50 protein-coding genes and 3 tRNA genes (2 of these 53 cut by a window edge) are annotated in these 57671 nt (G+C 41.8%); 43 read left to right on the top strand and 10 right to left on the bottom strand.

What is annotated here, in order from left to right; all coding sequences use genetic code 11:
• The 3 genes from RCH61_RS03295 to RCH61_RS03285 all read left to right on the top strand — a co-directional run.
• Positions 1-78, top strand: partial view of a diaminopimelate decarboxylase gene (locus RCH61_RS03295; protein WP_306479857.1) — the final stretch only. Its footprint begins 1194 nt before the window's first position; 78 of the gene's 1272 nt are visible here — the last part of the coding sequence; its start codon lies off the left edge, out of view; the stop codon is at positions 76-78.
• Positions 79-220: 142 nt separating this feature from the next.
• Positions 221-303 (top strand) — tRNA-Leu (locus RCH61_RS03290).
• A gap of 208 nt (positions 304-511) precedes the next feature.
• Positions 512-2341 (top strand): N-acetylglucosaminidase, encoded by a 1830-nt coding sequence (locus RCH61_RS03285; protein ID WP_306479856.1) that lies wholly within the window; start codon positions 512-514, stop codon positions 2339-2341.
• A 73-nt stretch (positions 2342-2414) separates the two neighbouring features.
• Here the strand turns inward: RCH61_RS03285 and RCH61_RS03280 are convergent, their stop codons facing one another.
• Positions 2415-3032: an HAD family hydrolase gene (locus tag RCH61_RS03280; protein ID WP_178006576.1), complete on the bottom strand. Its 618-nt coding sequence runs from the start codon at positions 3030-3032 to the stop codon at positions 2415-2417.
• A gap of 119 nt (positions 3033-3151) precedes the next feature.
• On the opposite strand from RCH61_RS03280, the gene polA reads away from it, so the two are divergent.
• The 6 genes from polA to RCH61_RS03250 are packed head-to-tail and all read left to right on the top strand — an operon-like array spanning position 3152 to position 9800.
• Positions 3152-5767, top strand: coding sequence for a DNA polymerase I (gene polA, locus RCH61_RS03275; RefSeq protein WP_306479855.1), 2616 nt, complete (start codon positions 3152-3154; stop codon positions 5765-5767).
• A 37-nt stretch (positions 5768-5804) separates the two neighbouring features.
• Positions 5805-6389, top strand: coding sequence for a dephospho-CoA kinase (gene coaE, locus RCH61_RS03270; protein ID WP_178006578.1), 585 nt, complete (start codon positions 5805-5807; stop codon positions 6387-6389).
• Positions 6386-7183: an MBL fold metallo-hydrolase gene (locus tag RCH61_RS03265; protein ID WP_178006574.1), complete on the top strand. Its 798-nt coding sequence runs from the start codon at positions 6386-6388 to the stop codon at positions 7181-7183. Before coaE ends, RCH61_RS03265 begins: the two co-directional genes overlap by 4 nt.
• A 17-nt stretch (positions 7184-7200) precedes the next feature.
• Positions 7201-7473, top strand: a complete 273-nt coding sequence (locus RCH61_RS03260; protein WP_178006573.1) for an ACT domain-containing protein — start codon at positions 7201-7203, stop codon at positions 7471-7473.
• Between the two features lie 38 nt (positions 7474-7511).
• Positions 7512-8876, top strand: a complete 1365-nt coding sequence (locus RCH61_RS03255) for a PFL family protein (RefSeq protein ID WP_178006572.1) — start codon at positions 7512-7514, stop codon at positions 8874-8876.
• A 60-nt stretch (positions 8877-8936) separates the two neighbouring features.
• Positions 8937-9800, top strand: a complete 864-nt coding sequence (locus RCH61_RS03250; protein ID WP_178006571.1) for a DegV family protein — start codon at positions 8937-8939, stop codon at positions 9798-9800.
• A 96-nt stretch (positions 9801-9896) separates the two neighbouring features.
• Here the strand turns inward: RCH61_RS03250 and RCH61_RS03245 are convergent, their stop codons facing one another.
• On the bottom strand, positions 9897-11222 hold the full coding sequence (locus RCH61_RS03245; RefSeq protein ID WP_306479854.1) for a sodium-dependent transporter: 1326 nt from the start codon (positions 11220-11222) through the stop codon (positions 9897-9899).
• A gap of 528 nt (positions 11223-11750) precedes the next feature.
• On the opposite strand from RCH61_RS03245, the gene infC reads away from it, so the two are divergent.
• The 6 genes from infC to RCH61_RS03215 all read left to right on the top strand — a co-directional run bounded on the left by infC (position 11751) and on the right by RCH61_RS03215 (position 15890).
• Positions 11751-12245, top strand: coding sequence for a translation initiation factor IF-3 (infC, locus tag RCH61_RS03240; RefSeq protein ID WP_004846383.1), 495 nt, complete (start codon positions 11751-11753; stop codon positions 12243-12245).
• 58 nt (positions 12246-12303) lie between these two features.
• Positions 12304-12501, top strand: coding sequence for a 50S ribosomal protein L35 (gene rpmI, locus RCH61_RS03235; RefSeq protein WP_004846382.1), 198 nt, complete (start codon positions 12304-12306; stop codon positions 12499-12501).
• Between the two features lie 85 nt (positions 12502-12586).
• Positions 12587-12943, top strand: a complete 357-nt coding sequence (gene rplT / locus RCH61_RS03230) for a 50S ribosomal protein L20 (RefSeq protein WP_004846381.1) — start codon at positions 12587-12589, stop codon at positions 12941-12943.
• A 562-nt stretch (positions 12944-13505) separates the two neighbouring features.
• On the top strand, positions 13506-14888 hold the full coding sequence (locus RCH61_RS03225) for a TrpB-like pyridoxal phosphate-dependent enzyme (RefSeq protein ID WP_306479853.1): 1383 nt from the start codon (positions 13506-13508) through the stop codon (positions 14886-14888).
• A 562-nt stretch (positions 14889-15450) separates the two neighbouring features.
• Positions 15451-15535, top strand: a tRNA-Leu gene (locus RCH61_RS03220).
• A gap of 270 nt (positions 15536-15805) precedes the next feature.
• Positions 15806-15890: transfer RNA gene (locus tag RCH61_RS03215), tRNA-Leu, on the top strand.
• Positions 15891-16376: 486 nt separating this feature from the next.
• On the opposite strand, the gene RCH61_RS03210 is transcribed toward RCH61_RS03215, so the two are convergent.
• The 3 genes from RCH61_RS03210 to RCH61_RS03200 form a co-directional block, all read right to left on the bottom strand.
• On the bottom strand, positions 16377-16616 hold the full coding sequence (locus tag RCH61_RS03210; RefSeq protein ID WP_306479852.1) for a hypothetical protein: 240 nt from the start codon (positions 16614-16616) through the stop codon (positions 16377-16379).
• On the bottom strand, positions 16613-17113 hold the full coding sequence (locus RCH61_RS03205; protein WP_306479851.1) for a hypothetical protein: 501 nt from the start codon (positions 17111-17113) through the stop codon (positions 16613-16615). The genes RCH61_RS03210 and RCH61_RS03205 overlap by 4 nt, the downstream gene beginning before the upstream one ends.
• 612 nt (positions 17114-17725) lie before the next feature.
• Positions 17726-17947, bottom strand: coding sequence for a helix-turn-helix domain-containing protein (locus RCH61_RS03200; protein WP_306479850.1), 222 nt, complete (start codon positions 17945-17947; stop codon positions 17726-17728).
• 176 nt (positions 17948-18123) lie between these two features.
• Between RCH61_RS03200 and RCH61_RS03195 the strand changes: the two genes are divergently transcribed.
• The 8 genes from RCH61_RS03195 (at position 18124) to RCH61_RS03160 (ending at position 27397) form a co-directional block, all read left to right on the top strand.
• Entirely contained in the window at positions 18124-18492 is a 369-nt protein-coding gene (locus RCH61_RS03195; protein ID WP_306479849.1) for a helix-turn-helix domain-containing protein, read from the top strand.
• Between the two features lie 118 nt (positions 18493-18610).
• Positions 18611-20140, top strand: coding sequence for a polyphosphate:AMP phosphotransferase (gene pap, locus RCH61_RS03190; protein WP_178007292.1), 1530 nt, complete (start codon positions 18611-18613; stop codon positions 20138-20140).
• A 4-nt stretch (positions 20141-20144) separates the two neighbouring features.
• Complete coding sequence (locus RCH61_RS03185) at positions 20145-21146, top strand: deoxyguanosinetriphosphate triphosphohydrolase (protein WP_306479848.1); 1002 nt, start codon at positions 20145-20147, stop codon at positions 21144-21146.
• Positions 21147-21212: 66 nt separating this feature from the next.
• Positions 21213-22988, top strand: a complete 1776-nt coding sequence (gene dnaG, locus RCH61_RS03180; RefSeq protein WP_306479882.1) for a DNA primase — start codon at positions 21213-21215, stop codon at positions 22986-22988.
• Positions 22989-23044: 56 nt separating this feature from the next.
• Positions 23045-24163, top strand: a complete 1119-nt coding sequence (gene rpoD / locus RCH61_RS03175; RefSeq protein WP_178006270.1) for an RNA polymerase sigma factor RpoD — start codon at positions 23045-23047, stop codon at positions 24161-24163.
• Positions 24164-24194: 31 nt separating this feature from the next.
• Positions 24195-24914 carry a tRNA (adenine(22)-N(1))-methyltransferase gene (locus RCH61_RS03170; RefSeq protein ID WP_178006269.1) on the top strand — a complete coding sequence of 240 codons (720 nt, stop codon included), beginning with the start codon at positions 24195-24197 and terminating at the stop codon, positions 24912-24914.
• A complete protein-coding gene (locus RCH61_RS03165; protein ID WP_178006268.1) occupies positions 24904-25686 on the top strand; it encodes a Nif3-like dinuclear metal center hexameric protein in 783 nt (260 codons plus the stop codon). The genes RCH61_RS03170 and RCH61_RS03165 overlap by 11 nt, the downstream gene beginning before the upstream one ends.
• Positions 25687-25726: 40 nt before the next feature.
• Positions 25727-27397, top strand: a complete 1671-nt coding sequence (locus RCH61_RS03160) for a nucleoside kinase (protein ID WP_178006267.1) — start codon at positions 25727-25729, stop codon at positions 27395-27397.
• 8 nt (positions 27398-27405) lie between these two features.
• Here the strand turns inward: RCH61_RS03160 and RCH61_RS03155 are convergent, their stop codons facing one another.
• The 4 genes from RCH61_RS03155 to aroC are packed head-to-tail and all read right to left on the bottom strand — an operon-like array spanning position 27406 to position 32283.
• Positions 27406-29292 (bottom strand): extracellular solute-binding protein, encoded by a 1887-nt coding sequence (locus RCH61_RS03155; protein ID WP_178006266.1) that lies wholly within the window; start codon positions 29290-29292, stop codon positions 27406-27408.
• The gene (locus RCH61_RS03150) at positions 29289-30104 is read right to left on the bottom strand and encodes an ABC transporter permease (RefSeq protein ID WP_178006265.1); all 816 of its coding nucleotides are present in this window, start codon (positions 30102-30104) and stop codon (positions 29289-29291) included. The genes RCH61_RS03155 and RCH61_RS03150 overlap by 4 nt, the downstream gene beginning before the upstream one ends.
• Positions 30094-31167 carry an ABC transporter ATP-binding protein gene (locus RCH61_RS03145; protein ID WP_178006264.1) on the bottom strand — a complete coding sequence of 358 codons (1074 nt, stop codon included), beginning with the start codon at positions 31165-31167 and terminating at the stop codon, positions 30094-30096. The genes RCH61_RS03150 and RCH61_RS03145 overlap by 11 nt, the downstream gene beginning before the upstream one ends.
• 9 nt (positions 31168-31176) lie before the next feature.
• Entirely contained in the window at positions 31177-32283 is a 1107-nt protein-coding gene (gene aroC / locus RCH61_RS03140; protein WP_178006263.1) for a chorismate synthase, read from the bottom strand.
• Between the two features lie 201 nt (positions 32284-32484).
• Between aroC and RCH61_RS03135 the strand changes: the two genes are divergently transcribed.
• The 11 genes from RCH61_RS03135 to RCH61_RS03085 all read left to right on the top strand — a co-directional run bounded on the left by RCH61_RS03135 (position 32485) and on the right by RCH61_RS03085 (position 46383).
• A complete protein-coding gene (locus RCH61_RS03135) occupies positions 32485-34143 on the top strand; it encodes a L,D-transpeptidase family protein (protein WP_306479847.1) in 1659 nt (552 codons plus the stop codon).
• Between the two features lie 55 nt (positions 34144-34198).
• Positions 34199-35323, top strand: a complete 1125-nt coding sequence (gene tgt, locus RCH61_RS03130) for a tRNA guanosine(34) transglycosylase Tgt (protein ID WP_306479846.1) — start codon at positions 34199-34201, stop codon at positions 35321-35323.
• 131 nt (positions 35324-35454) lie between these two features.
• A complete protein-coding gene (yajC, locus tag RCH61_RS03125) occupies positions 35455-35733 on the top strand; it encodes a preprotein translocase subunit YajC (RefSeq protein ID WP_178007057.1) in 279 nt (92 codons plus the stop codon).
• Positions 35734-35952: 219 nt separating this feature from the next.
• Positions 35953-37035, top strand: a complete 1083-nt coding sequence (leuB, locus tag RCH61_RS03120; protein WP_178007059.1) for a 3-isopropylmalate dehydrogenase — start codon at positions 35953-35955, stop codon at positions 37033-37035.
• Between the two features lie 24 nt (positions 37036-37059).
• On the top strand, positions 37060-38733 hold the full coding sequence (ilvD, locus tag RCH61_RS03115) for a dihydroxy-acid dehydratase (protein ID WP_306479881.1): 1674 nt from the start codon (positions 37060-37062) through the stop codon (positions 38731-38733).
• A gap of 59 nt (positions 38734-38792) precedes the next feature.
• The gene (gene ilvB, locus RCH61_RS03110) at positions 38793-40478 is read left to right on the top strand and encodes a biosynthetic-type acetolactate synthase large subunit (RefSeq protein WP_306479845.1); all 1686 of its coding nucleotides are present in this window, start codon (positions 38793-38795) and stop codon (positions 40476-40478) included.
• Positions 40479-40539: 61 nt separating this feature from the next.
• The gene (gene serC / locus RCH61_RS03105; protein WP_178007614.1) at positions 40540-41622 is read left to right on the top strand and encodes a 3-phosphoserine/phosphohydroxythreonine transaminase; all 1083 of its coding nucleotides are present in this window, start codon (positions 40540-40542) and stop codon (positions 41620-41622) included.
• Between the two features lie 2 nt (positions 41623-41624).
• Complete coding sequence (locus RCH61_RS03100) at positions 41625-42788, top strand: phosphoglycerate dehydrogenase (protein ID WP_178007612.1); 1164 nt, start codon at positions 41625-41627, stop codon at positions 42786-42788.
• A gap of 228 nt (positions 42789-43016) precedes the next feature.
• The gene (locus tag RCH61_RS03095) at positions 43017-44405 is read left to right on the top strand and encodes a 2-isopropylmalate synthase (protein ID WP_178007610.1); all 1389 of its coding nucleotides are present in this window, start codon (positions 43017-43019) and stop codon (positions 44403-44405) included.
• A 21-nt stretch (positions 44406-44426) separates the two neighbouring features.
• Entirely contained in the window at positions 44427-45083 is a 657-nt protein-coding gene (locus RCH61_RS03090) for a GntR family transcriptional regulator (protein ID WP_178007608.1), read from the top strand.
• 103 nt (positions 45084-45186) lie between these two features.
• The gene (locus RCH61_RS03085) at positions 45187-46383 is read left to right on the top strand and encodes an NADP-dependent isocitrate dehydrogenase (protein ID WP_178007606.1); all 1197 of its coding nucleotides are present in this window, start codon (positions 45187-45189) and stop codon (positions 46381-46383) included.
• A gap of 81 nt (positions 46384-46464) precedes the next feature.
• Here the strand turns inward: RCH61_RS03085 and RCH61_RS03080 are convergent, their stop codons facing one another.
• A complete protein-coding gene (locus RCH61_RS03080; RefSeq protein WP_178007604.1) occupies positions 46465-47760 on the bottom strand; it encodes a nucleotidyltransferase in 1296 nt (431 codons plus the stop codon).
• Between the two features lie 93 nt (positions 47761-47853).
• Here RCH61_RS03080 and mgtE point away from each other — a divergent pair, with 93 nt between their 5' ends.
• The 9 genes from mgtE to smc form a co-directional block, all read left to right on the top strand.
• Complete coding sequence (mgtE, locus tag RCH61_RS03075; protein WP_178007603.1) at positions 47854-49206, top strand: magnesium transporter; 1353 nt, start codon at positions 47854-47856, stop codon at positions 49204-49206.
• A gap of 112 nt (positions 49207-49318) precedes the next feature.
• Complete coding sequence (gene pta / locus RCH61_RS03070) at positions 49319-50314, top strand: phosphate acetyltransferase (protein WP_178007601.1); 996 nt, start codon at positions 49319-49321, stop codon at positions 50312-50314.
• Positions 50315-50393: 79 nt separating this feature from the next.
• Positions 50394-51590, top strand: coding sequence for an acetate kinase (locus RCH61_RS03065; protein ID WP_306479844.1), 1197 nt, complete (start codon positions 50394-50396; stop codon positions 51588-51590).
• A 127-nt stretch (positions 51591-51717) separates the two neighbouring features.
• Positions 51718-52245 carry a YceD family protein gene (locus tag RCH61_RS03060; protein WP_306479843.1) on the top strand — a complete coding sequence of 176 codons (528 nt, stop codon included), beginning with the start codon at positions 51718-51720 and terminating at the stop codon, positions 52243-52245.
• A gap of 3 nt (positions 52246-52248) precedes the next feature.
• Positions 52249-52428: a 50S ribosomal protein L32 gene (gene rpmF, locus RCH61_RS03055; protein WP_004846204.1), complete on the top strand. Its 180-nt coding sequence runs from the start codon at positions 52249-52251 to the stop codon at positions 52426-52428.
• Between the two features lie 293 nt (positions 52429-52721).
• On the top strand, positions 52722-53741 hold the full coding sequence (gene plsX / locus RCH61_RS03050; RefSeq protein WP_306479842.1) for a phosphate acyltransferase PlsX: 1020 nt from the start codon (positions 52722-52724) through the stop codon (positions 53739-53741).
• Between the two features lie 23 nt (positions 53742-53764).
• Positions 53765-53995, top strand: coding sequence for an acyl carrier protein (acpP, locus tag RCH61_RS03045; protein ID WP_306479841.1), 231 nt, complete (start codon positions 53765-53767; stop codon positions 53993-53995).
• A 100-nt stretch (positions 53996-54095) separates the two neighbouring features.
• On the top strand, positions 54096-54782 hold the full coding sequence (gene rnc / locus RCH61_RS03040; RefSeq protein ID WP_306479840.1) for a ribonuclease III: 687 nt from the start codon (positions 54096-54098) through the stop codon (positions 54780-54782).
• A gap of 12 nt (positions 54783-54794) precedes the next feature.
• Positions 54795-57671, top strand: partial view of a chromosome segregation protein SMC gene (gene smc, locus RCH61_RS03035; RefSeq protein WP_306479839.1) — the 5' portion only. Its footprint extends 684 nt past the window's final position; 2877 of the gene's 3561 nt are visible here — the first part of the coding sequence; it begins with the start codon at positions 54795-54797; the stop codon falls past the right edge of the window.

Below are 57671 nucleotides of genomic sequence, written 5' to 3'. Positions count from 1 at the left end.
ATCAGACGTGCAGAAACACCGTCAGATTATTTCTCGACATTCGATTGTTTTGAGATTGGGAAAAAACTTATAAAATAGATTATGATATAAAATCATTCTGTATTTATAAAATTAGATGATTATAACATCATAAAATTTTTTGAATTTAAATGATAAAAAAGCTTGCAATATGGACATGCAGGTGATATAATTATTAATGGTTTCACGAAGAAACCATTATGCGGATGTGGCGGAATGGCAGACGCACAAGACTCAAAATCTTGCGTAGGTGACTACGTGTGGGTTCAAGTCCCACCATCCGCATTAATTCATGATTAAAGTACTGTGGACAATCGTTCACAGTACTTTTTTGTTTAAGAAGAAATCATCAGTCAAAAAAGATATAGTATACGTGTATACAATTATAAAAAGTAATGCTTGCCATTGTTGGAATAAAATGTTATGGTATATATGTAGTAGTGTAAACTGAGTGTAGATAATTAGTAACAGGGTTAAGGAGGGACATGGACAAGTGATAAGGAAAAACAAACTGCTGATATGCACACTTTTAATGTCAATGGTAATCAGTTGTATGCCGGGCATGAAAAGTGAGGCGGCGGAGCTGTCAGGGGAGGAACAAGTTACAGCATCGCTCCAGGATGAGAATAGTCAGCGCCTAGAAGAGACGACTGCTATGGATGAAGATGGAAGAATTTATGAGATCAGCGAAGAAGAAGGCATTGTTGCAGAGGAAACACCGGCACAGTTCGCGATGTTTTCTGCAAGATCGTTAGATCAGAATAAAGTGGTCAATTTTAATACGAAAGGCAGCGCTACCACATCTTTTACATATAGCGGTGGAAATGGTTACACAAACGGAGCATATGGTGCAGATGCGGCATATTTGGGTATGACAAATGACGGAAAAGTTCGTTTTATGCTGTCAGGAGTTACAGGAACAGTCAATGCTTCGGAAGTTCAGATTGTGGAATATGAGTCGGTTTCTGATTGTGTGAGTTATTATGGAATATCGGATGGAAAGCTGATTCATTATATCTCACAGGATTTGAATCGTGCTCCTTCTTCTTATATAAATAACGGAACAGCTCCGGCTTATTTAAGTGAAGGCGTAAAGTATTACAGTTATGATGGTCATTATTTTTATACAGATTATAAGGTGATGCTTTCCGATTATCAGAATCATATGAATGGGCAAAATGCAGTGAATGCAGGAAATGCTTTTTATAATTATTTTCAATTTAAGAATATGAGAGAAGCCTCGGCGTACAGCGGAGAGGAACTGAATACAATGCTTCAATCAGCAATGGGTACTGCAGGGGTTAATGCTTCTTTGTCAAAATTAACAGGAACAGGAACTGCTTTTGTAAAATATCAGAATCTTTATCAGGTTAATGCGCTTCTTTCCATTGGAATTGCAGTAAATGAAAGTGGATGGGGATTGAGCTGGATCTGTCAGAATAAAAATAATATTTTCGGATTGAATGCAGTAGATAGTGATCCGGGTGTGAATGCAGATACTTATGCAAGTATTGATGATTGTATTCGTATTTTTATGAAGACATGGATGGATGGCGGTTATTTTGATGCATCTGATTGGAGAAATCACGGAACTTATCTTGGAGATAAGAATGGCGGAATTAATGTAAGTTATGCTTCGGATCCGTATTGGGGAGAGAAAGCGGCTGCCCATGCATGGAATCTTGACTCTGTCGGCGGTAAGAAAGATGGTCCGATGCAGGAGGAAACGCCGAGTGAGCCGGAGACAGATGGAACGCAGACGCCAACCGTACCGGATGTGCCGAGTGAACCTGAGACAGATGGAACACAGACGCCAACCGTACCGGATGTGCCGAGCGAACCGGAGACAGACGGAACGCAGACGCCAACTATACCGAACGTACCAAGTGAGCCAGAGACAGACGGAACGCAGACGCCAACTATACCGAACGTACCGAGCGAACCGGAGACGGACGGAACACAGACGCCAACTATACCGAATGCACCGAGTGAGCCAGAGACAGACGGAACACAGACACCGGATATACTGGACGTGCCAAGCGAGCCCGAGGCAAACGGAACGGTAACGCCGGAAACAGATGAAACAAATACATCAAATGCACCGGATACAGAGGGTACTAAGACACAGGATTTGTCTGCAGAATCAGAGAAAACGCAAAGTACGTTGAGTTCAGGAGGAGAATCTTCAGAAAATCAGACTCCTGTTTCGGCGCCGAAAACAGGAGATACGGATCAGATCGTTATTTGGTTCTCCCTCTTGGGATTATCACTTATCTTCGGAACGGCTGCTGCAGCAGGAAAGAAAAGAAGTTCTTATAAATAAATAGAAGATGTAAGAGAAAAGCGAAAAGTGGTGATATGCCGCTTTTCGCTTTTCTTGAATGTGTTCTGAATTTTTATTGGAGATCCAAAAGATCGGAAAATTTTTGAATCGTCCTTTTGGCATCGGGGACATTTCCGAAACCGTATTCGGCAAAAATGAAAGGAATGTCTGCATCGCGGCAGGCATCCGCATCCCCTTGTGTATCTCCGACATAAACCGGAGAAGTTAAATGGTTTCGTTCAATCAGCATGCGGAGAGTCCGTCCTTTTGGAACATTTGTCTCTCCGAAACAGAGATGATCCTTTATAAAGGAGGTGATACCGATTGCCTTCATCGTTGTTTCAATATAACCACACTGGCAGTTGCTGACAATAAAGAGGGGATATTTTTCTGCCAGTTTTTGTATTGTATCGGCAACGCCGTCATAAATGATGCCGGGATGGTTTTCTAAATAGTTATTTTCATATTCAAAACAGGCAAAGAGGAGTTTCTCCTTTTCTTTCTTGGAAAGTGAAGGGAAGAGAATGTCTCCGATTTCAGTCATTGTTTTTCCGAAGACACCGCCTAAGATCTGTCTGTTCAGTATCAGATCAAGAGAAGAATGAGTTTTGATCGCTGAATTCCATGCGGCTGCGACGGAATCTGTAGAATCCCACAATGTACCGTCTACATCAAAAATTATGCTGTCCATGTATAAGTTTCCTTTCCTTTGTATGATTATAGGATAACCATAGCATAAAATCGACCTTTTAAAAAGAGGGTTTTTAGTGTATACTTGAGTATGATTGCGAAATGGAGGTAATTGTTGCCATGCGAGAGAAAATTGTATTAATAGACGGACATAGTATTCTAAATCGTGCGTTTTATGGAGTGCCTGATCTGACAACTCCTGAAGGGCTGCATACAAATGCTGTGTACGGATTTTTGAATATTATGTTTAAAATATTAGATGAAGAGAAACCGGAGTATTTAACTGTTACATTTGATGTTCATGCTCCGACATTCCGGCATGAGATGTTTTCAGAATATAAGGGGACAAGAAAACCGATGGCAGAGGAACTTCGTCAACAAGTCCCTGTTATCAAAGAAGTTCTTGAGGCGATGCACATTTCTACGGTAGAGAAAGCAGGGCTTGAAGCGGATGATCTTCTCGGGACACTTTCAAGAATTTGCGAAGAGAAAGGTATGGATGTTTCGATCATATCAGGAGACAGAGATACACTACAGCTTGCAACAGAACATGTGAAGATTCGGATTCCGAAGACAAAACAGGGGAAAACCGAGATTGAAAATTACTATGCGTCAGACGTAGTGGAAAAATATGGGGTAACACCGTCAGAATTTATCGATGTGAAAGCGCTGATGGGAGATACTGCAGATAATATTCCGGGAGTCCCTGGAATCGGAGAAAAAACAGCGACAAAGATCATAGTGGAATATCAGACGATTGAAAATGCATACGCCCATGCATCGGAGTTGAAACCTCCTCGCGCAAGTAAGAATATTCAGGAGTTTTGGGAGCAGGCAAAATTGAGCAAGGTACTTGCAACGATTGAAACGCATGCAGAATTTGAATTTGATATTGAAAAAGCTCATTATGAAAATCCTTACACAGAAGAAGCATATGAGATTTTCGAACGGCTTCGTTTTAAAAATATGCTCGGACGATTTTCTTTGGAAACAAAAGAAAATGCAGTTGAAAAGCACTTTCGTGAAGTGACAGAAAAAGAAGAGATTGAGCGTGTATTTGCGATGGCGGCGAAGGCGGACTGCGTTGGAATTGCGTTGTCGAAGGAGGAAGGCAATGTGCTTCCGCTTTTTGCACATCCATCAGGATTTGGAAGAATTTCTGTTGCATGGAGTGAGGAACAGATCGTGACGATTCCTTGCGACATGTGTGCGGATATGGGATTCCTGTTCGAAAAACTGTCAGAATTGGCGCAAAAAGGAAAACGGTTTTCTGTGTGTGGTTTGAAGGAAGTTCTTCCGTATATAAATAATATTCCGCAGAATATTGCATTTGATGTGATTGTTGCAGCTTATTTGCTGAATCCGTTAAAGAGTGATTATACTTATGAAGATGTGGCGCAAGAGTACCTCGGCCTTTCTGTCGGAGAGCAGGATGATCTGGAGAAAAAATGCTGTTATGAAGCTTATACAGCGTTTGCTTCTGTAGAAATACTTGATAAAAAATTAAAAGAAGCACAGATGGATCGTCTTTTCTATGAAATTGAAATGCCGCTTGTATTTACTTTATACGACATGGAAGCAGCAGGCGTGAAAGTGGAAGCAAAAGCTTTGAAAGCATACGGAGATCAATTAGGGGAACAGATCGTTAAGCTGGAACGTCAGATCTATGAGCTGGCAGGGGAAGAGTTTAATATTAACTCTCCGAAACAACTGGGAGTCATTTTATTTGAAAAATTAAATATGCCTCATGCAAAGAAGACAAAGACCGGATATTCGACGGCAGCAGATGTGTTAGAAAAATTAGCTGAAGATCACCCGATCGTCAGTCAGATACTGGAATATCGTCAATTAACTAAATTAAAATCGACCTATGCGGATGGATTGGCGGTATTCATTGGAACAGATGGAAGGATTCATGGGAAGTTTAATCAAACGGTGACTGCTACCGGAAGGCTGAGCAGCACGGAACCGAATCTGCAGAATATTCCGGTTCGCATGGAGCTTGGAAGGATGATTCGAAAAGTGTTTGTGCCAAAGGAAGGATGTGTGTTTGTTGACGCAGATTATTCACAGATTGAGCTTCGAATTTTGGCGCATTGTTCAGGGGATGAACAGTTGATCAAGGCGTATAAGGAAGCGACAGATATTCATCGGATGACAGCGTCTCAAGTATTTCATACGCCTTTTGAGGAAGTGACAGATTTGCAAAGAAGAAATGCAAAAGCTGTCAATTTTGGAATCGTATATGGCATCAGTTCTTTTGGATTAAGTATGGATCTTAGTATTACAAGGAAAGAGGCTGCGGAATATATCGATCATTATTTTGAGACGTATCCGGGAGTGAAAACGTTTCTTGACGATTCAGTAGCAAACGCTAAAGAAAAAGGCTATGCGGTTACATTGTTTGGCAGAAGAAGACCCGTACCGGAATTGAAATCAAGTAATTTCATGCAGAGGAATTTTGGAGAGCGGGTTGCGATGAACGCTCCGATACAAGGAACGGCGGCGGATATTATGAAAATCGCAATGATTGATGTTCACAGAGAACTTAAGAAAAGAAATATGAAGTCGCGTATGATCCTTCAGGTACATGATGAATTGCTGATTGAGGCAGATTGTTCAGAAATAGATGAAGTGAAAGAAATTTTAAAAGATAAGATGGAAAATGCCGTAAAACTGTCAGTTCCGTTGATTGCAGATATGCATACCGGAAAGAATTGGTATGAGGCGAAATGACGATATTTGACGGAACAGGAGACAAAGTATGGAAAATATGAAGATTTTAGGAATTACCGGCGGCGTGGGTTCGGGAAAAAGTGAAGTTTTGAATTACATGGAAGCTCAATACGACGCCTGCGTTTGCCAGATGGATGAGGTGGCAAAACAGCTTGAAAAAAGTGGAGAAGCATGTTTTCAGAAAATCGTAGATCAGTTCGGAGATTCGGTGATCGGAAACGATGGGGAATTGGATCGCAAAAAACTGGGAGAAATCGTATTTTCCGACAGTAAAAAACTGGAAATCCTAAATGAGATCGTTCATCCGGCAGTGCTGGAGTATACAGCAGAAGACATCAGAAAAAAACGGAGAGAAGGAAAGAAACTGTATGTTTTGGAATCTGCTCTTCTCGTGGAAATAGGACATGAATTATGCGATGAGATTTGGTATATATATGCGGAAGAAAATGTCCGAAGAAGCAGGCTGGAACAGTCGAGGGGGTATACGCAGGAGAAGATCACACGAATGATTGCTTCTCAGCCTTCAGAAGAAAAACTTCGTGAAATCTGCACGGATAGAATTGACAATAGCGGGGATTTTGAAGAGACAAAAAGACAAATAGGAGAGAAAATACAATTATGAGAATGTGCAGCATTGCCAGTGGGAGCAGCGGCAACTGTATCTATGTCGGAAGCAATAACACGCATTTGCTTGTAGATACGGGAATCAGCAAGAAAAGAATAGAAGAGGGACTGAAGGCGCTGGAGTTAAAAGGAGAAGACTTAGATGGAATACTGATCACCCATGAACATTCGGATCATATCCAAGGATTAGGGGTATTCAGCAGGAAATATGAAATTCCGATTTATGCTACGCCGGGAACGATCATGGGGATTAAGAGTTATTCCGGTTTGGGAAAGATGCCGGAAGGACTTTATCGGGAAATCCATGCAGATGAGCCCTTTGAACTAGGAGATGTAACAGTGAAACCGTTTGCAATTTCGCACGATGCGAATGAGCCGTCAGGGTATCGGTTGGAGCAAGGGGGAAAATCGGTTGCGGTCGCTACGGATCTCGGGAAATATGATAGTTATACAGTTGAGCGTCTGAAAAATCTTGATGCAGTTCTCCTTGAGGCAAATCATGATATTCATATGTTGGAAGTCGGGGGATATCCGTATTATTTGAAACAGAGAATTCTTGGTGACAGGGGACATTTATCAAATGAATTGTCAGGGCGTCTGCTTTGTGATATACTACATGATAATCTGAAACATATCGTGCTCGGGCATCTGAGCAAAGAAAATAATTACGCAAAGCTTGCATATGAGACGGTCAAATTAGAAGTCACGCTGGCGGATAACGAGTACAAAGGCGAAGATTTGGATATGTTTGTGGCGAACAGAGATACCGTTTCGGATATCATTACGGTCTGATTAAGGAGGAAAATAAAATGAAGAAGTGTATTGTTACAGTATTGGGAAAAGATACAGTAGGAATTGTTGCAAAAGTATGTACATATCTTGCGGAGAATGAGATTAATATTTTAGATATTTCACAGACGATTATTCAGGGTTACTTCAACATGATGGTAATTGTCGATGTGACAAATCTGCCGAAAGATTTTACACAGATGTGCGATGAGATGGAAAAACTCGGAGAAGAGATCGGTGTGAGTATCCGGTGTCAGAGAGAAGATATCTTTGAAAAGATGCATAGATTATAAGAATTCATAAGATGACGCAGACAGAGAGGATAAACGATATGATCAATATGTATGAAGTTTCCGAAACAAATGAAATGATCGAGCATGAAAATCTGGATGTAAGAACGATCACGCTCGGGATCAGTCTTCTTGACTGTATTGATTCGGATTTGGGACAGCTTAATCAAAAGATATATGATAAAATTACAAATACGGCAAAAGATCTTGTTTCCGTGGGACGCGATATAGAAAAAGAATTTGGAATACCGATCGTTAATAAGAGGATTTCTGTTACTCCGATTGCTCTGATCGGCGGCGCGGCATGTAAGACGCCGGAAGATTTTGTGACGATCGCAAAGACGCTCGATCGGGCGGCAGATACAGTCGGGGTGAATTTTATCGGCGGATATTCTGCACTTGTATCAAAAGGAATGACAAAAAGTGATGAGAATCTGATCCGTTCGATTCCGCAGGCGCTTGCACAGACGGAGAGAATCTGCAGTTCTGTAAACGTAGGTTCTACAAAGACAGGAATCAACATGGATGCAGTGCGTCTGTGCGGTGAGATTGTAAAAGCGACAGCGGAGGAAACGAAAGAAAGAGATTCTCTTGGCTGTGCAAAACTCGTCATTTTCTGTAATGCGCCGGATGATAATCCATTTATGGCAGGAGCTTTTCTTGGTGTTACAGAAGCAGATGCGGTGATCAATGTCGGTGTCAGCGGCCCGGGAGTTGTGAAAAAAGCATTGGAGAAGGTGCGTGGAAAAGGATTTGAAGAGTTGTGCGAGACGATTAAAAAGACGGCGTTTAAGGTGACTCGTGTCGGACAGCTTGTCGCAGGAGAGGCATCTCAGAGATTGGGAATCCCGTTTGGTATTGTTGATCTTTCTCTTGCGCCGACTCCGGCAATCGGCGACAGTGTTGCAGAGATTCTCGAAGAGATTGGACTTGAGAGAGTTGGGGCGCCGGGGACAACGGCTGCGCTTGCGATGCTTAACGATCAAGTGAAAAAAGGCGGAGTGATGGCATCTTCCTATGTGGGAGGTTTGAGCGGCGCATTTATTCCGGTCAGTGAAGATCAGGGGATGATCGATGCTGTTCATGCAGGTTCCCTTACATTGGAAAAATTAGAAGCCATGACATGTGTCTGCTCCGTAGGACTTGATATGATTGCTATTCCTGGAAAGACAAGTGCGGCTACACTTTCAGGAATTATAGCAGATGAGATGGCGATTGGTATGGTAAATCAGAAAACAACGGCAGTTCGTCTGATCCCGGTTATTGGAAAAGATGTAGGAGATACTGCTGAATTCGGAGGTTTGCTTGGATATGCTCCGATTATGCCTGTCAATGAATTTGGATGTGAAGCTTTTGTGAGCAGAAAAGGAAGAATTCCGGCGCCGATCCACAGTTTTAAAAACTAAGAAAATAAAAACAGGAAACAAAGAGTTTTGAAAAACAGGTAGTAATAAAGGGAGAATGATATGAGTAAGATTGCGGTCGTAACAGACAGTAATAGCGGTATTACACAGGAGAGGGCAAAAGAGTTAGGAATCTACGTGCTTCCGATGCCATTTTTTATCGATGGGGAATTGTATTTTGAAGATATTACTCTGACGCAGGAACAGTTTTATGAAAAGCTCGGAGCGGATTCGGATATTTCCACTTCTCAGCCTTCTCCGGGGAATGTGATGGAATTATGGGAAAGCATTTTGAAAGAATACGATGAGATTGTGTGTATTCCGATGTCCAGCGGACTTAGCAGTACTTGTGAGACGGCAATGTCGATTGCGCGGGAATATAAGGGGAGAGTTCAGGTAGTAGATAATCAGAGGATTTCAGTTACACAGGAACAATCGGTATATGATGCGATGTATTTGCGTGAAAAAGGATTGAACGCAAAAGAGATCAAAGAGATTCTTGAGGAAGAAAAATTACAGGCAAGTATTTATATTACGGTGGATACATTAAAATACTTGAAAAAGGGAGGAAGAATTACTCCGGCAGCAGCAGCGATCGGAACGGTTTTGAACTTGAAGCCGGTTCTTCAGATTCAAGGGGAAAAATTAGATGCATTTGCGAAAGTAAGAGGCTGGAAGGCTGCGAAGAAGACGATGTTGAATGCGATTGAAAAAGATTTGAACGAACGGTTTGCAGATGTAAAAGACCAGATTATACTTGGTATGGCATATACATGCTCAAAAGAAGAAGCGATGGAGTGGAAACAAGAGATCATGGAACGTTTCCCGGGATATGAGTTTTTGGAAGCTCCGTTGTCTTTGAGTGTTTCCTGTCATATCGGACCTGGGGCGATGGCGGTAACTTGCATTAAGAAAGTTTCAAGATAATCATTGTGAAATAAAAATAATAAAAATGCATCTTTCGGAAAATTTCCGGAGGATGCATTTTTACTGTGTTTGAAATAATTGTGACAAATTTTGGGATCAGCCGATACCGCCGAAGAAAATTCCAAGGATGTATACGAGTACGGCAACTCCGCAAAATACATATTTGGTCATTGGTTTGAACCATTTTCCAATCGTGTGGACGCGGCCAAGCTGAGCAGCATTTCTGGCAAATTTGTCTCCGCATACCCAAAACATTGTAATTCCGGCAAGCAGTGCGCCGAGTGGGATTACATAGATTGATATGCTGTCCATCCAAGCGCTTAACAGTCCGCCTTCCACAAAGATTCCTACGGCAGCAGTGACGATACCGACAAAAGCGATTGATAATCTGCGGGACCATCCAAGCCGTTTCTGAAGCGCTTCAACCGGACTTTCCAAAAGGTTCATTAAAGAGGTGATTCCGGCAAAAAGCACCGCAAGGAAAAAGATGATTGCAAAGATTCTTCCAAATGGGATGGCGCGTATAACACCCGGGATTGTGATAAACAGAAGTCCCGGACCAGAGTTTGGTTCCATGCCGAAAGAAAATACAGCCGGAATGATGACAAGTCCTGCCAGTAATGCAGCTAAAGTGTCAAAGAATGAAACGTATTTTGCACTGCTGACGATATCGACATCTGATTTTAAATAGCTTCCGTAGACAACGGTTCCGCTTCCGGCGAGGGAAAGGGAGAAAAATGCCTGCCCCATAGCATATACCCATGTACGGGGATTTGCCATTTCTGACCAGTCCGGTTTAAATAAATAGGAATATCCGGGCGCAGATCCATCGAGGAAAGCAACGCGGACTGCGAGAAATAGAAAAAGTACAAAAAAGGCGGGCATCATAATACGGTTTACTTTCTCAATACCGCGGGCAACTCCGAATGACATGCAAAGCAGAACGAGAAACAGTCCCAAAAGATGCCATGGAATGCTGCCGAAGTCGCGTGAAAGTTCGCTGAATACGATGGCCGGGTCTTCTTTGCTGACAATTTCTCCGGTAATTGAATCCATGAGAAATTTTAAGATCCATCCGATAATAACGCTGTATCCGATCGCAATTCCGAGTGAGCCGATGACAGGGATCAAACCGATAAAAGTACCCAGTTTTGATCCTTTCATTTCATATGCTTTCTTAAATGCACCGAGCGGACCGGACTGCATTGCGCGTCCGAAAGCCATTTCACCGATCACTCCGGTAAAACCGATGAGGACGACAAAGATGATGTAGGGGATAAGAAATGCGGCTCCGCCGAATTCTCCTGCACGGTACGGGAAAAGCCAAATATTTGCCATTCCGACAGAACTTCCGATACAGGAAATGACAAATCCCCATTTGTTGTTGAATTTGTCTTCAGTTGTGATTTGTTTCGATTTCATAATGTAAACTCTCTTTCCTTTTCTTATTCTGCATGATGAAAGAAAAATTTATCTTTTCATATACAGAAAAATTAGCCGTATCGTTTGGAAACAATACGATGATTTTATTATCATATCATGATTTAAAGAAAGAGAAAACAAGAAAAGAGAAGTTTTATGATAAGTTTGGAATATTTGGAATAAGTTTGTTGCTGTTTCTTCTTGAAAGCAGCGCAAAGTAGTGTATAATCAATTTGTCAGAGCAGAAAATTTACGTGGAAAATATAGGTTTTGTATAAAAAAGATTGACAAACAAAAGTATGTATGATAGAGTATTTTCTGCGTGAAGCAAAAAACAAAGTAGAGTATCCACTCTCACCATAGCACGAATGGGTGACTATGGTCTGATAACGAAGAACTTCCTTTCGGATTTTCCGAAATGGTTTTACTGATTGTCGGGTGGATATGATATTCACTCGTTTTTTTGTGTTTCGCATAGGAAACCTGAAGGAATTCATTTGACGGAGGTATACGACAATTAGCGATTTAATGATTAACGAGCAGATCAGAGACAGAGAGATTCGTCTGATCGGCGAGGATGGGGAACAGTTAGGTATCATGTCAGCCCGTGAGGCTATGAAAATCGCTCAGGAAGCGGAACTTGATCTCGTGAAGATCGCACCTGCGGCTAAACCGCCGGTCTGCAAGATTATTGATTACGGAAAGTATAAATATGAGCAGGCTAGGAAAGAAAAAGAGGCGAAAAAGAAGCAGAAGACGGTTGAGGTCAAAGAAGTACGTCTCTCACCGAACATTGATACGAATGACTTGAATACGAAGATAAATAATGCAAAGAAATTTATTTCTAAAGGCAATAAAGTGAAAGTGACGCTTCGTTTCAGAGGAAGAGAGATGGCTCACGTTCAGCAGAGCAAACATATCCTTGATGATTTTGCCGAGACACTTGCAGACGTTGCAGTAGTTGAGAAACCGGCGAAAATGGAAGGAAGAGCTATGAGCATGGTTTTAGCTGAAAAACGTTAAGAACCGATATGCCCGGGATGAAAGCCGGAGTGGCAGCACAATAAAGGAGGAAATTATCATGCCAAAAATCAAAACAAACAGAGCAGCAGCAAAGCGCTTCAAAAAGACAGGTACAGGGAAACTGAAAAGAAATAAAGCTTACAAGAGCCATATCTTAACAAAGAAGTCGACAAAGAGAAAAAGAAACCTCAGACAGTCGACAATTACAGATGCAACAAACGTAAAGAACATGAAGAAGGTATTACCATATCTGTAAAAAAGATCTGATTATGCCGGTGAAAAGTCAGCCGGACGGCAGAGTGATTACAGAATACATGGTCTTATTTAAGGAGGATTAAGAAATGGCAAGAATCAAAGGCGGAATGAACGCTAGGAAGAAACATAACAGAACATTGAAATTGGCAAAAGGATACAGAGGAGCTCGTTCCAAACAGTACAGAGTTGCAAAACAGTCTGTAATGAGAGCACTTACATCCGCATATGCAGGAAGAAAGCAGCGCAAACGTCAGATGAGACAGCTTTGGATTGCTCGTATTAATGCAGCAGCAAGAATGAACGACCTGTCTTACAGCAAATTTATGCACGGATTAAAACTGGCAAATGTTGATATCAACAGAAAAATGCTTGCTGAGCTTGCAGTAAATGACAAAGAAGGTTTTGCAACACTTGCAGCTCTTGCAAAAGAAAAACTCGCATAATTTAAAACACGCAGAAAGAACATAGACTCCCGACTCTTTGTGATCGGGAGTTTTTTTGTTGGATCCAACTAATTTTTTGATATAAAATCAAAAAGATGTTGACATTTACATTTTAACGTGGTAAAGTCACTATAAACCGATGAGGAAGAGCAAGTAATTTCAATAATCAGCTTTCCAGAGAGCCGCAGATGGTGGAATGCGGTATGTTGACTTGGGATGAATGGGCTTTTGAGGGCAATCTGAACATTATATATAAAGTAGGTGAGCCGGAGAGAACACTCCGTTACAAAATCGGGCATATGTTAGTATGCATGAGTGGATGTATTTATACATCAAGCCGGGTGGCACCGCAGGAGTTTTATCATATTATTAGGAATGACAGCTCTTGTCCCTGCAATAGTATCATTGTGTGGGATAAGAGCTTTTTGTATTATCAGAAAATATAAATTATCAATAGGCAAAATGCAAAAGGTATCAAGGTTCGCGGCAGATAGATCGTGATACCGCAGAACTTATAATTCCACAGAAAATCAAAGTCGTGTGAAAGGAAGGAGAAATGACAATGAGCGATAAGAAAATCCCTTATAAAATTTATTTGGAAGAAAGTGAGATGCCGAAAACATGGTACAATGTCCGTGCAGATATGAAAAATAAACCGGCTCCGCTTTTAAATCCGGAAACGTTTCAGCCGATGACAGAGGAAGAACTAGGCGTTGTATTTTGCGAAGAGCTTGTTAAACAGGAATTAGATAACGAGAATCGATATATAGAAATTCCGGAAAAAATTCGTGATTTTTATAAAATGTACCGTCCGGCGCCACTTGTCCGTGCGTACTGTCTTGAGGAAAAATTGCAGACTCCTGCAAAAATTTATTATAAATTTGAAGGTAATAATACAAGCGGAAGTCATAAGCTTAATTCGGCGATCGCACAGGCATATTATGCAAAAGATCAGGGGTTAAAAGGTGTGACAACGGAGACTGGAGCAGGACAGTGGGGAACAGCGCTGTCGATGGCATGTTCTTATCTTGATTTGGATTGTCAGGTGTATATGGTGAAATGTTCCTATGAGCAGAAACCGTTCCGAAGAGAAGTAATGCGTACTTATGGGGCAAGTGTTACTCCGTCCCCGTCAGAAACAACAGAAGTCGGAAGAAAAATCCTGGCAGAGCATCCGGGAACAACAGGAAGCTTGGGATGCGCGATCTCCGAGGCAGTGGAAGTGGCAACACATACACCGGGATACAGATATGTACTTGGAAGCGTATTGAATCAGGTTCTTTTGCATCAATCTGTAATCGGCGTGGAAACAAAGATTGCCATGGATAAATATGGAATTAAACCTGATATTATTATCGGATGCGCCGGAGGTGGATCGAACTTAGGCGGTTTAATCTCGCCGTTTATGGGAGAAAAATTAAGAGGAGAAGCAGATTATCGCTTTATAGCAGTAGAACCAGCTTCGTGTCCAAGTTTAACAAGAGGCGTTTACGCATATGATTATTGTGACACGGGTATGGTTTGCCCGCTTTCAAAAATGTATACATTAGGCAGTGGATTCATCCCGTCTGCAAATCATGCCGGAGGATTGAGATATCACGGTATGAGTTCTGTTTTATCGCAGCTTTATGAAGATGGCTATATGGAAGCTCGTTCCGTGGAGCAAACAGCGGTATTTGAAGCAGCAGAGCAGTTTGCAAGAGTAGAGGGAATCCTTCCGGCGCCGGAAAGCAGTCATGCTATTAAAGCGGCGATCGATGAAGCGATGAAGTGTAAAGAGACAGGGGAAGAAAAGACGATTCTTTTTGGACTTACAGGAACAGGATATTTTGATATGTTTGCATATGAAAAATTCCATGACGGAAAGATGAGTGATTACGTTCCGACAGATGAAGAGCTTCAGGCATCTTTTGCAAATCTGCCGAAAGTCCCGGAGAATTTATAAAAGCGATAACAGATAAAAAACGGAGATAGAGAAAAAGGATGACGGATATAAAAATCAATCTGGACGATAATGTTCAGGTTGATTTTTTTGTATGGCGACGCGCCAAAGTCCGGGTCTGCCTGAGACCTTGGCAACTGCTTGCAATCCCGGAATGTGCCCTTTGGAACCTTCGGTGATTATGCGATTTGTGCAAAAAAGGTAAAGTGAGAGAGGCGTAAAAGGCTGAATGATAATGCACTTTTAGTGGAAAAATTGTATCGGATTTCGGCACGAAAACAAACCGTGAAAGAAGTTCAAAAAATGAGAGAAAAGGAAAACGCTTGATAGCTCTTGTCTTATCGTGTTTTATCTTATGCTGTTATCAAATGTAACAGTGCCATTATAGTGGCGTTTCCAACGATAAATATACTGACGATTCGTCTTGTATTTTATTGCAGCTTTAGAGACACCATACTTTTCAGCGAAACGAATCAGGAAGTGAAAAAAAGTGTTGACTTTTTTCTCCTATAGTGGTATTATATCACTCGTGGTCAGCAAAATGACCATGAATCCTATATGGAATGCGGAAGTGTCGGAACTGGCAGACGAGCAAGACTAAGGATCTTGTAAGCATTGCGCTTGTGTGGGTTCAAGTCCCATCTTCCGCATTAGAGAAAGAGCAGAAAATCTTTTATCGAAGATTTTCTTTTTTTATTTAAATGGTGACTGCTTGCAATCCCGGAATGTGCCTTTTGGCACTTATGGTGATTATCTGAATTTATTTTTTGAAAAAAGTGAAAAATCAAAGAAGTGATAAAACGGAGATAAAAACTGCTGAAAAACTGGCAGAAAGTTATAAAAAAGTGTTGACTTTTTGTCTGAATAATGGTATCATATCATTTGTGGTCAGCAAAAAGATCATATATCCTATATGGAATGCGGAAGTGTCGGAACTGGCAGACGAGCAAGACTAAGGATCTTGTAAGCATTGCGCTTGTGTGGGTTCAAGTCCCATCTTCCGCATTAAAGAAGTAAATGGACTGTCGTTTTAACGATTGATAAATCGTGAAGCGGCAGCTTTTTTTGCTGTTTTTTGCTATACAGCTGTTTGATTTCTGTAGAAAAAGAAGAGGATTAAAAAAGCCGTACTTTAACATAGCTTTAAAACACATTTTACAAATTTTTGGATTTTTCTGCTTATTCTAAGAAGAATCCAAGCACTCTAGGATTTCATCCCACAGATAGTCATAGTAGGTATTAAAAAAATTCTTTCACTTTTTCTATCAAAGAGTTATTGCACACATACGCAATCCCTTCCGGTTGATCTGCAGTAGTTGACTGTCGTGAGTAATCATGTTCGGGTTTACATCTTCTCCCGATTTCAATTTTACATACAAGTACGATAGTATCTTGTGTACAATTACAAAATAATCGTCCTTTGCCATAAGATCACCCTTCTTCTTTCTTTAAAATGGATAAAAATACCACCTGTCAGTTCGGCAGATGGTATTATATTACATCAATTTTCGCTTCTTTTACTAAATCATTTAATGACTTTCCGCTATAGAATTTATCATTCATAACTTCGTCTATATTACCATATTCTTTCGTATCATCACCATGCCACGCTTGATACGTTGGAATGTAATCTCTGACTTCAACCGTCACTCCTGACGTCACTCCTCTATAGGTGAAAGAAATATCATTGCAACACTCAGATAAAATTCGCCTTAATTCATCTTTGCTCATAATATATCTCTGTTCTCCTTTCTTTCCTCTTCGCTTAATTCGCGAGTTGTCTTATTTTTCAACCTTTCATCATCTCCCCATGTATAATCATGTACATGTTCCCCATGTTTTCCGTAAGGGTGCTGTCTTGGATTTCCATGAGCAGTTGTGTGAATGTCTTTAGTTTTTAAGTTTGATCCTCCATAAAAAGTCCTCGCATCCACTTTTTCATCTTTTCCAATATGATCTATCACCATTCCTGCTTCTGCTTTCTTCGGTGCTCCTTTATGTCCCTTTATGATCTTATCTGGTTTTATTGTATCATTCTTTTTGGAATCTCTCAACTTATTCCGCATAGAAACAATATCCTTTTTCAGTGACGTTCTGTTCCCTTGCTCTACCAGTTTTCTTACAACAGTTTCTGGGTCTCTTCCTCGAAAATCCACACCCGAAAGACCTTGTTTATAATACTCTATTCCTACTTCTGTCGCCGCTTTTCTCAGTTCATTTAAGCTCATTCCATCTAAGTTGTTGCTGGAAATTTCTTTTGCTTTTTCTATGTAATACTCTTTGCTTCTCGCAGTCTCTTTCTTTGCCTTGTTTGCATTTTCATTTCTCCTTTCTATATCATCCTTGTCTGTCGTTTTCTTTGTGTGTACGTTTGTTACTTTTCCGTCTCCAGCGTCATACTCTACGATACACCTACAGTGCTTGTGCTTCCTGAATACAGCATTTCCGGTGTCTGATACGGCTTCGTTATCGTATACCCAGGTAAGCTTGCTGAACCGTTTGTGGCATTTTCCTCGTTGAAGTTTTTCTGAGTTTTGGTTTTAATCCTGCTTATGAGTGGAAATCTGCATTTTCCTTTACCGATGCATCTATTATAGACTGCGTATAGGTTACGACTGATTCTTCTAATATGTACGCAACATCCTCTTTTTGTTTTATCCGTAATCTGGACGAGCCGTAAAACGCGAGATATAATTGTATGCTGTGAATCCGGAGGTCCGCTGTTATTTGAGAGAGAACAAGATAATTATGTGAATGCAGAAGTAAGAAGAGTATAAGAAGACATGAGAGAAATAGAAAATCTTCGATTTGAATAATCGGTTAAAAAGCTTCGAATTGTTTCATTTGCCGGTATTTCTTCCGGCAAGCTCATCTAAAGAAATTTTAAAAAGTTCTGCGATTTCAATAAGCAGATAAATATCAGGCAGAGTAATTCCGCGTTCATATGCAGAGAGCGACTGTCTGCTGATATTGAGTTTTTTCGCGAGATCTGCCTGTTTTAATTGATTTTTTAAACGGAGTCTGCGGATATTTTCTGCAACCGTATTTTCTGTTTTTTCCATTGTAGATCAATAAATTCTGTTCTGAAAAACACATATTATAAATTTATAATATCATGCTTTTTGAATTGAGAAACAGGATATCCAAAATACGAGTATGAGAATATCCATTATTCGGATAGCACGATAAAAAGGATTCGATACAATGGAGAAAAACGGTAAGGGGATGGAAACAAATTTTGGAGAATAGAGTAAAAGAATTGCGGCATGAATATGGCTTGAGACAAGAGGATCTTGCCGAGAAGATGAATGTTTCACAACAGACGATCAGCCGTATTGAAAACGGGGAAAATGCTCTTCCATCAGATATATTGATTCATTTGTCGAAGTATTTTCATGTATCAGCAGATTACATATTAAAATTGTCGGATGTAAGGACGGTACAAGAATACCGCATGGAAATGGAGCAGATGTTATGGAAACATTTTGAATTTTTCCATACCTTCTGCAGATTGAACAGAATGAACCAAAAAGTGATCAGTTTTTTGGCTTCACAGTTGGAAAAAGCAGAAAATAAAAAGTTTTATGAGGAAAAAAGGAAAATCTAAGATGGGTTTTTCTTTTTTTCTTATATAATAAGTTTGTTTTGTTAAATTATATGATATAATTACGATAATTTATATGAAACAGTTAATAATATCTGAATAAACACAAGGAGGATCAGTAATGTTAGAAAAGATAGATTTGAATAAAACAATGTCAAAGCAGGAGTATCGTGAAAGTCTTCCGAAATTGGAAGCAGAATTGGGAAGGCTTCAAAGAGAGTGTAAAGATTTGGATATTCCTGTTATAGTTGTATTTGAAGGATTTGGAGCTTCTGGAAAAGGACTTCAGATCGGGAAAATGATTCACAGTATGGATCCGCGGGGATTTGAAGTGTATACAATTAAAGAAGAGACAGAAGAGGAACGGATGCATCCGTTTTTGTGGAGATTTTGGATTAAAACTCCTGAGAAAGGGCGGATTGCGATTTTTGACGGAAGCTGGTATCGAAAAGTTTGGGTTGACCGATTTGAGAAGCGAACACATGAGAGAAAACTAAAAGATTATTTTTCATCGATCAATGCTTTTGAGCAGCAGCTTTGTGAAGGCGGAACGTTGATGATAAAGCTGTTTCTTGATATTGATCAGAGTGAACAGAAAAAACGGTTTAAAAAATTAGAGAAAAAGAAAGAGACTCAGTGGAGAGTTACACAGGGAGATCGGGAAAGAAATATCCGGTATGATGAGTATGCATCCATGGCGGAGGAAATGTTATTCAGCACAGATACGGAGTATGCGCCATGGACGATTATAGAGGCAACTGACAGACGGTTTGCGACAGCGAAGATCTATGCGGCAGTGATACGTTCAATGAAGGAGCAGATACAAAAGCAGAAAGAAGGTTTTGATTTATCACAGAAAAAGCATTTGTCAGAACAGCAGGAGGAAAAAGAGGTACAGGCGGCGCAGTGTGCAGATGAAAAATTTTCGGAAGTATCAATTTTGTCGAAAGTGGATCTTTCTTGTCGCTGTACAAGAGAAGAGTATAAAAAGAAGCTTGATAAATTGCAGAAGAAAGCGGAGCGGCTTCACGGGGAATTATATCGAAAGAGAATCCCGGTTGTAATCGGATTTGAAGGATGGGATGCTGCCGGAAAAGGGGGAGCAATCAAACGGCTGACAGAAAAAATGGATCCCAGAGGATATGTCGTAAATCCGACAGCTTCTCCAAATGAAGTTGAGAAAGCGCACCATTATTTGTGGAGATTTTGGAGGGCAATGCCAAAAGACGGTCATGTAGCGATTTTTGACAGAACATGGTATGGTCGGGTGATGGTAGAGCGAATCGAAGGATTCTGTACGGAGGAAGAATGGAAGCGGGCATACAAAGAGATAAATCAGATGGAAAAAGATCTGGTGGATTCTGGAGCGGTCATTGTGAAATTTTGGATGCATATTGACAAAGAAGAGCAGGAGCGCAGATTTCGGGAACGGATGGAAAACCCGGAAAAGCAATGGAAGATCACGGAAGAAGACATGAGAAATCGCGAAAAATGGGATTTGTATGAGCAGGCGGTTGATGAGATGCTGATGAGAACATCCACCTCTTACGCGCCATGGATGATCGTGGAAGGAAATGACAAGTATTATGCACGGATTAAAGTACTTGAGACAGTAACAGATGCAATCGAAAAGCGGTTAAAGGAAAGGTGATATTATGACCATCAGAGAGCAGCTTGAACTTCGGGAAATTGAGTATTTAAGCCCTTATGCGACATTGAGTAAAGATTCAGAAGGACGGAAGAGAAAAGAAGAGCCGTGCGATATCCGGCCGGCGTTTCAAAGAGATCGCGACCGGATCTTGCACTGTAAGGCGTTTCGCAGACTGAAGCAGAAAACACAGGTGTTTCTTCTGCCAAAAGGAGATCATTACAGAACACGGCTTACGCATACATTGGAAGTTTCGCAGAATGCGCGTACGATTGCGAAAGCGCTGCGGCTAAATGAAGATCTGGCAGAAGCGATTGCCCTGGGGCACGATCTGGGTCACACTCCTTTCGGGCATGCAGGAGAAAGAGCGCTGAATAATGTTTATCATTTTGCACATCAAAAGCAGAGTCTTCGTGTAGTGGACCGAATCGAAAAAGATGGAAAAGGACTGAATCTGACATGGGAGGTGCGTGATGGGATCTTGAATCACCAAACGTCCGGTCATCCTCATACTTTGGAGGGGCAGGTTGTACGCATCTCTGATAAACTGGCATATATTAATCATGATATGGATGATGCGATCCGAGGAGGCATTCTGACAGAGGATGATATTCCGGCAGATTTAAGGGAGGCACTTGGCAGTTCCTGTAAAGAACGGCTCAATACACTTGTGCATGATGTGATTACAAACAGTATGGATCAGCCTGTTATTCGAATGTCGCAGGAAACAGAACGGGCAATGAAGGAGCTTCGAAAGTTTATGTTTGAAAATGTATATTTGAATCCGAAGGCAAAGGGAGAGGAAGATAAAGCGGTACATATGATAGAACAGCTTTTTGAATATTATGTCGCGCATACAGAAGTTCTGCCGCAAATTTTCAAAGATGCACTGGAAGAGGCTGACGAGGAGAAAGAACAGATTGTATGCGATTATATTGCAGGAATGACAGATTCTTATGCTGTTAAGAAGTTTCAGGATTATTTTGTGCCAGAAGCATGGAAAATTTAAAAAAATAAAGGAAATCAAAAAGTTTTGTCGAATATAATATATAGGACATTCTTTATGGAGGTAAACATGTACTATCCGGATGAGTTAATAGAGGAAGTAAGAACGCGAAATGATATCGTAGATGTCATATCCGGTTATGTTCGTCTACAGAAAAAGGGAAGTTCCTATTTTGGACTGTGCCCGTTCCATAATGAGAAATCTCCGTCCTTCTCTGTCAGCAGACAGAAACAGATGTATTATTGTTTCGGATGCGGAGCAGGGGGCAATGTATTTACATTTTTGATGGAGTATGAGAATTTCTCATTTTTGGAAGCAGTGAAATTCTTGGCGGACCGCGCAGGAATCGCACTTCCGGAGATGGAATATTCTAAGGAAGCGAAACAAAAGGCGGATTTGAAAGCATTGATTTTAGAAGTGAATAAAATTGCAGCTAAGTATTATTATGTACAGCTTAAGTCTGAAAAAGGAGCCGGAGCACATACATATTTGACGGACAGAGGACTGACTGAAGAGACGATTACAGCGTTTGGCCTTGGATATTCGACGAAATATAGCGATGATCTGTATCAGTATTTGAGAAAGAAAGGATACAGTGAAGATTTGATCCGCCAGGCAGGATTGATCAATACGGATGAACGGCGGGGCGTGTATGATAAGTTTTGGAATCGGGTCATTTTTCCGATCATGGATGTGAACAGCCGGGTGATCGGATTTGGAGGCCGCGTTATGGGGGACGGGAAACCGAAGTATCTGAACTCCCCGGAGACTGCGGTATTTGATAAGAGCCGGAATCTTTATGGTTTGAACAGGGCAAGGACATCGCGGAAAACATATTTTTTGCTTTGTGAAGGATATATGGATGTGATCTCTTTGCATCAGGCAGGGTTTACGAATGCTGTGGCATCGCTTGGAACGGCGCTTACCCCCGGACATGCGTCTTTGATCAAGCGGTATGTTCAGGAAGTTTATCTGACGTATGACAGCGATGATGCAGGGACAAGAGCGGCGCTTCGTGCAGTTCCGATTTTGAAAGAAGCAGGGATAGCGGCAAAAGTGATCCGCATGGATCCGTATAAAGATCCGGATGAATTTATTAAAAATCTTGGAGCGGATGAATTTGAGAAAAGGATTCAAAATGCAAGAAACGGTTTTATGTTCAGTCTCGAAATATTAGAGAGAGAATTTGACATGACATCCCCGGAAGGAAAGACAGCATTTTTCAGGGAAACAGCAAAGAGACTGCTTTCTTTTGAGGATGAATTGGAACGGAATAACTATATCGAGGCAGTTGCATCTGCCTATAAAGTAAACAGGGAAAGCCTGGAAAAACTTGTTACAAAAACGGCCGTAAGCGCAGGAATGGCGCGTCCGGTTCCACGTCCGAAAAAGGCGGAAGGAGCGGCGATACAAAAAGAAGACGGTATTTTGGTGGCGCAGAAAGTGCTGCTGACATGGATGATTGAAAATGAAAAGCTGTATGCAAAAATCAGCAGTTACATAAGCCCGGATGATTTTACAGGGGAACTGAATAAAAATGTTGCAAAACTTTTATATGAGCAGCATGAAGAAGGAAATCTGAATCCGGCAAAACTTTTGAATCATTTTACATCAGAGGAAGAACATCGGGAGGCTGCTTCCCTTTTTCATACGAAGATCCGACAACTGACGACGAAAGAGGAACAGGAACAGGCGCTGAAAGATACGATCTTAAAAGTAAAGACTCATAGTATCAACGAAAGGACGTTGAACCTGGATCCGTCAGATATGGCGGGACTGCAGCATTTGATGGAAGAAAAGCGGAAACTTGAGGAACTGAAGGGACTGCATATTTCTATAGATTAAGGATAAAATAAAACAAGGTGATCCGTGTAGATACACAGATCAGGAAGGATGGACACATGGAAGAAAATGCACAGAAATTTCTGGAAAAAATGAACGAGCTTGTCGCGCTTGGAAAGAAGAAAAAAAGTATACTTGACGTTCAGGAAATCAATGACTTTTTCACGGATATGGATTTGAGTGCCGAACAGATGGAAAAGGTTTTTGAGTATTTGGAAGGAAATAATATTGATGTTTTGCGGATCACTGCTGATACAGATGACGATGTGGAAGTGGATCTTGACGATATGATTGCGGAAGAGGAAGAAGTCGATATGGAAAGTATCGATCTGTCTGTACCCGAAGGCGTGAGTATTGAAGATCCGGTTCGTATGTATTTAAAAGAGATCGGAAAAGTACCTCTTCTAAGCGCCGAGCGGGAAATCGAACTGGCAAAGCGAATGGAAGAGGGAGATGAAGACGCAAAAAAGGAATTGGCAGAAGCGAATCTTCGTCTCGTTGTCAGCATTGCAAAACGTTATGTCGGAAGGGGAATGCTCTTTCTTGATCTGATTCAGGAAGGAAACTTAGGACTGATCAAAGCGGTAGAAAAGTTTGATTACCATAAAGGTTATAAGTTCAGCACATATGCGACATGGTGGATTCGTCAGGCGATCACAAGAGCTATTGCTGACCAGGCAAGAACGATCCGTATTCCGGTTCATATGGTAGAGACGATCAATAAACTGATCCGTGTGTCGAGACAGCTTTTGCAGGAACTCGGAAGAGAACCGCTGCCTGAAGAAATTGCAAAAGAACTGGACATGCCTGTAGAGAGAGTACGTGAGATTTTGAAGATTTCACAGGAACCGGTTTCTCTTGAGACGCCGATTGGAGAAGAGGAAGACAGTCATCTTGGTGATTTTATTCAGGACGACAACGTACCTGTTCCGGCGGAAGCGGCGGCGCAGACACTTCTCAAAGAGCAGCTTGACGAGGTTCTTGACACATTGACGGAAAGAGAGCAGAAAGTACTTCGTCTTCGTTTCGGTATGAATGATGGACGAGCACGTACGTTGGAGGAAGTGGGCAAGGAATTTGATGTTACAAGAGAGCGTATCCGTCAGATCGAAGCAAAAGCTCTTCGTAAACTGCGTCATCCAAGCCGAAGCAGAAAATTAAGAGATTATCTTGATTGATCAATGAGACAGTTGTGGGAAGAGGATACAGATGGAATTATCAAAAAGACTTCAGGCAGTCGCAGATCTTGTGACTGCCGGATATAAAGTGGCAGACATTGGAACTGATCATGCGTACATACCGATTTTTCTTTTAGAAACAGGGAAAACAGACTGGGCGGCCGCTATGGATGTGAATAAGGGACCCATTGAAAAGGCGCGAGAAAACATTCGGGCTTATGGGTTGGAAGCGCAGATAGAGACACGCCTTTCGAATGGCTTTTTGGCGTTGGGAAAAGGGGAAGTACAGTCGGCTGTGATTGCGGGAATGGGAGGAAATCTTGTGATCCGTATTTTGCAGGAAGGCAGGGATGTCGTTTCAACTTTACAGGAATGTATTCTTCAGCCGCAATCGGAAACAGATAAAGTAAGAGCCTTTCTTTTGCGGGAGGGTTTTTTCTTTATAGAAGAAGATATGGTAGAAGAAGATGGAAAATACTATCCGATGATGAAAGTTAAACCGCCCAAAAGTGGAGAAGAAAGCCGACAGAATGAAGAAGTATGGAAGATAGAGCAGCTTTGGTTTGGGAAACTTCTTCTGGAAAAACGACATCCGGTATTGAAAAGGTATTTGGAACGGGAGACGCGTATTCGGGAAGAAATTCTAAGATCGATCAGGGACAAAGATTCTGAGCAGATACAGGTGAGAAGAGGACAGTTGCAAGAAGAATTAAATATTATAAAGAAAGGGATGGAATATTATGCTTTGTAAAGAGATTATTCAGGTGATCGAGGCGTCCTACCCGAAAAAAGCAGCGCTTGATTTTGACAACGTAGGACTTTTGGCAGGTCGATCGGAGAAAGAAGTAAACAGAGTGTACTTGGCTCTTGACGCAACAGAAGAGGTGATCGAAAGAGCTGTTGATTTAGGCGCAGATATGCTGATCACACATCATCCTCTTATCTTTTCTCCGATGAAACAGGTGACGGATGAAGATTTTATAGGGAAACGGATCGTAAAACTGATTCAAAATGATATTTCCTACTATGCAATGCATACGAATTATGATGTGCTTGGCATGGCGAAGCTTGCAGAAAGTATTTTGGGAATTAGGGAAACGCAAGTGCTTGATGTGACGATGGAAAAGGACGGAGAAGAAGAGGGCATCGGAAGGATCGGGATGCTTGATCAGGAGATGACATTAGAGGAATGCTGTCTTTATGTAAAGCATAGATTGAAATTGGGCAGTTTGAAAGTGTATGGGGATATGGAAAGGAAAGTGCATTGCCTCGCAGTATCTCCGGGATCAGGAAAGTCGGCGGTAACCCCGGCAATCCAAAAAGGGGCGGATGTTCTTGTGACAGGCGATATCGGACATCATGACGGAATTGATGCAGTTGAGCAGGGATTATCTGTTATTGATGCAGGACATTATGGAACAGAGTATATATTTATTGATGATATGAAACATTTCCTGAATGAAAAACTTCCGGTATTGGATGTAATGACCATTCCGATCGTCCATCCATTTCAAGTGATTTAGATGAGATTTTTATTTTTGTAAAGAGGAGAGTGCTCTGAAAATGGAAAAAAAGAAGTATAGGATTACCGTTGGAAATGAGAGCAAAGAATTTGAAGAAGGAGTGACTTATCAGCATGTTGCTGAAGCGTTTCGTCTCCAATTTCAACATCCTGTCGTACTGGCGTTGGAAGGGGAAAACCGTCTGCAGGAGTTGAGAAAACCGGTGGAAAAGGACTGTGAACTTCGTTTTATTACAACTGCGGATGAGATTGGACACGAAACATATAAGAGAAGTCTGTGTTTTCTTTTAGTGAAAGCGGTTCATGATGTGGCCGGACATGATCGAATTGAAAGGGTCAGAATTCATTTTTCGGTAGATAAGGGTTATTACTGTACGGTGGATGGTGATGTCGAAATGACAGAACAGTTTCTTTCGGATGTTGAAAAACGAATGCATCAGTTATCTGATGAAAAAATTCCGATTGAGAAGAAGACGATCCACACAGATGCCGCTATCGAGCTTTTTCATAAGCATGGCATGTATGATAAGGAACGGTTGTTTGAATATCGCAGAGTTTCAAAAGTAAATATATACAGTATCAATGAGTTTGAAGATTATTATTATGGATACATGGTTCCGGATACGTCATGTCTGAAATATTTTTCTCTTCATCTGTATGACGAAGGCTTTGTGATCCAAATGCCTGTGAAAGAGCAGCCGGAAATCGTACCTGAGTTTCAGCCGAGTCCTAAATTGTTTCAAGTGCTTAAAGAATCTGTTTTATGGGGAGACTGTCAGGACATTGAGACAGTAGGGGCGCTCAATGAAATGGTGACAAAAGGAGATATGCGGGAAGTCGTACTTGTACAGGAGGCACATCAGGAACGCCGGATCGGTGAAATTGCAAAGCAGATCGCAGAACGTAAAGACATTCGGTTTGTTTTGATTGCAGGACCTTCCTCGTCAGGAAAAACGACATTTTCTCATCGGTTGTCAATTCAGTTGAGAGTAAACGGATTAAAACCGCATCCGATTGCAGTAGATAATTACTTTGTAGATCGGGAACATACGCCGAAAGATGAGGACGGAAACTATAATTTTGAATGTTTGGAGGCAATCGATATCTCCAAATTCAATGAAGATATGGAGGCGCTTTTAAGAGGAGAAGAAGTGTATCTGCCTATTTTTGATTTTAAAAGTGGGAAGAGAAAGTATGAATCAAAGCCGAAAAAACTCGGGGAACAGGATATTCTTGTCATTGAGGGAATCCATTGTCTGAATCCCAAGCTGACTGAGGCAATGAATGATGCGAATAAATTCAAAATTTATATCAGTGCGCTGACGCAGTTGAATGTTGATGAGCATAACCGGATTCCGACAACGGATGGACGCTTGATTCGAAGAATTGTAAGAGATGCGCGCACACGGGGAGCTTCTGCGGCTAAAACGATTTCGATGTGGGCTTCTGTGAGAAGAGGAGAAGAGCAAAATATCTTTCCGTTTCAGGAGCAGGCAGATGTGATGTTTAATTCTTCTTTGCTTTATGAACTGGCAGTGTTGAAACAATATGTAGAACCGCTTCTTTTTGCAGTAGATAAAGACTCAAAAGAGTTTGTTGAGGCAAAGAGACTTCTTAAATTTTTTGATTATTTTGTAGGGATCGGAAGCGAATTTATACCGACAAACTCTCTTCTTAGAGAGTTCGTCGGCGGTGGTTGCTTCCAAGTGTAGAAAGGCGGTTATTTTGATTTGATTTCCCGCCATAGTTTGTTATAGATGATTTCGTTTTCATCTCCGAGGAAGTTGAATGTCTCACAGTTTTGAAGCTGAGAAATATCAGGAAATGCGATATTGCTTTCACGCATTGATGCATCCTCGATCAGTTCCCTTCCGGCTGAGTTCGGAATAGAGTAGGTGATATAATCAAAATTCATTTTTGCAATATCAGGACGACAGAGGTAGTTGATAAATGCCTCTGCGTTCTTTTTATTTTGCGCATTTTTGGGGATGACGAGAGCGTCGATCCAAAGATTTGATCCCTCTTTCGGAATCACATATTCTAAATCCGGATTTTCTTTTTGGCAATAGAGCGCCTCACCGGAATAAATGACACCGAGGGCGGCTTCGTTTCCAATCATTTTGTCGCGTACCTGATCAATGACATAAGCCTGAACAAGCGGCTTTTGTTCGATCAAAAGTTGTTTGGCGGCTTCCAATTCATCAAGATCCGTTGAATTGAGTGAATATCCGAGAGATTTCAGGGCAACGGCAAAGGCGTCCCGCACACTGTCTTGCATGAGGATGCTGTCAGTGTATTTTTCATCCCATAATATACTCCAACTGTCTACCGGTTCGTCTACCATTTTTTTGTTGTAGAGAATACCGACTGTTCCCCAAAGGTAGGGGACGGAATACTTGTTTTCGGGGTCATATTGTTTTGACATTTCCATGTAAATATCATCAATATATTTTAAGTTCGGTATGTTGTTGTAGTCGATCTCGGCGAGCAGATCATTTTCTATCATTCTCTGCACCATGTAGTCGGAAGGACATACAACATCGTAAGCGATCGCTTCGGATTGAACTTTTGGATACATGATCTCGTTTGTTTCATATTCTTCGTATACGACGTCGATTCCGGTTTCCTCTTCAAACATTGTCAGGACCTCAGGGTCAATGTAATCGCCCCAGTTGTATACGACAACCTTTTCTCCTGAAATAGTCCCTGAAGAAGATCCATAAATGAATCCGCCGATGATAATGACGATCATAATTACGGCAGGAACAAACCGATGGAAGAAAAATCGTCCGAATTTGCGGAAATTTCCCATATGCGCATGCGCGGCGGCTTTCTTTGTCTTCTGGTCATTTGGAGTCATATTTACTAGAAAGAGCAAAATGAGCACTGTAAGAAACATGATCGTAGACAGCGCATACATCTCGGGTTTGATTCCTTTTCTTACTTCGCTGTATATCTTTGTAGACAAAGTATCGATTCCCGGACCTTTTGTAAAATGTGTGATGACAAAATCATCCAGCGACATTGTAAACGCCAAAAGAAATCCTGAAAAGATTCCGGGCATGATATCAGGAAGAACCACTTTTCTGAATGCATAGGAAGGAGAAGCTCCCAGATCAAGAGCTGCTTCGTAAGTACGTCTGCTTGTCTGTTTTAGTTTGGGCATAACGCTCAATATAACATAGGGAATATTAAACGTAATATGTGCCAGTAATATCGTAGAAAAACCGAGAGTAAACCGACATGCAATAAAAAGAAGCATGAGGGAAATTCCCGTCACGATATCAGCGTTGAGCATCGGAATGTTCGTTATTCCGAGCAGGAGGGTACGCGCTTTTGCGCGCATCGCCTGGATGCCGAGAGCAGCCGCAGTACCGATCAAAGTAGCGATCAAAGCAGAGAGAAAGGCGATGACCAGTGTAGTATAAAGCGCATTCATAATATCTTTATTTTGAAAAAGTTGAAGATACCATTTCCCGGTGAAGCCGTTCCATTTAGATCGAGTTTTTGTATTGTTAAAAGAAAGAACCATCAAAGTGATAATGGGAGCGTATAACAATACGAAGATCAGGAACAGGTAGATTTTTTTTGCGGTTGATTTGATCAAAATGTATTTCCCTCCCCGTTCTTATCATATTTGGCAATCAAAGCCATACTGGCAATAATAAACAGCATTAAAACAAGAGAAAGACCGGAACCGGCGTTCCAGTTGCTTCCCTGCTTAAATTCTTGTTCGATGACATTTCCGATCAGGAGAATCTTGCTTCCTCCCAACAGATCGGAGATGACAAATGTCGTAAGCGACGGTACAAATACCATCGTAATACCGCTGATAATTCCAGGAATGCTAAGCGGCATGATGATCTTTAAAAACGTTTGGACGTTATTAGCCCCCAAATCTTTGGCTGCATGAATGACGTCTTTATCAATCTTGGACAGTACATTGTAGATTGGAAGTACCATAAATGGCAGAAAGTTGTATACCATTCCAAGTACAATGGCAGCAGGTGTGTTGATGATCGACTGCTGCGGAAGATGAAGGAAACTGAGGATGCTGTTGATAACACCGTTCTTTTCCAAAAGTGTCTGCCAAGCCAACGTGCGGAGCAGAAAATTCATCCACATTGGAAGAATGAAGATCAGCACGATAAAACTTGTCTGATTGATATTTTTTTCAGCCAAAATCATGGCGAGCGGGTAGGCGAGGATCAGGCAGATTACCGTACTGATAAAAGACAGCAGAAGAGCCAGCCCGAGAGCCTTTAAATTTTCGGGAGTTGTCATTTGGGCAAGGTTGTTCAAAGTGAAACTTCCGTTTTTATCTGTGAGGCCATAGTATAAAATCATGAGCAGCGGAATGATGATAAAAGAAACTGCCCAAAACAGATACGGACCTGCAAGTATTTTTCTACTCTTCAACTGGAACAGCCTCCTCATCTTCGGATTCCGGTTTTTTCATGATCTGAATATCGAAAGGATTTACTTTTACTCCGACTTCTGTTCCTACCGGGAACAGATCAGTACTGTGAACGAGAAGTTCATAGTTGTTTGCAAGAACTTCCATTTCATAATGGACTCCTTTGAAGATCAGATTAGTAACAACTCCATCAATCACACCTTCACCCGGGGAGACAAGATCAATGTCTTCAGGACGGATTACGGCATCTACCGGTTTGTTGTGCCCGAATCCGACATCGACACATTGCCAGACGGCGCCAAGCATTTTGACAACTTTATCTTCGACCATTATAGCCGGAAGGATATTGCTGTCTCCGATGAAATCCGCAACAAAGGCATTCTGCGGTTCATTGTAGATATCTTCAGGCGTACCGATCTGCTGGATATAGCCTTGATTCATAACGACGATCGTATCCGACATTGTGAGAGCTTCTTCCTGGTCGTGTGTGACATAAACAAAGGTAATGCCAAGTTCGTTTTTCAGCCGGATCAGTTCATACTGCATATCTTGACGCAGTTTAAGGTCAAGCGCTCCGAGCGGTTCGTCTAATAGAAGAACTTTCGGTTCATTTACGATTGCCCGTGCAATGGCAATTCGCTGCTGCTGTCCGCCGCTTAAAGAGTCAGGGGAACGGTCTTCAAACCCTTCCAGATTGACAAGTTTTAAGGCGTAGCGGATCTTGTCTCTAATATAAGCTTTTGATTTCCCTTTGATCTTTAATCCGAAAGCGATATTATCGGCGATCGACATATGGGAAAAAAGAGCGTATTTTTGGAAAACAGTATTTAATTGGCGGCGATTTGGCGGAATATCGTTAATGTTTTTTCCGTCAAAAATGATATTTCCTGAATCCGGCGTTTCAAAACCGCCTAAAATTCTTAAAAGGGTTGTTTTTCCACAGCCGCTTGGTCCCAGCAGCGTTAAAAATTCATTTTCCCGTATATAAAGATTCAGTTGGTCTAAGATCACAGAATCTCCATAAGATTTTGTAATATCGACAATGTCGATCAATCGGTTTGACATAGCGGCCTCCTAAAATTCTTTTGTATAAATTTGTTTTAAATAATCCATTTTTGCAGTCATATTTTGCAGCAAAAGATCAGTAAGCGTGATTGCGGTCATAGATTCTACGACAACGACTGCTCGCGGAACGATCACAGGATCATGTCTTCCGTGGATGACAATTTCCGTGTTTTCATGGGAGGTGTTTACCGTTTGCTGTGGAATTGCGATTGAGGAGGTTGGTTTTACCGCTGCCCGGAGGATCAGTCTTGATCCGTCGCTCATTCCGCCCAGTGTTCCGCCGGAGTGATTTGTTTTTTTGAAAACCTGTCCGTTTTCAGCATAAAACGGATCATTATTCTGCAGACCGGTGGAAGAAGCAGCTCGAAAGCCATCTCCGATCTCCACACCCTTGACTGCACCGATGGACATGACTGCCTGTGCAAGGAGAGCGTCCAGTTTATCAAAAACAGGTTCTCCCAATCCGGCAGGGAGTCCGTCTGCAATACATTCGATAACTCCGCCGCAGGAATTTGTTTCTTTCATTAATGAAGTGATGTATTGTCCGGCCTGTTCAGCGATGGCATTGTTTGGCATATATAGGCTGTTCTGTCGGATCTCAGAATAATCATACATTGTTTCGTCGATCGTGTAGGGACCGATTGCTTTCGTATAAGCGCAAAGAGAGATTCCGAGTTCCTTTAATATTTTAGAAGCAATCGCTCCTGCGGCAACACGGCCGATTGTCTCCCGTCCTGAAGAACGTCCGCCGCCTCTGTAGTCGCGGATACCGTATTTTTCCGTGAACGGATAGTCTGCATGTCCGGGACGGAACATAGAGACGATATTTCCGTAATCGCGAGAACGTTGATCTTTATTACGGATCAGTAAAGAAATCGGCGTTCCGGTTGTCTTTCCTTCGAAGAGTCCGGAGAGAATTTCAACCGTGTCTTCTTCGCTGCGCCGTGTTGTGAATTTGCTTTGACCGGGTTTTCTCCGATCAAGAAAAACTTGAATATCTTCCTCGTTTAAAGAAATTCCGGCAGGACATCCGTCGATCACGACGCCGATTCCTGCTCCATGGGATTCGCCCCAGGTTGTAATTCGAAATATTTTACCAAAAGTTGAGCCACTCATAAAATGATCTCCTTTCAAAATTCTTTTATAGATAAGAGTCTGTCGAAGACAGAACTACAAAAGTCATTATATAGGAAGAAAGAGACAGTTACAAGCAAGGTCTTAATTTTTCTTAAAAATAGAATAATACGCTGTACATTTTTTTTCAATCGTAATATAATGTTGCCGTGATATTGAAAAAAGGAGAGAGATGATTAACGGATGAGTAAGAAGAAAAATAAATCCGTACGTCAGGAAGGGGACGTACAGCTTTTGGACGAAGAAGCGTTTGAAGAGTTTGAAACAGAAGAAGAAGCAGAAAAAGAGTTTGCAGAAGAGGAAGAGTTTGCAGAAGAGGACTTCTTTGAAGATGAAGATGTCGAAGACGATGACGAAGAGCTGGAAGATGATGAAGAAGAACGAAAGAAAAAGAAAGTTCTTCGTCGGCGTGGAAGAAAGCGTCAGAAAAAAATGGGAGAAAATACAGAGAAGCGGAGTAAAAAACCGTGGATCATTGCAGGAAGTATCGTAGGTGGTCTGCTTGTTGTTTATTTGGGAATCTCAGCATTTTTTATCAGTCATTTTTATATTAATACGACAATTAACGGAAAAGACTTTTCGGGAAAGACAAAATCAAGTGTCGTATCCTATTTAAAAGAACAAGTAGAAGGATATTCTTTGAAAATTATAGAGGCGGATCAGAAGATCGATCAAATTGAAGGCGAAGCAATTTCGATGAAATACAAAGAAAACGGGGAGGTCGAAAAAGCGCTGAAAAAACAAAATCCTCTTTTATGGATAAGCTCATTGTTTGGAAAATCAAAAGCAGAAGTGACGATAGATGTTGATTATAATGAGAAAGCATTGAATGAAGAGATTCAATTAATCCAAGCAGTACAGGCAGAGCAGACCGAACCGGTTTCCGCATATCCGAAGTTCGATGGAGAATCATTCAAAGTGGAACCGGAAGTGTATGGAAGCGCAGTAGATATGGAAATGCTCAAGAAAAAGATCAGGGAATGTATTGTGAATTTTGAACCGGAGCTTAATCTTGCGGAAGAAAAGTGTTATAAAGTACCTAAATATACGATAGAATCAAAAGAAGTTCAAAAAGCATGTGACGATATGAATAAATATTGTCAGGCAAGTATTACATATCCGATGAAGGAGAATGTTGTCGTAGATAAGGCGCTTATTTCTACATGGCTTTCTGTTGATGAGAATATGAACGTTGCGTTTAATGAAGATGCAGTTCGTGCCTGGATGAGTGAATTCGGGAAAAGTTATGATACTGTAGGGAGTACGAGAACGATCACTTCACCGACAGGAAAGACGGTGGAAGTATCCGGGGGTACTTATGGATGGTCGATCGATGAGGAAACAGAAGCACAGAATTTGATTGCGAGTATTAAAAACGGCGAAGTTGCGACAAGGGAACCGGCATATGAAAAAACGGCTGCGTCCCATGCGGCGCAGGACTGGGGAACTACTTATCTTGAGGTAGATCTTTCCGCTCAGCATATGTGGTATATTGTAAATGGTTCGATTGCGTTGGAGACAGATGTTGTCACAGGCCTTCCGGATGCGAAGCATGCAACTCCGGCAGGTGTATATTCGATCCTCTATACAGAACCGAACTCAAAACTAGTCGGTGAAAAAGATCCGGAAACAGGAAAACCGATCTATGAAACGTATGTCCGCTACTGGATGCCGTTCACTTATCAAGGACATGGATTCCATGACGCAGACTGGCAGACGGCATTCGGAGGTTCGAGATATCAGTCATATGGTTCTCATGGCTGTGTGAATATGCCGGTAGATCAGGCAGGGGCATTATTTAATATGCTCAGTGCAGGAACACCTGTTGTTCTTCATTATTAAGAAAGATAAAACAGGTTGAAATTTATTGAAAAATAGAAAATCAGAGGTTATATACATGTACGAATTGCTGAAAAAAGACGGTATGGCTAAACGGGGGCGGTTTCATACAGTACACGGAACGATTGAGACTCCGGTTTTTATGAATGTAGGAACGGCTGCGGCAATCAAAGGAGCTGTATCAACGGATGATCTCCGTCAGATTAAAACACAGGTTGAACTGTCAAATACATATCATCTCCATGTCAGACCAGGGGATGAGATCGTAAAAAAGATGGGCGGATTGCATCGCTTTATGAATTGGGATAAACCGATTCTTACGGATTCCGGCGGATTTCAAGTGTTTTCTCTTGCGTCTTTGCGTAAGATTAAGGAGGAAGGGGTACATTTTCATTCCCATATAGACGGACGTAAAATTTTCATGGGACCGGAAGAAAGTATGCAGATTCAGTCGAATCTTGCTTCTACGATCGCGATGGCTTTTGACGAGTGTCCTTCCAGCGTAGCAGACCGGGAATATATGATAAATTCGGTGGCAAGAACGACGAGATGGCTGAAACGGTGTAAAGCAGAAATGCAGAGACTGAATTCATTGGAAGATACGATTAATCGCAGCCAAATGCTTTTCGGTATCAATCAGGGAGGAATTTACGAAGATATTCGTATTGAACATGCACAGCAGATTGCGGAGCTTGACTTGGATGGCTACGCAGTCGGCGGACTTGCGGTAGGGGAGAGTCATGAAGATATGTACCGTATTTTGGATGCGGTCGTTCCGCATCTTCCTGAGAACAAACCGACTTATTTGATGGGAGTAGGAACTCCGGCAAATATTTTGGAGGCGGTAGACCGGGGAGTTGACTTTTTTGACTGTGTATATCCGAGCAGAAACGGAAGACATGGACATGTGTATACAAACCATGGAAAGATGAACTTGTTTAACGCAAAATATGAATTGGATGATCGCCCGATTGAAGAAGGGTGCGGATGTCCGGCTTGCAGAAGTTACAGCAGAGCTTACATCCGACATTTGCTCAAAGCGAAAGAGATGCTTGGAATGCGGCTTTGCGTCCTCCATAATCTGTATTTCTATAATACGATGATGGAAGAAATACGAGAAGCGATCGAAGCAGGAGAGTATAAAGATTACAAAAAAAGAAAACTGGAAGGCATGATGCCGTAAACAGATTATCTGAAAAAGATTTATATTGACTTCAAGGAACTTCGGGATTTTGAAAAATATCCTTGAAGTATGAGTGAAAGTTGTGTATAGTAGTCTTATTGCGTTAGGAAAGTTAGGAGGAAATTGAAATTATGGGTGAAATGGTAGCAATGCTTGTTCTTTGGCTTGTAGTTATTGGTGTAATGTGGTTTTTACTTATGCGTCCGCAGAAAAAAGAACAGAAACGTATCCAGCAGATGCTGGCTTCCATGGAAGTTGGAGACACAGCTTTGACAACAAGCGGTTTTTACGGCGTCATTATCGATATTACAGATGAAGATGTCATTGTAGAATTCGGAAATAATAAGAACTGCCGTATTCCGATGCAGAAGGCAGCGATTGCTCAGATTGAAAAGCCGAATGCAGATTGATTGTAAGTAAATTTTACATCGATTATTTTGCAGTATGAGGTCAGGAAGAATTTTGAAAATATTTCGAAATTTTTCCTGATTTTTTTAAATTCATCGCTTTAGTACGTGAATTTAAGAAAATCACAGAGTACACTCTATTTTTTGAACGCAAATACTTGAAACGTGTATAAAAATGCTGTATTATAAACAGTAACATTTTAGTTTGGAGGGACGGGAAATATGGATATGAACATCGGTGTGATCAAAGGAGACGGAATCGGTCCGGAGATCGTAGATGAGGCAATGAAAGTGCTTGACAGGACGGCAGAAGTTTATGGACATCAGATAGAGTATACCCAGCTTTTAATGGGGGGAGCATCCATTGATGTGAACGGAGTACCTCTTACGGAAGAAACATTGGAAAAAGCGAAAAAAAGTGATGCTGTTCTGATGGGATCAATCGGAGGGGATGCAAAAACGTCTCCCTGGTATCAGTTAGAACCGTCAAAACGTCCGGAAGCAGGTCTGCTTCAGCTTAGAAAAGGTTTGAATTTATTTGCAAATCTTCGTCCTGCGGTTTTGTATCATGAGTTAAAAGGAGCATGCCCGTTAAAAGAAGAGATTGCGGAGCAAGGTTTTGATATGATGATCATGCGTGAATTGACCGGAGGACTTTATTTCGGAAAGCGCAGTACAGTGGAAGAAAACGGGATTCTTGTTGCGAGAGATGAGCTTACTTATAATGAAACAGAGATTCGCCGTATTGCAAAGCGCGGGTTTGATATTGCAATGAAGCGCCGCAGAAAGGTTACAAGTGTGGATAAGGCAAATGTACTTGACTCTTCAAGGTTATGGAGAAAAGTTGTTGAAGAAACAGCGAAGGAATACCCGGAAGTGACGCTTGAACATATGCTTGTAGATAATGCGGCGATGCAGCTTGTGAAAGATCCGGCGCAGTTTGATGTGATACTGACGGAAAATATGTTTGGCGATATTTTGTCTGATGAGGCAAGTATGGTAACAGGTTCAATCGGAATGCTGGCAAGCGCAAGTTTAAATGATACAAAATTTGGTCTTTACGAGCCGAGCGGCGGATCAGCCCCTGATATTGCGGGAAAAGGGATTGCCAATCCGATCGCTACGATCTTATCGGCGGCAATGATGCTGAGGTACTCTTTTGATCTTGACAGAGAAGCAGATGCGATTGAAGCGGCAGTTGAGAAAGTATTGAAGGAAGGGTATCGTACGATTGATATTATGTCAAAGGGAAATATGCAGATCGGGACAAAAGAGATGGGTGATCGGATCTGTTCTTATATATAAAATGTGAAAGAGAGGCATACGATGATGAGAAGTGATACAGTGAAAAAAGGAGTGCAGCAGGCTCCACACCGTTCTTTATTCAATGCACTGGGAATGACACAGGAAGAATTAGACAGACCGCTGATCGGAGTAGTGAGTTCTTATAATGAGATCGTTCCGGGACATATGAATCTTGACAAGATCACAGAAGCAGTAAAAATGGGAGTTGCGATGGCCGGCGGTACGCCGATTATGGTTCCGGCGATCGCTGTTTGTGATGGGATTGCAATGGGCCATATCGGAATGAAATATTCGCTTGTGACGAGAGATTTGATTGCGGATTCAACAGAAGCGCTTGCAATGGCACATCAGTTTGACGGTCTTGTTATGATTCCGAACTGTGACAAAAATGTACCGGGCCTTCTTATGGCGGCTGCGCGTGTTAATATCCCGACTATTTTCGTGAGCGGAGGACCGATGCTTGCAGGACATGTAAAAGGACAAAAGACAAGTTTATCCAGTATGTTTGAGGCGGTCGGCTCTTATGCCGCAGGAAAGATGGGAGACGAGGAAATCTGCGAGTTTGAAAATAAAGCATGTCCGACATGCGGTTCTTGTTCTGGAATGTATACGGCAAACAGCATGAACTGCCTGACAGAGGCATTGGGAATGGGACTTCGCGGAAATGGAACGATCCCGGCAGTATATTCTGCAAGAATTCAGCTTGCAAAACATGCAGGAATGCAGGTTATGGAACTTGTGAGAAAAAATATCCGTCCGCGGGATATTATGACAGAAGATGCTGTTTTAAATGCTCTGACGGTTGATATGGCGCTTGGATGTTCGACAAACAGTATGCTTCATCTTCCGGCGATTGCACATGAAATCGGTATGGATTTTGAAATTGATTTTGCAAATGGAATTAGTGAAAAAACACCAAATCTTTGTCATCTTGCTCCGGCAGGACATACATATATCGAAGATCTTAACGAAGCGGGCGGCGTATATGCTGTCATGAATGAATTGAATAAGAAAGGGCTTCTTCATACAGATTGTATGACTGTTACAGGAAAGACGGTCGGTGAAAATATTGCCGGATGTGAAAATAAGAATCCGGAAGTGATCCGTCCAATCGACCATCCGTACAGTGAAACAGGCGGATTGGCTGTATTAAAAGGAAACCTTGCACCTGACGGAAGTGTTGTAAAACGTTCTGCTGTCTGTGATGAGATGCTTGTACATGAAGGCCCTGCCCGTATTTTTGAAAGCGATGAAGAGGCAACAGAGGCGATTAAGACAGGAAAGATCAATCCTGGAGATGTGATTGTTATTCGTTATGAAGGTCCTAAAGGAGGTCCGGGAATGAGAGAAATGCTCAATCCGACTTCTGCGATTGCCGGATACGGACTTGGCTCTACGGTGGCGCTTATTACGGACGGACGTTTCAGCGGAGCGTCGAGAGGCGCATCGATCGGTCATGTATCTCCGGAAGCGGCAGTAGGCGGTCCGATCGCTCTTGTAGAAGAAGGGGATATCATACAGATCGATATTCCGAATTTGTCGCTGAATTTGGCAGTTTCAGACGAGGAGATGGCGCGAAGGAAAGCAAAATGGCAGCCGCGGGAGCCGAAAGTTAAGACTGGATATCTGGCAAGATATGCTTCTATGGTCACATCCGGAAACAGGGGCGCAATTTTGGAAATACCGAAAGAAAAATAAAGGCGCGGCCGTTTCAGCGGTGCGGCGGTAAGATACAGGATGTTTAAAGGAGTTATGGCATGCAGTTAAGTGGAGCAGAAATTGTAATAGAATGTTTGAAAGAACAAGGGGTAGACACTGTTTTCGGATATCCGGGCGGCGCGATTCTCAATGTATATGATGAATTGTATAAGCATCGAGGAGAAATCCGGCATATTCTTACTTCCCATGAACAAGGAGCCTCTCATGCGGCAGATGGGTATGCGCGGGCTACTGGGAAAGTTGGTGTCTGCCTTGCTACAAGCGGTCCGGGAGCAACGAATCTTGTAACCGGTATTGCAACGGCATATATGGATTCAATTCCGATCGTAGCGATTACCTGTAATGTGGGTGTGTCCCTTCTTGGAAAGGACAGTTTTCAGGAAATTGATATTGCAGGGATTACGATGCCGATCACAAAATATAGTTTTATTGTAAAAGACGTAACGAAACTGGCAGATACGATCCGAAAAGCATTTCGTATTGCGAAGACAGGGCGTCCGGGACCGGTTCTTGTCGATATACCGAAAGATATCACAGCAAAAGTAACAGAATATATTCCCGAAGAATTAGGAAAATGTGCGAAGGAAGATTCCTCAAGAAAAGTTCCGCGTATGGATGAGGGACGGTTTGAACGCGTTATTTCCATGTTGGAAGAAGCAAAAAGACCATTTGTATTTGTGGGAGGAGGCGCGGTTCTTTCCGGCGCAAGCAAAGAATTAAAAGAGTTTGTGGATAAACTCGATTCTCCGGTAACAGATTCTCTTATGGGAAAAGGCGCTTTTCCGGGAACAGATCCGCGGTATACGGGAATGCTTGGCATGCACGGTACAAAAGCATCCAACTTCGGAGTAAGTGAATGTGATCTTCTCGTTGTTATGGGTGCAAGATTCAGTGATCGTGTCACCGGAAATACAGAAAAATTTGCGAAAAATGCGAAGATTATTCAGATTGATATTGATCCGGTGGAAATTAATAAAAATGTTTTGATTACAGAAGAGATTATCGGAGATTTGAAAGACGTTTTGAAAACGTTGAATAAACATTTGAAACAGCAGGATCATACAGAATGGATGAACAAAATCCAGGGTTACAAAGAGCAGTATCCTTTGAAATATCATCCTGATGTGCTTTCAGGACCATTTCTTGTAGAAGAAATTTACCGTCAGACAAAAGGAGAGGCGCTTATTGTGACAGAAGTCGGACAGCATCAGATGTGGGCGGCACAGTATTATAAATACACAAAGCCTAGAACACTTCTTACTTCCGGAGGACTCGGTACGATGGGGTATGGGCTTGGAGCTGCCCTTGGAGCAAAGACCGGATGTCCGGATAAGATTGTGGTGAATATTGCCGGAGACGGATGTTTCCGCATGAATATGAATGAAATCGCGACGGCAGTACGCCATAATATTCCTATCATACAGGTTGTGGTAAATAATCATGTACTCGGAATGGTACGTCAGTGGCAGGATCTCTTTTATGATGAACGGTATTCGGCAACAGTGCTTCGGGATGCGGTTGATTTTGTGAAACTCGCGGAGGCGATGGGTGCAGAAGGAATGAGAGCGACATCCAGAGAGGAGTTTAAAGAAGCGTTTGCCAAAGCGCTGACATTAAACTGCCCGGTTGTGATCGATTGTCAGATCGACAGTGATGACAAAGTATGGCCCATGGTGGCGCCGGGAGCAGCAATCAGTGAAGTGTTCGATGAAGATGACATGTAAACGCCTGAACAGGCATATGTGTAATTACAAAAGTAAATTAATAAAAACAGGAGGAAGGAACATGAGCAGAGTATACAACTTTTCAGCAGGACCGGCTGTATTGCCGGAAGAGGTATTGAAAGAGGCGGCGGCAGAGATGCTCGATTACAACGGAACAGGAATGTCGGTGATGGAGATGAGCCATCGTTCGAAAGCATTTGAGGAGATCATCAATTCGGCGGAACAGGATTTGAGAGATTTGATGAATATACCGGATAATTATAAGGTATTGTTCCTGCAAGGCGGAGCGTCCCAGCAGTTCGCCATGATCCCGATGAATTTTATGAAAAATCGGGTGGCTGATTATATCATTACAGGTCAGTGGGCGAAAAAAGCGGCGAAAGAAGCGGAAAAATACGGAAAGGTAAATCGTGTTGCTTCATCTGAAGATCAGACGTTTTCTTATATTCCGGATTGTTCTGATCTGCCGATTTCAGAGGATGCGGACTATGTGTACATTTGTGAGAATAATACAATTTATGGAACAAAATTCAAAGAGCTTCCGAATACGAAAGGAAAAACACTGATTGCAGATGTGTCCTCCTGTTTCCTTTCTGAGCCGGTTGACGTAGAGAAATATGGAATGATCTATGGAGGAGTTCAGAAAAATATCGGTCCGGCAGGTGTTGTGATCGCAATCATTCGCGAAGATCTTATTACAGAAGACGTACTTGAGGGAACACCGACGATGCTTACATACAAAACACATGCAGACGCGAAATCTCTTTATAATACACCGCCGGCATATGGAATCTATATTTGCGGAAAGGTATTCAAGTGGCTGAAAGCTCAGGGAGGACTTGAGGCGATCAAAGAGAAGAATGAGAAAAAAGCAAAAGTGTTGTATGATTTTCTTGATCAGAGTAAAATGTTCAAGGGAACGGTAGTGGAAAAAGATCGTTCGCTTATGAATGTTCCATTTGTAACAGGAGATGCAGATCTTGACGCTAAATTTGTAAAAGAAGCAAAAGAAGCAGGACTGGAGAATCTGAAAGGTCACAGAACTGTCGGCGGAATGCGCGCAAGCATTTATAATGCAATGCCGTATGAAGGCGTTGTGGCGCTGGTAGAATTTATGAAAAAATTTGAAGAGGAGAATGCGTAATTATGTATAGATATCATTGCTTAAATCCGATTTCCAATGTAGGACTGGATCAGTTGGATGACAATTATATGAATGTAAATACAGCAGAGGGGGCAGATGCGATTCTTGTGCGGAGTGCAAAGATGCATGAGATGGAGTTTGACAAAAATCTGAAAGTCATTGCCCGTGCAGGTGCAGGGGTGAATAATATCCCTCTTGAGCGTTGTGCAGATGAAGGAATTGTTGTCTTTAATACTCCCGGAGCGAATGCGAATGGCGTGAAAGAACTTGTGATCGCGGGAATGCTTTTGGCAGCAAGAGATATTATCGGCGGAATCAACTGGGTTCAGGAATATGAAGAGGACGGCGATATCGCGAAGATTACAGAGAAAAAGAAGAAAGCTTTTGCAGGAACGGAATTGGAAGGAAAAAAACTCGGTGTGATCGGACTTGGTGCGATCGGAGTTCTTGTGGCAAATGCAGCCCTTCATCTTGGCATGGACGTCTATGGATACGATCCGTATGTTTCAGTTGATTCGGCATGGAGATTGTCCCGTAATATTCATCATGCAAAGACAGTGGATGAGATTTATAAAGAATGCGATTATATAACAGTTCATGTACCTGCGTTGGAAGATACAAAAGGAATGATTGATAAAAATGCAATCAGCCTTATGAAGGAGGGCGTTGTTATTTTGAACTTTGCCCGTGATGTTCTTGTGAATCAGGAAGATATTGTAGATGCTCTTGTATCAGGGAAAGTACATCGTTATGTGACGGATTTCCCGACGAAAGAGATTGTAGGTGTGACCGGTGCGATTGTAATCCCGCATCTTGGAGCGTCAACAGAAGAATCAGAAGATAACTGTGCGAAGATGGCGGCTGCGGAAGTGAAAGATTTCCTCGAAAACGGAAATATCACACATTCTGTAAACTTCCCGGATTGTGATATGGGAGCGAAAGGAGAAGGGGAGAGAATTACAATCCTTCATAAAAACATTCCGAATATGATCGGACAGTTTACCACTCTTTTGGCAGAAAAAAATATGAATATCGAAGTCATGACAAACAAAAGCCGGAAAGAATACGCATATACAATGCTTGATGTAGACGGAACTGTTTCAGAAGATGTGGAAGCACAGTTGGCGGCGGTAGAAGGCGTATTGAAAGTAAGGGTGATCAGATAATCGTTTGATCAATGTGTTTATAATAAAAAAGAAAAGAGGTGAAGTCTCTTTTCTTTTTTGATTCCTTGCTTTTTTCAAAAAGGCAAAATATTTGAGAAAAATAATTTCACACAGGTTGACATATTTTGCATATTTGTATACAATTATACAAGCATACAAAAATGCGGTACAAATATATTTGAAGTAAACAATGTATGAGGACTGATGCAGTCAGAGGAGGATAACTTAATGGAAAACAGAAAAGTATTTTTAAACAAACATACGAACCTGCTGGAATTAGAGGAGCATATGTATCCGTTAGTAGACGTAGATACACCGAATGTGTTTCGAAATTTATTTCATTACGACGAAATTCCGAAGATTGCATTTAACGACCGAATCGTACCTCACAATATGCCGGATGAAATTTGGATCACGGATACAACATTCCGTGATGGTCAGCAGTCCAGAGCACCGTATACGACAGAACAGATTGTAACAATCTATGATTATCTGCACAGGTTGGGCGGACCGAAAGGAAAAGTACGGCAAAGCGAATTCTTTTTATACAGTAAAAAGGACAGGGATGCCGTTTACCGCTGTTTGGAAAAAGGGTATAAATTTCCGGAGATTACAAGCTGGATCAGAGCAAGCAAAAAAGATTTTGAACTTGTAAAAGAAATCGGATTAAAAGAGACAGGAATTCTTGTAAGCTGTTCGGACTATCATATTTTTTATAAATTGAAAATGACGAGAAAAGAGGCGCTGGAACATTATCTTTCGGTTGTTCGCGAATGCATGGAAACAGGAGTGCGCCCACGCTGTCATCTGGAAGATATTACAAGATCAGATATTTATGGATTTGTAATTCCGTTTTGTCTGGAATTGATGAAACTGATGGAAGAATATAAGATACCGGTGAAAATCCGTGTTTGTGATACGATGGGATATGGAGTGAATTTTCCGGGGGCTGTGATCCCAAGATCAATCCCTGGGATTATATACGGTTTGATGACCCATGCCGGCGTTCCGAGTGAGCTGATCGAATTCCATGGACATAATGATTTCTATAAAGCCGTGAATAATTCGACGACAGCATGGCTGTATGGCGCTTGCGGCGTGAACTGTTCTTTGTTTGGTATCGGAGAAAGAACAGGAAATACACCTCTTGAAGCTATGGTCTTTGAATATGCGCAGCTTCGGGGAACTCTGGACGGTATGGATACGACAGTGATCACGGAACTTGCGGAGTATTATGAGAAAGAGATCGGATACACAGTGCCTTCAAGGACTCCTTTTGTCGGTAAGAATTTCAACGTGACACGGGCGGGAATCCATGCAGACGGTATGCTGAAAAATGAGGAGATTTATAATATTTTTGATACAGATAAATTTTTGAATCGTCCGGCTCTTGTGTCGGTTTCTAATACTTCCGGAGCAGCTGGCATCGCATACTGGATTAATGCATATTTTAAGCTTTCAGCAGAACGCCAGATTGATAAAAATTCGGAGCTGGTTTGCCGCCTGAAAGAATGGGTAGACAAACAGTATGAAGACGGACGAGTTACGGTCTTGACAGACGAAGAATTAATTGCCAAAATAGAGAGTGTGTGCAAGGAACTGCACATCACATTGTAAATTGTAATCGGAGGATTTCAGATGGAAGAATATCAGGATCATTCTCTTGGAGGCCGCGTATTCCAGAAGATACGGGAAGACATTTTAAATGGAAAATATAAAGAAAATGACGAGCTTCGGGAGACAGCCATTGGGAAAGAACTCGGAGTGAGCCGGACGCCTGTGCGTGAAGCATTGCGTCAGCTTGAACTGGAAGGGCTTGTGACGATCATTCCGAACAGAGGGGCATACGTATCAGGTATATCACATAAAGATATATGGGATATTTATATGATTCGATCGATGCTGGAAGGACTGTGTGCCCGCTGGGCTGTGGAACATATTACGGAAGAACAGCTCGATGAGCTGGAAGAATCACTTCTTCTTTCTGAGTTCCAGATGAAAAAAGAAAGTGGATTCAGCACGGAGCAGGTTGCCGCGTTAGACGGACGTTTTCATGCAGTTCTTTATGAAGCTTCGGGAAGCAAGATGCTGAAACATGTTCTGACAGATTTTCATAATTATGTGCAGAGAGCAAGAAGATCATCGATCGTATCCGAAGACCGGGCGAGAAAATCAATTCGTGAACATAGACAGATCTTGCGTGCGATCAAAGACAGAGATGCGGAGATGGCAGAGCAGCTTGCGAACGAACATATTATGCATGTAATGCAAAATCTGAAAAAGCAGGGATACTAGATCCGAAAAAGCTGAACATACGTCAAAAGCCATAAAAGGACAATAGGACGATGTATGGAAAAGATGGGGGCAAAAAAGTTCATATAAAAAGGAGAAAAGAACAATGGAAAAAATCAAAATGACGACACCGCTTGTAGAGATGGACGGAGACGAGATGACAAGAATTCTTTGGAAAATGATCAAGGATGAGCTTCTTATCCCATATATTGATCTGAAAACAGAGTATTATGATCTCGGATTGGAACATAGAAATGAAACGGACGATCAGGTAACAGTTGATTCGGCCATGGCGACAAAGAAATACAAAGTAGCGGTAAAATGTGCGACGATTACCCCGAATGCGGCTCGTATGGATGAATATGATCTGAAGGAAATGTGGAAGAGTCCGAATGGTACGATTCGTGCAATTCTTGACGGAACAGTATTTCGTGCTCCGATCGTAGTGAAAGGAATTGAACCGTGCGTGAAGAACTGGAAGAAACCGATCACCATTGCAAGACATGCATACGGAGATGTATATAAAGGTTCAGAAATGAAAATTCCGGGAGCGGGAAAAGTTGAGCTTGTCTATACAGCAGAAGATGGAAGTCAGACGAAAGAGCTTGTACATAATTTTGACGGACCGGGTATAGTGCAGGGAATGCATAATATCAACAAATCAATCGAAAGCTTTGCGAGAAGTTGTTTTTCCTATGCGCTTGATACAAAACAGGATCTTTGGTTTGCCACGAAAGATACGATCTCTAAAAAATACGATCATACATTTAAAGATATCTTCCAAGAAATATATGATGCGGAATTTGATGCAAAATTTAAAGAAGCAGGAATTGAGTATTTCTATACACTGATTGACGATGCGGTTGCCCGCGTGATGAAATCTGAAGGAGGATATATTTGGGCTTGTAAAAACTATGATGGTGATGTGATGAGCGATATGGTATCTTCTGCATTCGGTTCTCTTGCAATGATGACTTCTGTTCTCGTTTCACCGGAAGGTTACTATGAGTATGAAGCGGCTCATGGAACGGTACAGCGTCATTATTATAAGCATCTGAAAGGAGAAGAAACATCGACAAATTCAGTTGCTACAATTTTTGCATGGACAGGAGCGCTCAGAAAAAGAGGAGAGCTTGACGGCAATGCGGAATTGATGGAATTTGCAGACAGATTGGAAAAGGCAACGATCGATACGATTGAAGCCGGAGAGATGACAAAGGATCTTGCGCTGATTACGACGATTGAAAATCCGACGGTGCTCAACAGCGAACAGTTTATTAAGGCAATCGCAAAACGCCTGTAAAAGAGGATCAGAAAACTAAAAAATATGTCCGCAGCGATAAAGAAGAATCACTGCGGACATATTTTATTTGCTGTATAGAAATTAAATTTTGATCACACCTTGTTTGTATTCGTTTTGAAAGGCGGTTTTAAATTTATCTGTCACAACAGATGTGTATAAATTTGATGCAAGAATATCATTTTGGAGCATTTTGCGTCCTAAAGAAGGAAGGGCTTGGCTTTCAGACAGCCTGATAAGAAGCGGCAGGGGGCTTTCCTTTGAAATACGGGTCAGCAGTTTCTCGCGGTCTTTTCGAAAACCTAAAAGACGGGCGTAAAAATGATAACCGTTTTCGGTATATGCTGTCACATCATTTTTTTTGATTCCGAGCATAATATGAAGAAGTGCACGGTTGATCCGCGTCTGTGTCAGCTCTCTTGTTTTCAGCAGTTCACAAAATTGTTTGTAATTGAAAAACAGATTGAGCTGAGAGCAGATTCTGTTTGCAAGTTCTTCTGAGACGTCCATGTAGCGAATTAGACTTTCCGGGTGTTTGTTCAGCAATTTGTATTTGAGAATGATGGAAAAATCATTCTGATAAACGGGATACGAAACTTTGTGATAATCTTTTAAAAGTTTCAGGCAGCAGTTTGGCACTTGTGATTCCAGTTCTCCAAAAATGTTGAAGGGAATGGTGTCGTCAAAAGCGCCTTTGGGAAGATCGTCATATTTTCTTAATGAAGAACCTGAATATGCGAGGAGAGAGCGGATCGCCGATGCAGAACTTAAATGAGCCGCATCAAGTTCCTCGTCATGATAGTGTGCTCCTTTACGCTGGATCGTGTAAGGCTTCATTGTACTGCCTGATTTTTTGATCGCTTTTAAATATTCGATGCCTAGGATATTGTTCGGTTCATCCAAAAGGGCGGATAAATTACGCTCGGGAAGATATTCTTTGAGCGCTTCTTTTCGAGCTGAAGGAAAAGAGAGTCCTGTTTTTAAATATTTTTTCAGCAGAGTCCGATATCCTTCCGGTTCACAGCAGAACAGATCCGCAATTTCGGATAAAGCGTCCAAATCGCCGCATTCGCTTCCGAAACAAAGAGAATCTACGATTTGGAGTTGGTTTAATAAGGAGACTGCGCTTTGAGCAAACAGTTCCGCGCTTCCGGTGGCGTAGCAGACCGGAAGTTCAAAGACGGCAGATGCGCCGCATTCTAAAGCGGATTCAACACGCAGACGTTTGGGCATGACAGCCGGAACACCGCGCTGTACATAGTCGCCGCTCATAACAACAATTACGGAATCGGCGCCTGTTATCCGTTTTGCCTGTTGAATATGGTAGAGATGTCCGTTGTGAAAAGGATTATATTCTGTAATAAGTCCGACAATTTTCATAAGAAACTCCTTGTATATCATTTTCTACCATATTATACTATAAAAAGATGGGTTTTTACAGCAAAAGATATCTTAGGAGATGAGGAGTTAAGCATGGATCAGGAAAATAGACTTGGTGTGGAGCAGATGCTTGAGTTGCTTGAAAAGCATGATTTTAAACAATTAAAGGAAGAATTGGAGTCCGTGCATCCGGTAGATATTGTAGATGTACTGGAAGAGCTGGATAAAAAACAGCGTATATTGATCTTCAGACTTTTGGCAAAAGAAGAAGCTGCTGAAGTGTTTACCGATATGAACAGCGACATGAGAGAAGAGTTGATCAATGCCCTGACAGATTCTGAATTGGAAGAAGTTATGGAAGAGATGTATGTTGATGACACCGTCGATGTGTTGGAAGAGATGCCGGCAAATGTCGTGGATCGTCTTTTGATGGCGACGGATGAAGAGACAAGAAAGAAGATCAACGCACTTTTGCAGTATCCCGAAGACAGTGCCGGAAGTATTATGAATATTGAATATATCAGTCTTCGGAAAGAGATGACGGTTGCAGATGCGATTTTGCGAATCCGTCAGGTCGGCATTAATAAAGAAACGATCTACACATGCTATGTGACGGAAAAAAGAAAATTGATCGGAATGGTTGATGTGAAAGACCTGTTGACGGCAGGAGAATCGAGGCTGATCGAAGAAATTATGGATGAGAATGTGCTGTATGCCCGCACGTTGGACGATCAGGAATATGTGGCGAATATGATCAATAAATACGGTCTTGTAGCAATACCGATCATTGATCATGAAGACTGTCTTGTCGGGATTGTAACCGTAGATGACGCCATGCTTGTATTGCAGGATGAAACGACGGAAGATATCAGTATCATGGCCGGTGTCAGTCCGAATGAGGATTCCTATTTTGAGACTTCTGTTTTCCAGCAGGCGAAAAACCGTACTCCGTGGCTGATGCTTCTGATGCTTTCGGCGACGATCACAGGAGAGATCCTTGGATATTATGAGAATGCAATGGCTGCAATGCCGATTTTGATCACGTTTATTCCGATGCTTATGGGAACAGGAGGAAACTGCGGATCTCAGAGTTCGACGCTGATTATTCGTGGTCTGGCGGTCGGAGAAATTGAATTTTCGGATATTTTTAAAGTAATCTTTAAAGAAGTCCGGGTGGCGCTTGTAGTGGGAACGCTTCTTGCATTTGTAAACGGCGTGAGAATCTGTATTATGTACGATCGTAATATTATGTTGGCAGTTGCACTTGGGATTACGATGATCGCAGTTGTAATGATGGCAAAGTGTATTGGATGTATTCTTCCGCTTTTAGCGAAAAAGATCGGACTTGATCCTGCAATCATGGCAGCGCCTTTGATCACAACGATCCTCGATACATGTACGATTCTTGTTTACTTCAATATCGTGACAACGATGTTTAAACTTTGAACAAAGAGAGGGGATTGTACTTAAAAATGCACATGAAATCCCCTTGTATACAAAATTCATTTGCGTTATAATAAAACTATAATTGTGAAAAATGAAAGGTGGCTTTTAAATCATGGGATTTATCGATGAAATCAAGGCAAGAGCAAAAGCGGAAAAAAAAGTGATTGTTCTTCCGGAGACAGAGGACGAAAGAACTTATAAGGCTGCGGAAACAGTCTTAAAAGAAGGAATTGCAGAGCTGATTCTCGTAGGAAGCGAAGAAGAGATCGAGAAAAATAAAGGTACATACGATATTACAGGCGCTGCGATTGTCGATCCTGCGAAAAGCGATAAAACAGAAGCTTATATTGCAAAACTTGTTGAATTGAGACAGAAAAAAGGAATGACAGAAGAACAGGCAAGAGAACTTCTTCTGAACAATTATCTGTACTACGGTGTTATGATGGTGAAGATGGGAGATGCTGACGGTATGGTATCCGGAGCATGTCACTCCACAGCTGACACACTTCGCCCGTGTCTTCAGATCCTGAAGACAAAACCGGGAACAAAACTTGTATCCGCATTCTTTTTGATGGTTGTTCCGGATTGTGATATGGGAGCGGATGGAACATTTATTTTCGGAGATGCCGGACTTGAACAGAATCCTGACCCGGAAAAACTGGCGAACATTGCACTTTCTTCCGCAGAATCATTCAAAGTTCTGACAGGAAAAGAACCGATCGTGGCAATGCTTTCCCATTCTACAAAAGGCAGTGCAAAACATGCGGATGTCGATAAAGTAGTAGAGGCAACGAAGATAGCGCATGAACTTGCACCGGAACTGAAACTGGACGGAGAACTTCAGCTTGACGCTGCAATCGTTCCTGAGGTGGGGGCATCGAAAGCTCCGGGCAGTGAAGTTGCAGGACATGCGAACGTATTGATCTTCCCTGATTTGGATGCCGGAAATATCGGATATAAACTTGTGCAAAGACTTGGAAAAGCAGAGGCGTACGGACCGCTTACACAGGGAATTGCAGCTCCGGTAAATGATTTGTCCCGCGGTTGCAGCGCAGAAGATATTGTAGGCGTTGTTGCGATTACAGCAGTTCAGGCACAGGCAGAATAAGAAACAGATTTTATGGAAAGCATACGAGAAGCTTTCTGTTTATAAAGGTGATAAAAACAAGAAATTTGGAGGAAAAGTAATGAACGTATTAGTAATTAACTGTGGAAGTTCTTCCCTGAAATTCCAGCTCATTAATGCGGAATCAGAAGAAGTTCTGGCAAAAGGAATTTGCGAGAGAATCGGAATTGACGGACGTCTGACTTATCAGCCGGAAGGCGGAGAAAAAGAAATATCCGAAAAAGCAATGCCGACTCATACAGAGGCGATCCAGTTTGTTATTGAGGCGCTTACAAATCCGAAGACAGGTGTTGTGAAGAGCCTTGATGAGATCGGAGCTGTCGGACATCGTGTTGTACATGGCGGAGAAAAATTTGCATCTTCAGTTGTGATTACGGAAGAAGTGAAGAAAGCTATCGAGGAGTGCAATGATCTTGCTCCGCTTCATAATCCGGCAAACTTAATTGGTATTACGGCTTGTGAAAAACTGATGCCGAATACACCTATGGCCGCTGTATTCGATACAGCGTTTCATCAGACAATGCCGGAGAAGGCATATATGTACGGACTTCCATATGTATATTATGAGAATTATAAGATCAGACGCTACGGCTTCCACGGAACAAGTCACAGCTTTGTTTCTAAAAGAGCAGCAGAAGTGATGGAAAAACCGTATGAAGATCTGAAAACGATCGTATGTCATCTTGGAAACGGATCCAGTGTGACAGCAGTTATGAATGGAAAATCAGTAGATACTTCCATGGGAATGACTCCGTTGGAAGGTCTTGTAATGGGAACTCGTTCGGGGAATATTGATCCGGCGATTATGGAATTTATTGCCGAGAAAGAAAACCTTGACATTGCAGGTGTGATGGATGTTCTGAATAAGAAATCGGGAGTATTCGGTATTTCAGGAGAACTTTCCAGTGATTTCCGTGATCTGACAAATGCAATGAATTCAGGAGATAAGAAAGCAAAGATCGCAATGGATGTATTTTCTTACAATGTTGCGAAGTATATCGGTGCTTATGCCGCTGTGATGAACGGTGTGGATGATATCGTGTTTACAGCAGGTATCGGTGAGAACGACGATTATGTAAGAGAGCAGGTATGTTCCTATCTCGGATATCTTGGTGTTGACTTCGATAAAGAGATCAATACAGGTTTGAGAGGAAAACAGGCTGAGATTTCAAAACCGGGCTCAAAAGTAAGAGTATTTGTTATCCCGACAAATGAAGAGCTTGCAATCGCAAGAGAGACATTGGCGCTTGTTAAATAAGAAAAAACAGAGTTGTCTTAAAGATCGTACAGAAAATACTATATTTTGTGTATTTTCATGAAAATGACGGTTGACAAACAGAATTTACATGATATAATAATTCAGGTATGAATAGGAGTAAATAACGATGTTAATTAACCTATCAGACGTTTTGTCAGACCAGCATAAGACAGTTGAAGAGACTGTGCCGCTTACGATGAAGGAAGTCCGGATGAAATCCGGAACTTATCCGATCGTTGAGAGTGAGCCGGTTCATGTCCGGGTAGAACATGTCAGGGGAAAGGAACTGCTTATTTATGCAGACACCAGACTTGTGACGGTCATTCCCTGTGACAGATGCTTGGAGGATGTCAGATATGAATTCGTTTTTGATTTTACGAAGCATGTCGACATAGGTCTCTCCGACGCAGAACTGACAGAGGAGCTGGATGAATCAAACTTTATTGACGGATATCATCTTGACGTGGACAAACTACTCAGCAATGAGATCTTGTCGGGATGGCCGGAAAAAGTATTGTGCAGGGACGAATGTAAAGGTCTTTGCCCGGTATGCGGTCAAAATTTGAATACGGGGTCCTGTGATTGTGAAGATCCGGGGCTTGATCCTAGAATGTCAGTTGTCCGTGACTTATTTAAGAATTTTAAGGAGGTGTAACCTATGTCAATCTGCCCAAAGAATAAATCTTCTAAAGCAAGAAGAGATAAAAGAAGAGCTAACTGGAAAATGAGCGCTCCGAACCTTGTAAAATGCAGCAAGTGCGGCGAACTCATGATGCCTCACCGTGTATGCAAAGCTTGCGGCGCATACAACAAACGTGAGATCATTTCCGTTGACTAATCGTTAATTAAATGAGAAGGACGTAAAATGTGATTTTACGTCCTTTTTTTGTTGCAATGACGACTGCTTACAATCCTGGAATGTGCCTTTTGGCACTTCCGGTGATTGTGTGTTAACAGCATATCGTTTAGTGGAGACAGGATTTTGAACTGTCCGGCGATGTGGGAGGTTTGAAGATGAAGCAAGGATCTCCTGCATGATTATGTAATAAAAGAGATACGACAGACATTTTTTTGTTGATTTTTACAATAATATCAATTAGAATAATTTCAGTAGCGTTAGGAGGAATGGAGATGTCTGACATGACAAGAGTAGCGCTTGATGCGATGGGCGGTGACAATGCGCCGGTCGAGATGGTAAAAGGCGCTGTAGAAGCAGTACAAAAGCGGAATGATATTCAAGTTCTGCTGACAGGAAAAGAAGAGATACTAAAGGATGAACTTGCAAAGTATACATATCCGGATGGAAGGATTGAGATCGTGAATGCATCCGAGATCATTGAGACAGCGGAGCCGCCGGTAAAAGCAATCCGAAGCAAGAAAGATTCTTCTCTTGTAAAGGCGATGAAGCTTGTCAAAAACGGGGACGCAGACGCCTTTGTTTCGGCAGGAAATTCCGGGGCGGTTCTCGTTGGCGGCCAGCTTCTTGTCGGAAAGATCAAAGGGGTGGAACGATCACCGTTGGCGCCGCTTATTCCGACGCTGAAAGGAGTTTCTCTTTTGATCGACTGCGGAGCGAATGTAGATGCACGACCTTCCCATTTGGTTCAATTTGCCAAGATGGGATCCATTTATATGGAAAGCGTTGTAGGGAAAAAGAATCCTACGGTCGGTATTGTGAATATCGGTGCAGAAGAAGAAAAAGGAAATGCCCTTGTAAAAGAAACGTTTCCGCTTTTGAAGGAATGCTCTGAGATTAATTTTATCGGAAGTGTGGAAGCGCGTGAAATTCCTTACGGGAATGTAGATGTCATCGTATGTGAAGCATTTGTAGGCAATGTGATCCTGAAGCTTTATGAAGGCGTTGCAGGAGCGCTTGTCAAAAAGATCAAAGGCGGCATGATGGCAGATTTAAGAAGCAAGATCGGAGGTCTTTTGGTGAAACCCGCTCTAAAAGAGACACTTAAAGATTTTGATACAAGTGAACATGGCGGAGCGCCGCTGCTCGGATTAAAAGGTCTTGTTGTGAAAACTCACGGAAGTTCGACTTCAAAGGAAGTATGTAATTCGATTATTCAGTGCGTTACATTTAAAGAGCAGAAAATCAATGAAAAGATAACAGCAGTTATTCAGCAAAATCAGGAAAATATGTAAAGATTAAGTGAGGAGAAAATGTTATGGAATTTGAAAAACTTCAAAAAATTATCGCAGAGGTTCTCAATTTAAGCGAGGAAGAAATTAAACCGGACAGCACATTTGTAGATGATCTTGGAGCAGATTCTCTTGATGTATTCCAGATTATCATGGGAATCGAAGAAGAGTTTGACATCGAGATCGATAATGAGGAAGCAGAGAAAATAACAACGGTTCAAGATGCTGTTGATCAGATTAAAAAAGCAGTGGAATAATTTAGTGAAAAATGAAAAAGCCCCTGTGGGCTTTTTCGTTTTAAGCGGGAAAACGATAAAGAAAGAATGAACGGCAGTAAAGACCGGGAAAGAGTAAAAGATGAGCAGAAAGTTAAAAGAATTGGAAAAAAAGATCAATTATCAGTTTCAGAATTTTTCCCTGCTTGAGCAGGCAATGATGCATAGTTCTTATACGAATGAGCATCGGCTTGAAAAATATAAATGCAACGAGCGGCTGGAGTTTTTGGGAGACGCTGTTTTAGAATTGATTTCCAGTGAATTTTTGTTTCGGCAATCTCCGAAGGTGCCGGAAGGGGAACTGACAAAAACGAGAGCCAGCATGGTCTGTGAACCGTCTTTGGCGATGTGTGCAAAGGAGATTGATCTGGGAAGTTATCTCCTTCTCGGAAAAGGGGAAGAAGTAACAGGAGGACGGCTTCGTGATTCTGTGACGTCAGACGCGCTGGAGGCGCTTATCGGGGCGATTTATCTGGACGGTGGTTTTACTAATGCAAAAGAGTTTATACATCGGTTTGTACTGACAGATCAGGAGGATAAGAGGCTCTTTTATGATAGTAAAACTATCCTTCAAGAGATGGTTCAAGCTGAAAAGCTTGGAGAGATCGAGTACCGCCTTATCGGTGAGGAAGGACCGGATCATAACAAATCTTTTACCGTGGAATTGATGATCCATGGAAAATCCTATGGCAAGGGTAAGGGACGAACGAAAAAAGCGGCGGAACAGCAGGCCGCTTACAAGGCGATCCATGTGCTGAAAAAAAGATAAAGCAGGTGTTCTATGTATTTAAAGAGTATTGAGGTGCAGGGGTTTAAATCCTTTGCAAATAAGATTAAATTTGATTTCCATAATGGGATTACCGGCATTGTCGGACCAAATGGAAGCGGTAAGAGTAATGTTGCAGATGCGGTGCGGTGGGTACTCGGAGAGCAGAGAGTGAAACAGCTTCGAGGCGGTACGATGCAGGACGTTATTTTTTCGGGGACAGAAAACCGAAAACCGCTTAGTTATGCTTCGGTTGCAATTACGCTTGATAATGCAGATCATCAGCTTCCGGTAGATTATGAAGAAGTGACTGTGACGAGAAAGCTGTATCGTTCAGGAGAAAGTGAATATCTGATCAACGGGGCATCCTGCCGATTGAAAGATATCAATGAGATGTTTTATGATACAGGAATCGGAAAGGAAGGCTATTCGATCATCGGGCAAGGTCAAATTGATAAAATTTTGAGCGGAAAACCGGAAGAACGAAGAGAACTGTTTGATGAAGCGGCCGGAATTGTGAAGTTTAAACGGAGAAAGAACCTTTCGGTGAAGAAACTGGAAGAAGAACGAATGAATCTGACCCGTGTAAACGATATTTTACAAGAGCTGGAAAAACAGCTTGGACCGCTGGAAAAACAGTCAGAAACAGCGAAAGAGTATTTAAAGAAAAAAGAAGAGTTAAAGACATATGATATAAATATGTTCCTTTTGGAAGAAGAGCGTATTCGCGGCTGTTTGAAAGAGACAGAAAAGAAGTATGAGATCGCGTCATCGGAATTAGAAGAGTCAAATATCCGATATGAGAAAATGAAAGAAGAGTATGAGGCAGTCGAAGAAGAATCCGAAAAGATTGATCTTGCCATCGAAAATGCGAAGAATAAGCTGAACGAGACAAATCTTCTGAAACAACAGTTAGAAGGTCAGATTAACGTATTAAAAGAGCAGATCAATACAGCTCGTATGAACGATGAGCATTATGAAAATCGGTTGAATACTGTTTATTCTGAAATTAATATGCGAAGAGAACAGAAAGTGTCTCTTGAAGAAGAACAGAAAAATCTTACAGAAAAACTTCATGAAGTGTCGCAGTCGGACGAAACGTTGAAAAATCGATTGATTGAAGTACAGACTCTTATTGCCGAACATACAGAAGAAATAGAGCAGTGTAAGCAGGAAATCATGGAACTTCTTGGAAACAGAGCGTCTACGAAGGCAAAAATTCAACATTTTGATACGACAAGAGATCAGATTTCGACAAGAAAATCTGTGCTTGCAAGAAATATTTTGGAAGTGTCCGCAAAGGCAAAAGAGCAGGAAGAACAACTGCGGGAATATGAAGAGCAGTTGGCAGCGGTCCGGGAGAAGATCCGTCTTTGCAATGCTCAGATCCGTCAAAATGAACAGAAGATACAGGAATTCCAAAAGGAATTAAATACCAGACAGGAAAAACTGAATATTGGAAGAACCGCATATCATAGAGAGGCATCCCGTTTAGAATCTTTGAAAAACATTACTGAGCGTTATGACGGATACGGGAACAGTATTCGTAAAGTGATGGCGAATAAAGATAAGAATCCGGGACTGATCGGAGTAGTGGCAGATATCATCAAAGTTGATAAAGAGTATGAGATCGCAATCGAGACTGCTTTAGGCGGAAGCATTCAAAATATTGTTACGGATAATGAAGAGACAGCGAAGAAAATGATTTCCTTCCTGAAAATGAATAAATTCGGGCGAGCAACTTTTCTCCCGCTTACAAGTATGAAAGGCGGCGGAGGCATCCGTAATGGGGAAGCGCTCAAAGAACCGGGAGTGATCAGTACTGCGGATCGGCTGGTTCATGTAGAAGAAAGATTTGTCGGACTGGCAGAACAACTGTTAGGCAGAACGCTTGTCGTGAAAACGATTGATGACGGTATTTTTATTGCGCGGAAGTATAAACAGTCGATCAGACTGGTGACATTAGAAGGGGAATTGATCAATCCGGGCGGTTCGATGACCGGAGGAGCTTTTAAAAATTCCAGCAATCTTCTGAGCAGAAGAAGAGAGATCGAAGAGTTTGAAAAGACAGTCGTGATGCTGAAAAAGGAGATGGATACCGCAGAGGAGGAGGTCAACAGGATCAAATCCGAACGTGCAAACTGCTACAATAGAGTGGATGACATCCGCCAAGAATTAAGAAAAGCTTCTGTTCTTGAAAATACGGCGAAAATGAATGCAGAGCAGACAAAGATGCGTATGGAAGAGGCAAAACAGCGCTGTGCAGGTTATGTTTCGGAACAGGCTAAGCTGGAGTTGGAGTTAGGTGAAATATCTGAGAATGAAGAATCGATACGCCTGGAACTCGAGACGTCTGAAAATTTGGAAAAAGAACTGAATCTGCGGATTGAAGAACTGCAAAACCGGCTGGAAAAGGAGAAAGAAACAGAGAGCGAACAGATTAAAATTTCGGAGGACTCTCACTTATCTCTTGCGGGAATGGAGCAGCAGCATCTTTTCGTATCAGAGAATATTTCTCGTATTGAAGAGGAGATTACGAAATTTCAAGGTGAACTGGAAGCATTGGATGAGAATAAGGATCATGCGTCGGAGGAGATCAAAGAAAAGGAAACTAAGATAAGAGAACTCCGGGAGACGATTGAAAATTCGAAAGAGCTGTTTGAAGAAATAGAAAAAGAAATCAAAGAGCAGACGGCGGGAAGAGATGCATTAAACAAAAAGCATAAACAATTTTTGCAGATGAGGGAGGATTTGTCAAAACATATCTCCGCTCTCGATAAAGAATGTTTCCGTTTGGACAGTCAGAAAGAATCTTATGAGGCGGCATCTGAAAAACAGATGAATTACATGTGGGAAGAGTATGAGATTACTTATAATCATGCAATGGAACTT

It is taken from the genome of Mediterraneibacter sp., assembly GCF_030825015.1.
Taxonomy (GTDB): Bacteria; Bacillota; Clostridia; order Lachnospirales; family Lachnospiraceae; genus Mediterraneibacter.
The sequence above is the reverse complement of the archived record's forward strand: the minus strand, read 5'-3'. Positions and strand labels throughout refer to the sequence as shown.

Bases quoted from the DNA above. Each gene is read 5' to 3' on its own strand.
- RCH61_RS03280 (WP_178006576.1), bottom strand. From the start codon at position 3,032: ATGGACAGCATAATTTTTGATGTAGACGGTACATTGTGGGATTCTACA.
- polA (WP_306479855.1), top strand. From the start codon at position 3,152: ATGCGAGAGAAAATTGTATTAATAGACGGACATAGTATTCTAAATCGT.
- coaE (WP_178006578.1), top strand. From the start codon at position 5,805: ATGAAGATTTTAGGAATTACCGGCGGCGTGGGTTCGGGAAAAAGTGAA.
- RCH61_RS03265 (WP_178006574.1), top strand. From the start codon at position 6,386: ATGAGAATGTGCAGCATTGCCAGTGGGAGCAGCGGCAACTGTATCTAT.
- RCH61_RS03260 (WP_178006573.1), top strand. From the start codon at position 7,201: ATGAAGAAGTGTATTGTTACAGTATTGGGAAAAGATACAGTAGGAATT.
- RCH61_RS03255 (WP_178006572.1), top strand. From the start codon at position 7,512: ATGATCAATATGTATGAAGTTTCCGAAACAAATGAAATGATCGAGCAT.
- RCH61_RS03250 (WP_178006571.1), top strand. From the start codon at position 8,937: ATGAGTAAGATTGCGGTCGTAACAGACAGTAATAGCGGTATTACACAG.
- RCH61_RS03245 (WP_306479854.1), bottom strand. From the start codon at position 11,222: ATGAAATCGAAACAAATCACAACTGAAGACAAATTCAACAACAAATGG.
- infC (WP_004846383.1), top strand. From the start codon at position 11,751: ATGATTAACGAGCAGATCAGAGACAGAGAGATTCGTCTGATCGGCGAG.
- rpmI (WP_004846382.1), top strand. From the start codon at position 12,304: ATGCCAAAAATCAAAACAAACAGAGCAGCAGCAAAGCGCTTCAAAAAG.
- rplT (WP_004846381.1), top strand. From the start codon at position 12,587: ATGGCAAGAATCAAAGGCGGAATGAACGCTAGGAAGAAACATAACAGA.
- RCH61_RS03225 (WP_306479853.1), top strand. From the start codon at position 13,506: ATGAGCGATAAGAAAATCCCTTATAAAATTTATTTGGAAGAAAGTGAG.
- RCH61_RS03210 (WP_306479852.1), bottom strand. From the start codon at position 16,616: ATGAGCAAAGATGAATTAAGGCGAATTTTATCTGAGTGTTGCAATGAT.
- RCH61_RS03205 (WP_306479851.1), bottom strand. From the start codon at position 17,113: ATGAGCTTAAATGAACTGAGAAAAGCGGCGACAGAAGTAGGAATAGAG.
- RCH61_RS03200 (WP_306479850.1), bottom strand. From the start codon at position 17,947: ATGGAAAAAACAGAAAATACGGTTGCAGAAAATATCCGCAGACTCCGT.
- pap (WP_178007292.1), top strand. From the start codon at position 18,611: ATGTTAGAAAAGATAGATTTGAATAAAACAATGTCAAAGCAGGAGTAT.
- RCH61_RS03185 (WP_306479848.1), top strand. From the start codon at position 20,145: ATGACCATCAGAGAGCAGCTTGAACTTCGGGAAATTGAGTATTTAAGC.
- dnaG (WP_306479882.1), top strand. From the start codon at position 21,213: ATGTACTATCCGGATGAGTTAATAGAGGAAGTAAGAACGCGAAATGAT.
- rpoD (WP_178006270.1), top strand. From the start codon at position 23,045: ATGGAAGAAAATGCACAGAAATTTCTGGAAAAAATGAACGAGCTTGTC.
- RCH61_RS03170 (WP_178006269.1), top strand. From the start codon at position 24,195: ATGGAATTATCAAAAAGACTTCAGGCAGTCGCAGATCTTGTGACTGCC.
- RCH61_RS03165 (WP_178006268.1), top strand. From the start codon at position 24,904: ATGCTTTGTAAAGAGATTATTCAGGTGATCGAGGCGTCCTACCCGAAA.
- RCH61_RS03160 (WP_178006267.1), top strand. From the start codon at position 25,727: ATGGAAAAAAAGAAGTATAGGATTACCGTTGGAAATGAGAGCAAAGAA.
- RCH61_RS03145 (WP_178006264.1), bottom strand. From the start codon at position 31,167: ATGTCAAACCGATTGATCGACATTGTCGATATTACAAAATCTTATGGA.
- aroC (WP_178006263.1), bottom strand. From the start codon at position 32,283: ATGAGTGGCTCAACTTTTGGTAAAATATTTCGAATTACAACCTGGGGC.
- RCH61_RS03135 (WP_306479847.1), top strand. From the start codon at position 32,485: ATGAGTAAGAAGAAAAATAAATCCGTACGTCAGGAAGGGGACGTACAG.
- tgt (WP_306479846.1), top strand. From the start codon at position 34,199: ATGTACGAATTGCTGAAAAAAGACGGTATGGCTAAACGGGGGCGGTTT.
- yajC (WP_178007057.1), top strand. From the start codon at position 35,455: ATGGGTGAAATGGTAGCAATGCTTGTTCTTTGGCTTGTAGTTATTGGT.
- leuB (WP_178007059.1), top strand. From the start codon at position 35,953: ATGGATATGAACATCGGTGTGATCAAAGGAGACGGAATCGGTCCGGAG.
- ilvD (WP_306479881.1), top strand. From the start codon at position 37,060: ATGAGAAGTGATACAGTGAAAAAAGGAGTGCAGCAGGCTCCACACCGT.
- ilvB (WP_306479845.1), top strand. From the start codon at position 38,793: ATGCAGTTAAGTGGAGCAGAAATTGTAATAGAATGTTTGAAAGAACAA.
- serC (WP_178007614.1), top strand. From the start codon at position 40,540: ATGAGCAGAGTATACAACTTTTCAGCAGGACCGGCTGTATTGCCGGAA.
- RCH61_RS03100 (WP_178007612.1), top strand. From the start codon at position 41,625: ATGTATAGATATCATTGCTTAAATCCGATTTCCAATGTAGGACTGGAT.
- RCH61_RS03095 (WP_178007610.1), top strand. From the start codon at position 43,017: ATGGAAAACAGAAAAGTATTTTTAAACAAACATACGAACCTGCTGGAA.
- RCH61_RS03090 (WP_178007608.1), top strand. From the start codon at position 44,427: ATGGAAGAATATCAGGATCATTCTCTTGGAGGCCGCGTATTCCAGAAG.
- RCH61_RS03085 (WP_178007606.1), top strand. From the start codon at position 45,187: ATGGAAAAAATCAAAATGACGACACCGCTTGTAGAGATGGACGGAGAC.
- RCH61_RS03080 (WP_178007604.1), bottom strand. From the start codon at position 47,760: ATGAAAATTGTCGGACTTATTACAGAATATAATCCTTTTCACAACGGA.
- mgtE (WP_178007603.1), top strand. From the start codon at position 47,854: ATGGATCAGGAAAATAGACTTGGTGTGGAGCAGATGCTTGAGTTGCTT.
- pta (WP_178007601.1), top strand. From the start codon at position 49,319: ATGGGATTTATCGATGAAATCAAGGCAAGAGCAAAAGCGGAAAAAAAA.
- RCH61_RS03065 (WP_306479844.1), top strand. From the start codon at position 50,394: ATGAACGTATTAGTAATTAACTGTGGAAGTTCTTCCCTGAAATTCCAG.
- RCH61_RS03060 (WP_306479843.1), top strand. From the start codon at position 51,718: ATGTTAATTAACCTATCAGACGTTTTGTCAGACCAGCATAAGACAGTT.
- rpmF (WP_004846204.1), top strand. From the start codon at position 52,249: ATGTCAATCTGCCCAAAGAATAAATCTTCTAAAGCAAGAAGAGATAAA.
- plsX (WP_306479842.1), top strand. From the start codon at position 52,722: ATGTCTGACATGACAAGAGTAGCGCTTGATGCGATGGGCGGTGACAAT.
- acpP (WP_306479841.1), top strand. From the start codon at position 53,765: ATGGAATTTGAAAAACTTCAAAAAATTATCGCAGAGGTTCTCAATTTA.
- rnc (WP_306479840.1), top strand. From the start codon at position 54,096: ATGAGCAGAAAGTTAAAAGAATTGGAAAAAAAGATCAATTATCAGTTT.